The organism is Kitasatospora sp. NPDC059088 (genome assembly GCF_042738155.1).
GTDB lineage: Bacteria > Actinomycetota > Actinomycetes > Streptomycetales > Streptomycetaceae > Kitasatospora.
Map to the genome: position 1 here is coordinate 94991 of NZ_JBHYGR010000007.1, position 49668 is coordinate 144658.

Consider the following 49668-nt stretch of genomic DNA (forward strand, 5'->3'; position numbering starts at 1 on the left):
GGTCCGGCGCGCCGGACCCGCGCCGCGCGGCCGCCAGCTCACCCGCCTGCTGCGCCCGTTGGACTTGTGCCCGGAACGCTAACTGGCCAGCCGAGCAGCTCCTGCGCAGCTCGCCCGCGCCGTCGGAAGACTGGCCAACAAGCCCGTCCCGTTGGCCATCTAGCGGGTCCGGTCGCAGGCGGGTCACGCACGACCACCACCGGTACGCGACAGGGTCTGCCCATAGTTGGGAAAGCGAGTCCCTCCAGTCCCTGATGGGGTCGCCGTGCCCCATCAGGGACTGGGCAAACAGCACAGGGACTGAACGATTCAGAGCGCGCGCGGCGTCGTAGAAGGGAACGCTATTCCCCTGCCGTACCCAGGTGGGCCCGAGGCCCTGGCAGCCCCGGGTATTGGCCGGAGATGGCGAGTGGCCAAGGGCCCGTCGCGGTCGACCCGCTGGCCGGGAGGGTGCCGCGTCTGCGCTTCTGGCGGAGCGCAGGAGTCAGGCGCCGACTCGACCGCGTTGGGAACGCGGGGTCTTCATGCCGACGGCCTTGGCCTTGATGGTGCGGGGGTCGACTGCCTCGCCGGGAGCGCCGGCGGCGTAGGGACCGTCGGGTTCAAGGTCACGGTCGTGGGGCAGCAGGAAGAACACCCGGCGCCGGTGCAGGCCGCTGTCGGGGTCGGCTTCTGCCGTGGCATCGAGTTCGGCGTAGCCGACCATACGACCGTCGCGCAGCCAGCGCGGCTTGCCCTGGCGACGGGGGGTCTTGTCGATGGTCTGGCGTACGTAGTCGAGCGCCGAGAGGTCCTCCAGCCAGACCACGTCCTTCTCGTGGGTGAGAGCGCTGCCATCCAGTAGCGAGCTCATGACCGAAGGCCTTCCTTCTTGGTTGTGGGCGAGGTGGTGGAGGGAGAAGAAGATGTGCCGTCTGCATCGTAGGCGGGCGCGGTCTGCGGAGTGTAGACGGCCGGGGTCGGTTTCCAGCTTGATCCGCCAGCCGCCGCAGCGGGGAGTTTGTCAGTCGGCAAGGAGGCCCAGCCCGGGATAGAACTTGCGGCCGTTGCTCTTAAGCATGTCGTTCGGGGTGGCCAGGCCGAGATCGGTACGAACGCGGGTGGCGAAGGCCCGGTTGCTCGTTGGGCGGATGCCCTCAGCGGATGTGCACCAGGTCACATAGGCCGCGTAGAGCTGGCCCTGCTCCACGCGCAGTTCTGTCTCCTCGCTGTTGCGGGTGCAACACTCGGAGAGGAACCGACCGATGGTGTCCTCGGTGGTGGCGTAGGCGTCGGTGGCCAGCCGTACCCGGGACGGTCCTTCCAGCGGGTCGGGCAGCCCGGCACCGGCCTGCCGCCGTTCGCGCAGGTCGTGGTAACGGCCGGCTCCCTGGACCACCCAGTGGAGGATGCCCGGTCCCTCGTCGCGGACCAGCTCCATGGCGAGGTTGTCGATCTTGTTCTCGTCGGAGACGGTCCGCTCGAAGGGCACGAGACGGATGCGGCGCCAGAAGGCGAAGCCGCCGGTGGTGACCTCGGGCCGGTGGTTGCCGAGGAGCCACAGGTGGTGGGTGGGCAGGAAGGAGAAGTAGTCCTGGCGCATCCGGCGGGCCTTGATCCTGTCGCCGCCAGTGAGCAGTTTGACCCGGGCCTCGTCGAAGCGGTCGGTGGACTTGAGCTCGGAGCACACCAGCAGGCGTCGTCCATGGAGCTCTGTCAGCTCGGTGGAGTGCTCGTTGTACGCCCCTCGGTCCATCAAAAAGCCCGGCGGCGCGGCGTCGGCGTAGTCGCCGAGCAGCTGCAGCATCACGTCGAGCAGGACGCTCTTGCCATTTTTGCCGTGACCGTAGAGGAAGGGGAGGACCTGGCCGCCGACGTCGCCGGTGGTGGAGTAGCCGAGCAGGACGTGGAGGAAGTCGATCATCTCCCTGCCGGCCTCGTCGTTGCCGAAGGTCTCGTCGAGGAAGCGGGTCCAGCGCGGGGTCGGCATGTTCTCGGGCGCCACGCTGGTGGCTCGGGAATGGCAGCCGCCGGCCGGGGACGGCTTGTGGAGCCGGCCGGTGCGCAGATCGACGACGCCTGCCGGGGTGCACAACGCCCAGGGGTCGCTGTCCAGCTCCTCGGCGGCCATGCTCAGGGCCGGGGAGGACTTGGCCTGCTCCAGGAACGCCTTGATGCCCGCGGTGGAGCTGGTGCGACGGCGGTGGAAGGCGACCTCCCGATCGGTGTACACCAGGGCGGGGTCGCTCTCGGGCATCTGCTCCGCGAGCTCCCCGGCGGCCCACAGCGCTGCCTTTTCCGCGCCGCGCTTCCAGCGGTAGCCGGCCCACTCGTACCAGCCCAAACCCTCGACGTGCCGGAAGGTGTCCTGGTAGAGGCGGATGAACAGCTTGGCGTTGCCGCGGTCGGTGAGGGTGTGGGGCAGGAGGCCGTCCTCCTGCCCCACGACTGCAACCTTGCCCGCCTTCTGCGCGGGAAGGGGAGCGGCGGGGACGAGTTGTTCCTCGAACTCCAGCATCTCCTGTGCCGCGGCAACGGCGTCGAACCCGCGCGGAGCGTCGGCGGTGCTCATGAACGACGTCCTTCAAGGTGGAGCGGGCGCCGTGCACCCGCCGCGAGGGAAGCGGTGATCAGGTCTTCGATCCGGCGGGCCTGCCGGGGACGGGCTGTCAGGGCCGCGGCCAGCAGCAGCGCAGAGGCTTCGTCCTGCCCGAGGACGCCGGCGCCGACCAGCCCCCCGGCGGTGTAGGCCGCCCGGTTCAGCTTCTCCGTGAAGCCGGCGCCCTCGGGAACGCGGGCGCAGCCCGCGACTTCCTGCAGAAGCGGGCCCAGCGTGCGCGCAGCGGCGCGGGGCCTGCGTCGGCCCGAGGTTGCGCTGACCGGGGCAGGGCTCTCGCCAGCTGCGGGGATCCGGTGGCCGGTGCGGGTCAGCTCGGAGGCGAGCCAAGTAGGCAGTGGGGCGGGCCGTCGGCCATCGCCGACGACTTGGTAGGTGCCGGCGGGAGTCCACGTGCCGGGCGCGACGATGTACCCGCCGTGGGCCCGGACGTCCACCTGCCAGGCCAGGGCAACCTTGGAGCTGGATCCGGTGGAGCATCGGAAGGCCGTGGTGCTCCAGTACCAGATGTGCAGGCCTCCCGAGGGCGTACGAACCCGCAACGTCGAGGTGTCGTGCGCCGGGTCGGGCTGGCCTCGGTAGGCGGCGAGCAGGGCGAGGGTGTCGTACCCCGAGGCCAGGCCTTCGAGGTTGACCTGCTCAGGGATCCGGATTCCCGGCAGAAGCAGCGACCGGTCGGGAACCGTGTCGGAGTGCGCGTCAACGTCGATGACGATCAGGTTCGCGGGACCGCAAGCGACGCCGACCCCGAAGTCCGGTCCCTCCTGCCACCACATGTCGACCAGCCGCGGGTCCGTGGTGGCAGCGTGGAAGCCATGGCAGTACCGGCCCTGTGCGATGCAGGCGCAGTCCTGCGGGTCGTCCCTGAGGTCGCGACAGCTCTTGCAGCTTCCCACGGGGGTCTTGCGGCCAGGGGCGAGAGGATGAACGGGCCAAGCCTGGGCCGCGCACCAGCGGGCCCCCGCGAGTCCGCGTACGGGCATCGCGGGGGCATCGCCGCTCTGCTCGATGTGCACGCTCTGTCCTTCGCTGGATCCCGGTCCCTGGTCGCAGCCGTGGGGAGCGGCCAGGGACCGGAGGGACCGAAGGGACTGAAATCTGGAATGGGCAGAGCCTAGCGTGAGCCGATGGGGATCCCCGCCCTCGGCCCTTTGGTCACCACCTCAGGTCGTGGCCAGAAAGGGCACGTTGCCTGCACGTAAGCCGCTTTGCCCAGATTTGAGAGAGACCAAAGGGACTGACTTTCCGAACTCTCCGACTGTAGCGATCACCGGCGGCGTGTCTTCCGGACACGCCGCGCACTGGCCCGCTGTTCGAAGCTCAGTCCCTCCAGACCCTCCGGTCCCTGGGGGGCGAAGTGACCGGCCAGCCAGCCAGGGGCTGTACGGACTCTGTGTCAGGGTCCGGATTTCTTCGGTCCCTTCGATGTTTTCCCAGGTCAGAGGCCATTATGGCCGATGAACAGGGACTGGAGGGACTGGGATTCCCCATTATGAGCGGAACTTGATTACATGAGGCAGTGACCCCCTTTGTGCGCGGGCGCGTACGTAACCGACCCAGAGAAGGAGATCTGCTCATAATGGGGAATCCCAGTCCCTCCAGTCCCTGGAGCTGTAGTCAGATGTGCTTTGACCTGCAGAAATGCACAGGGACTGAACGTCTCCGAGGGTAGAGACCCAAGCCTGATCAGCGGTCCCTGACTCTGGCCGGCAGCAGGGACGAGGAGAACGCCGATTGCTGGTCCCTTCCGATCCGGACATCTTGGGTAGGGACCGAAGCTCTCCGTCGCTCCACCAGAAGACCTACCGCCCCGAGGCCTCCTGACAGGTAGCCCCCGAGCTCGCGAAGCCCAGGCCGAGCGAGGAGCGTCTTGACGGTCTGTCCAGGGTCAAACTCCTCCCCCCGGCCGTCTGTGAGCGTTCCGGACCGCCGGAGAGCGCCGTCGAAAATCGCTGGGGGCGGTGCCGATGGTCACGGGAGGAACCCGTCGCGCTGTCCCCGCGCAGAACCTGCGGACGGTGTGTCCCCGTACGAGCCGCCGAGCGGGTGGCCGAAGTCGATCGATCAGGTGAACGCAGCGTCCGTTCGGCCCCATGATTTGGTACCGGAGCCGCACCTTCGCCATGATCCGGCCGACCCCCAACGTCGGCACGGCCTGGGCCGCGCCCCGACCAGGAAGCCCGGTGTGCGTCAGTCCGTCCACACTGGCACCTGGCGAGTGACCTCGACCGATGTCCGCACCGTGCCATGCCCGACCTGCGGTGTCCGCGCCGGCCACAACCGGTCAGGGCCAGCCGCCCTGACCGGGAACGCCCGCTCCCGCCGCTCCCCCGCCGACCCTCAGGTGCCCCGGGCCGCGGCCTCCGTCGTCTCCGCGACGACCAACGCGGTGAGCACCGCGACCCGCGGGTCCGTCTCCCCCACGGCCGCCAGGACCGCGTGACCGGGCCCAACCGGAACACCCTCGTGCGCCTCCCGCCCCGCTGCGGACAGCTCGGCGAATGCCGCCCGAAACCGCCCGACCACGTCGCCCTGGTGGTCGTCCTCCAGGTCGTGGAACGTCAGCAGGCAGGTCCACTCCAGGCTGTGCGCGCGCAGAACCTCCTGGCAAAACCCGGCAGTCAAGCACGCCCCCACAACGCAGCCCCTCCTCCACTACCGTGCGGTCAGACTGCCGACTCACCCATTGGGGAGTCCGCGCTGCCGTAGCCGCACCCGAGTCGCGGGGCGGGGCCCCGACGGGCGCCCGAGCCGTCGAACGCTTCGGCCAGACCCGGCCCGCTCACGCGTCAGGACCGGCAAGGGCCCTGAGGTGCCGCAGCCCGCAGCCGTTCGATCGGCAACCACAGCTCCAAGCCGGAGCCGGCGTGCGTAGCCGCACGGGCCCGACGGCGCTCCTGGCCCGGCAGCCACCCGTACGAGAAGGCCTCCAGTGCCGCTACGCTCCGTCAAGTGCGCGAAGCACGAAGTGACATGGCCGACAGGCGGAGGAGTCCCGGTGTTCCGAACACTGCTCAAGCAGTATGAAGCGAACCAGCAGCTCAAGCGTGACATCGCGCGCGAACAATGGGAAGTGGAGAAGCGCTTCCGCGAAGACGACCGCGAGGCCCAACAAGCAGTCCTCCAGGCAAACACGGTCGGTCTCGACGAGCACAACACCACGATGAAGCTCGCCGCCGGCGTCAGCTACCTCACCCTGGTGTGCCACGAGGACACCTGGACCTTCGTGGCGCGCTGCGCCTTCGGCCACTGGAAGGCCACCTGGACCAAGTGCACGCATGACCCCTCGGACTACCGTGGACCGAACACCGCGAGCGTGTACTCCGTGAAGTTCACGGTCTATCCCAACCTTCGGGAAGGGAGTGTCCAGAAATTGCAGGACGGTATGCAGTCCGTCAACCTCTCCGGTCACAATCTGACCAGGATCCTGGACACCCTGCGCACCGGATCCGCCGGACCAGACCTTGTCGACTCGGCACGGTGCCGGACGCTCTACTCGAAATTCGCCCAGTTCGCCTCCACGGTCGACCCCGACGCCCTGCCCGGGCAGACCACCGGGATCGAGTTCCGCATCGACGACAGCGTGATCGTGGCCGGCACACCGGCATAACCTCCCAGGGCTGGCAGCCGGCCAGCCCGGGTTCCTCCCCTGGCCAGCACGCTCCCAAAAGGCTCAGCGGTGGGCTGTGCCACCTCAGCCGTTCCCCCGACCTTCGGTGCTTCCGCGCACTCGTCGCGATGTCGTCCTCGGCAACGTGGGCGAGGAACAGGCCGCAGATGGGGGCTACCCGATGGTGGTCCTCGGGCTCTGCACATCGCCGTAGTAGTGGCCGTCGATCCACACTCCGGTCGAGATCACGTAGGTGCCCGCCGGCGCGGTCCACTCCGACCAGGACGAGCCGTAGCCCGGGTCGCGCCCGGCCCACACCGTGCCGGTCAGGTCGCCGGAGGAGGTGCAGCCGAAGTCGTGGGCCCAGGGCCCGTTGATGTTGTTGACGTTCAAGGCGTGCGCGCAATACGTCAGACCCTGGCCGGTTTAGTTCTGGAACCCGACCTGGGCCTCGATCGTGCGGCGGTCGTCCTGAACGTTGTAGCAGGAGTCCAGGTAGACGGAGCTGCCGTAGACGGCTGCGTACCGCCCGTGCGTGTTCGCGGAGCGGCAGGCGTACGCGCTGTCGGCGTGGGCGCTGCCGGCGCTGATGGCCGTGCCGCTGACGGCGATGGCGCCGGCGACGGCTGCCTGGGTGAGACGTTCGGTGATCTTGCGCATGGTTCCCCCCTGGGGACGGCCCCGGAGCCGGGATACCCGACACCGGGGAGCTGCGGCAGGCGACCCGCGATCGGGCCGGCTGGGGACCAATCCTCGCGGCGGAGGCGTTGGGTCACCACGACGTTGACCCGACGTTGACGCGACACTTCCCGTCGCACGCCGAGGACGGCGTTGGTGGGGCAGTGTCGGCGGATCAGCGGAGGTGAGCGAACGGGTCGTAGCCGAGCGCGGCGATCCGGCTCTCGACGTGACGCAGTCCTGCGAGCGACTTTGCGATGTCCGGGTAGGGGAGCTTGAGGTGAGCGGCGGGCTGGGCGTTGAGGTACTCGGCCCGTGGGCAGACGTCCAGGTGCAGGCACGACTCCAGGCCCGTATTGCACACTCCACACAGCAGGCCGCGCACCAGGCCCGAGAAGTGATCATGATCAACGACCGCGCCGGGAAGGACACCACAGAGCTGGCACAGCGGCCCCATGACGTTAACCAGGTGGGCGCGCATCCTGCCTACCTTGCTCGCTGCCGGGAGCGGGGGCCACAGGTACGCCGGTGCGACGGGGCAGCGACTCGCAGCCGGTACGGTACCCGGCTCCCTGCCACCGGGCATCTCGTTGACCCGCCAGACCACGTCCATGTCCAAGACGTTTGGGTCCGTTACTGAGGCGGTGGCCGGCCTCAACGCCCGCCCGTCGTCGTCAGTCCACCACCGCGCCCGGAACAAGTGCCGCCAGCTGCCTTCCGAGTCCCGACGGCTACGGCCGAACTTGTGCTCCATCCAGGCCGGCCAGTGCGTCTCGTCGACGGAGCAGAGCATCGTGGTCTCACCACGAAGGTGGTAGCGCCCGTCGTCTCCCCGAACGGCAACAGCGGGAACCTCCGGCGTCGTCTGGCGGGCCTGACAGACGTCGCCGGGCCGGACCCGGCTCAGTGCGAGGGCGAGGGCGTCCGGATTCAAGGCCGAGCTCCAGACGAGGGCCATTCTTCGGTGTTCGGGGAAGTCCTCCAGCGTCAGATCGCCCTCGTGCCCTGCCGGTGTCCTCATGACCAATCCCCTCAGAAGGCCGCCCAAACGGTCAGCGGTCCATGCTCCACCACGCCAGCGACAGACCGTCCACCCCGGAGCCAGTTTCTTTCGTCGACGAAAACGCCCAAGCAGCGCCGGCCCACAGCCCGCCCGCACCGACCATGTCTTTCGTCGACGAAAGCGCCAGGGCCTGGTCGGTCGATCGCCCAGGGCCAGCTACAGCCGGACAACTGGAGCCGGACGAGACCAGGTGTGCCCGGACGGGACAGCTGAGCTGCCGCCGCACTCGGCCACCACGCATCCAGGCGGATTTCGTCAACGAAAGGGCCAGTTGCTCCGCCCTCTTCCGTGGGGAGTCCTGCCGATCCGCGGCGCCGTCAGAGGCGAACCCGCTAGCGTGGCGGAGCACGGCGGGGCCGCCCTGGCCGATATGTACCGAGCGTGCCGGTTAGGGTTCTCCTGATTCGAGATCCTCAGCGCCAGGAGTCAATTTCAGTGTCACGGCGAAGCAACCGCGGTACCGGACGAAACGCCAACAAGGACAACCCGCAGACGGAAGCGGCCTCAGCCAGCTCTGCGGACGAGCAGGAATCCGGCGACGCGCCCGTGACTTCGCCGGAGACATCGGCGACCGACGTTGACACGGATGCGCGGAACGAGAGCAAGACCCCTCGGCACGTCGTAAACGGTCAGCGCTTCCTGGCACCCCTGGAGCACGTCGCTCCGAACCCGGTCAACATCCGTGAGGAGTGGGAGTGGGAAGAGGACTCCTTCAAGGACCTGACCGAGAACATCGACGAGCTCGGCGTTCAGCAGGACCCGACCGTGATCTCGTACGCCGTCTTCGCTGAGAAGTACAAGGAGGAGGCGAAGACCCTCCCGGAGAACACCTACTGGGTCCTCGGCGCCGGTGAGCGCCGGTACAGGGCCGCGCTCGCCAACGGTGCCACCGAGCTGCCGATGGTGCTGCGTGATGACCAGATCGAGAAGATGGACGAGCTGATCTGGTCTGAGAACCAGAACCGGGCCGGGCTTCACCCGCTCCAGGAGGGCAGGCTCCTCCAGCGGTTCAAGGACCGTGGGCTGACCGCCGAGCAGATCCAGGCCAAGCTGGGCCGGCGGAACAAGGGCCTCAGCGAGGCTGCCATCTCCAAGAAGATCCGCCTCTACAACGAGGTCCCCGATGGCAAGGTGCGCACGGCCATCGGCCGTCGAGTGCTCGGCGTCGACCCCGCCTACCTGCTGCTGACCAAGTACGGGGCTGAGGGGATGGAGGTCGCCTACCAGCGGATGCGCGACCTCGAACTCATTGCGAAGGACCTCGTCGAACTGGACTTCCCCAAGCCGGCTCCGAAGGAACCGGCGCCTGAGCCGGAGACCGGCGCTGAACCTGAGACGGACACCTCCGACGCGCACGCCCCCCAGCGGCCGGGCCGCCCGGAAGCAGCAGACCAGCCGAACCCGGACCAGGGAATCGATCGCGAGAAGCAGTCCACGGGCCGCATCCCCGCGCAGCCGGTGGACAACCCCTCCAAGCGCACCGGTCTCGACAAGGCGCCGGCGACGAAGGACGGCAAGCACGCCGAGGAGCTCCGTGAAGAGGCTGACGATCTTGCGCGCTTCAAGGCGGGAGCAGCGCTGCTGGCCTCCGAGCGCGACCCGGACGAGATCGTCGAGTCGGTCTTCATCGCGCTGATCAACAACGCCCCCGAGGCTGTGCAGCTCCGAGCGCAGGACCTCCTCGACGCGAGCGGGATCCCCCCGGCTGACGGCGTGCAGGAGCTCGCCCGTCGCGCCGAGGCCATCGCCGCTGCGGACGCCCAGATCCGTCTGGCCCGGCGTTCCGGCGGCTACGACGTCAACCACCTCCGCGGCCTCGTGCGCCACGGTTACGAGCCCACCCTGACCGAGAGCGACCTGCTGACGACGGCCACTCCGGTGGAGCAGGCATGAATCTGGAGATGCAGGACTGATGCGAAACCGCAGGTACCCCGACGGCCCCGTCGTGATCGGCTTTGCCAACGAGGGCGGCGGCACCCGCAAGACCAACGACTGCGTGAACGCCGCCGTCGAGCTCGCCCACCGAGGCTGGAACGTGTGGGTCGGGGACGGTGACCAGACCATGGCCGCCAGCACCTACTTGGGATACGGCGTTACCAACCGCAAGCACAACCCGAAGCGGGTCGATGCGATGGACGCCCGCCTGGCGCGGATGACGAACATCTACGACGTCCTCCACCGCCGGGCCACGCTGCTCGAAGCCACAGTGCCGGCCCGCCGCCGCACGGTGCCGGTCGAGGAGTGGGACGATCTGGCGGACGACCGCGACGAGTGCTTCGAGGAGATCCCCAACCTCCGCCTCGTCCTCGGGTCTCGGTCGATGGTTGATGCGAGCAACGACATCACGAATCCTCGCCACGGCAAGGGCGAGATGTGGCTCAGGAGCGCGATCAAGGCGGTGCCCAAGGGCACGGTCGACCTCATCTGCTGGGACTTCCGCGGCACCTTCGACATCCTGGAGTACTCCGAGATCGCCGCTTGCGACGCCATCATCGGCTGCGTCAAGCCGGACACCAAGGACGACGACACCCTGCACAACCTCACGAAGTTCATCGAGAAGGCCGAGGACCGGTACGAGTTCTCCGAAGGGTGCGCCGACCTGCGCTACGTCCTGATCAACGGCACCCAGCCCAAGAACCGCGGGTCGCACTTCGGTGAGATGGTGGCCGACATCCAGAGCTTCTACAAGCACCGGGTCCTGCCGACCATCTCGGAATCCGTCCTGGTCGGCGAGAGCGTCCGCTACCAGGAGCCCGTCCGCTACTACTGCGACTCCGAGGACGACAAGCCGGTGCAGGAGTTCAAGGCCGTCGCGGACGTGCTGGAGCCCCTGCTCAAGCGGTAGGCCAGAACACCATGGGCGGGCGCAGAGCCTCTGCGCCCGCCCAGTGCCGTCTCCAGGCCAGGCCCCGGGCCGGATGCGCTTTCGTCGACGAAACCTGCGGCTGCCAAACGGGCGCCCGACATCCCTGGCCCACACCGCGCCGGGAAGCACGCAGGTTTCGCCGACGAAACCCGGAGCCCCTCTGCCGGACGGGCGGGCCGGAGAAAAAGACATTGGTGTCCTGGGGAGTCTGTCAGGGGAGTAGCGTCTTCCACGAGCCCACCGGGAGGAGCACCGCGATGAGTACCGCAGCCCAGTACGCCGATCCAACACCCCCGCCCATGACCAACGTGCGCGAGGTGCGTGCCGCTCTGGCCGGCCTCGCCGCGCTGGGCGTGCCCACCGAGCGCGACCGGTTCGAGCAGGAGCTCGACGACGTCCCGCTGCACGAGTTCGAGGACTTCATCCAGCGGTACAAGACCTATGTCGAGGAGAACACCACCCCCGAGGCCGTGGCGGCACTCACCATGCCGGTGGCCACGTCGGCCGCCCAGCTGCGCCGCAAGTTGGCCGAGGCTGGCCGGTGACCAACTTCGCCGTCTTCTCCGACGAGGCTGAGAAGATTCTCCCCGGCCTCACACCGGCAGAGCTCCGCGCCGTCGAGCACGTCCGGGCGCAGCTGGAGTTGACCCCGAGGCTGGGGGAGCGCAGGCCGTCGTACGACCCGCAGGCCGAGGACTACGTGGTGCGCCTCGACCCCGAGGAGACCGGCGGGCGCGGGGTGAGCGTTCTGCACAGGCACCATCCGACGCTCGGGGCTAGCCTCATCACCTGGGTCATCGTCGGCCCGTAGCCCCGGCACGGCGCCGCCGAGCCAGGCCGGGCTCGGACCGGCCGACCGAGGAAGATCAGCTGTACGCTCCGCATCACCCCGATCTCAGAGGGTGCCGAAATGGCCCGCGCGGGGGCTCCAAGCCCCCTGACCAGGTATGTACCGCACGCCCCGTCCGGGCCACATGAAAAACTGCCCCCCTGAGCACCAAACGCAAGGGGGAGAGTGTCGTGACACGACCGGTCCTGACCAAGGCCCACTGGGCGCTGATTACGCTCGTCGCCGTGGGCGCCACGATCGTGGCACTGATCGGCCTGGCTGGCTCCTACCTGGCGGTCCGCCAACTGGCAGCCGGCGTCGGCATGGGGACGTTCTCCTACGCCTTCCCGATCGGCGTGGACGTCGGCATCCTCGTCCTCCTCGCCCTGGACCTCGTCCTCACCTGGCTCCGCATCCCCTTCCCGCTGCTGCGCCCCACCGCCTGGGCCCTCACGGTGGCGACCATCGCGTTCAACGCCGCGGCGTCCTGGCCGGATCCGTTGGGTACCGGGATGCACGCCGTCATCCCGGTGCTCTTCATCATCATTTCGGAGGCGACGCGGCACGCGATCGCCCGCCTCGCGAAGCTCAGCTCCGATCGGACGATCGAGAGGATCCGGCTGATGCGCTGGCTGCTCGCTCCCCGTCGGACCTGGGCGATGTGGCGGCGGATGCAGTTGTGGGAGATCCGGCGTGTGGACGACGCCGTTCGGCTGGAGCAGGATCGGCTCATCTACCTCGCCCTGTTGAAGGACGCTCGGGTCGGCCCGGATGAGAAGCTGCCGGCCGCCGCGCGCCTGCCAGTGGATCTACTTGAGCTGGGCGTGCCGATGCAGATCACCTACGAAGACGGCCTCGCGGCCGCTGGCGTCGCCACCCAGCCGATGGACCGGATCTTTGCCGCGCGAGCAGCCGCCGACGGCCAGCCGAAGCCGCAGCCCGAGGGCGCGGCCCAGCTGCCGACGGTCGCGGGCCCGCGCAAGGAGCTGTCCGCAGCGGACGGTGAGATACCGTCCGCTGCTGCGGTGGCATGGGCGGGGCCGGTGCGGGCGCAGCAGGAGAGCGTTGCGGGCCCGGCGTACGGTCAGCCGACCGCTTTGCGGGAGCCCGTCGCGCAGTCCTTTGCGGATGCGGGACACGGCGGCGAGGTCTTTGCGGATGCGGGACATCTCGTTCCGCAAAGCCCGGCTTCTGCGCACGTACTTTCCGAGACTTCACAGGTCAGCGCCCTTGCGGGAGGCTTTGCGGGGACGGCTCCGGCGCCGGTGCATGCGGTGCGGGCCGAGCCGGAGGTGGACCTGACGGCGACGTACGGGCAGCCGGATGCCCTGGACGCCCGCACTGCTCTTGCGGATGCGGGACGGCCCGAGGCGCCGATGCGAGAAAACCCTGCGGCCCTTGCGGAGACCACCCGCACCGAGGGAGCCGCGCCCGCTTCCGGCCTGGTCGAGAACGACCTGCCGAAGCTCGACCCCGCCCTGGCCGACCAGGCGCTCAACGCGGGGATCCCCTCGAAGTGGACCATCGGCTTTGCCGCCTGGGTCGCTGAGCACGGACGCTACCCCGAGCCGGAGGAACTCCGTCAGCACCTCTTCCAGCACCCCTACAACCTCCGGGCCCGGGGCAAGGAAGACCAGCCGGTGAGCCTGCGCAGCGTCGAGCGCTACTACAACGACCTCAAGGACCTTCTCCCGCTGACCACCCAGGAGGACCAGGAGCAGCTCCAGCTGGAGAGCACCGGGGTTTGACGCTCTCCCCACGATGACGGTCCGGCACTCGTAGGTGCCGGACCGTTTCGCTGCCCTCCGGCGCACCAGCCGGTCAGTGGACGGCTTCCGCCGCGTAGCGCCGGAGCAGGTCCTGGCCGGCTGGGCCGGAGAGCGCGGGTACGAGCGCGGCGTCGGCCACGATGGTGTGCTCCGCCAGCGGTACGAACCCGGCGGTGCGCAGCGAGGCCATCAGGGACTGGCAGTCCTGGCCGCCGCGCATGAAGGACGGCGCGGTCGCCACGACCGCGGGGCCGCCGATCCGGGCCAGGAGCTCACCCAGCAGCAGGACGTCGAGGCCGGTGCCGGCCCAGGGTTCGTTGACCGACACGTGGCTGAGGAGCACCAGGTCGCCGAGATCGGTGCGCGGCCCCTTGCCCAAAGCCTCCCGTACGGCGGGGACGAGGCGGCTGCGGCCGCCCCGGCGGGTGAACGCGGACCCGAGCACCGCCTCGGCCAGCTCCGCCTCCAGGACTTCCGCCTGCTGCACCGCTGCGAGGACGCCGACGTCCACCGCGCCCCGCTCCAGGCGGATCCGGTGGACGGCCACCACCCCCACCTGGTCGTGAGCCGCCGACCACTGATGCGGGTCCTCCCCCTCGGCCAGGAACCGCGCGTTGAGCCGGTGCCGCTCCTGCCTTTCTCCTCGACCGACGGGGGCGCCGATCTCGCTGGTCACGGTGAGATGAAGGCGTGCCGGGTCGCCAGGAATGGCCGCCGGCGCCGACGGGGCGGGCACGGTGTCGCTCACGCTGCTCCTCTGGCGCGTCCTGGGCCTGGCTGAGCGCAGCATCGCAGATCACCCGGCTTCGGACACATCGCTGCTGGTCAGATGCCACAACCCGCAAACTGGGCACTGGTACGGGCGCAGCGGCGGGTTCTTGTCACCGCGCTTCCACTGGTGACGGAGCGCGTCGGCCTCTGTGACGTAGACCGCCTTTCGCAGACACACCGACCCGGCCGGCCCGAACTCGTCTAGCCGGGTCGCCTCCAGGTCGACGGGGAGGCGCTGCGGTAGCTGGCCCAAGGCCTGCCCGATGAATCGCTGGCCCTTACGTCGCTGCTCTGCGGGTAGGCCGATGACCGCTGCTGCGGCTGCTGTCAGTGGGCCTTCCTCCACGCGCAGACGGGTACGCCGAACCAGCGACTGGAGGACTCCCAGCTGCGGAACCTTTCGGGCCGCCGCGACCTGGCCCATCTCGGTGTTCCGCAAGAACCCGAGGAGCGCCCGGCCGGGGAAAAGGGTTCGGGCCGGGACTCGCAGCTGCCGCTTGGCGCCGCCGTGGCCTTCGTATCCCAGCACCCACCACATGGTGGGCGCGCCGTTGAACTGTTCCGGGACCGCGCGGATACAGGACTCGGGTGCGTAGCCCGTCGCAAGGCCTTCCACGACCTGCTCGATCCAACGGCCATCACGCACCTGTAGCCGTCCGCATCGCGTGCAGCGGAGGCCCTTCGGATGCTGCCCGCACCGTGCTGTCGTCGGCTCGTCAAGGAGAGCGCGTTCGTCCTCCCAGTGGCTGAGCGCCTCGATCATCGCCCGTGCCAGCAGCTGCCGGTTCGCCTCTGCCAGCGCCATGTCAATGCGCCGCGCCGGCTGTATGGGTTCACCGGCGCGGTGGGCCACCCGCAGTCCGAACCGGGCCACCGCGTACCGCACGATGTCGGGCACCGCAACGGACTGTGTTGCACACGCCAGAGCCACGTGCTGGCCTTCCCAGGCCAAGTCGCGCATGACAGCCACTTCCAGGACCTTCTCGGGCGGGAGCTCCAACGGGTGTCGGGCCGTGAACTGCAGGACCTGGCCGTCCACGGTCGCTTCCAGCATCATTGCGCCGGCGATGGCGCCTTCTGGGTGCTTGCCGCCGTGCACCGCCGCGTGCCTGAGCAGGAGCTGCCGAGCCCACCGGTGGAACGCCCGCTGCTGCTGCGTCTGCTGTTCCGCCGAGACTCCTGGGGGGTGTCGGACCAGCTGCACCTTGCACTGTGCGAGCAGCAGGGCCCGTCCTGTCGCCCAGCTGATCCCGGCATCCCGTGCGATGACTGAAAGTGCACGTTCGGCCGGGCCGCTGGTCGTGTTCGCCATCACGGAACTGATCAGCTCGGCGGCGGTGATCGGGCTCCTGGTGACCGTCGACAGCATGAACTCTCCGTCGCCGGTGTCTACGCGAAGTCCCCAACGGCAGGGCTCAGCGATAGTCGCTGGGCCCAGGTCCACCACCCCTGCCGGCTTCGGCGCGCCGGGCTGGTCGAGCAGCCCCAGTACCCACAGGCGAAATGCCCTTGCGTTCTCAGATACCTCCGGGTCCAGCTCCGCCGGTTCGACCGGGTTCCGGAGTACCTCCGTCTGACAGGCCGCCAAGATCGCCGGCATGACGCGGTGCCACCGCATGCGGTGCAGCCGACGGATCTCCAGGGAAAGGCTCTCCCCTTCGGGGCCAGACCGGCTGTTGGCCATCGCGTGCCCGATCAGCTGACCTCGGGTCTGGGGTTCCACCGTCGTGTGCGACAACGTGAAGGGTCCCGCGCTGGTAGCGATCCGCACACCCCAGTGGCCGGGCGCCAGCAGCTCATCCGACCCGGCATCCTGCGGATTCGGAGTGTGCGGGTCGTCGCTCAATCCCCGGGGCTCCGTTCCTCCCACCATGCGGTCCAACATAGCCCCTTCGAAGGAGATAACCAAGGTGATCCCATTTGCCTCTCGCGAAAGGGAACACTACGGTTAACCCATGCCTGATGACGAGGTGTGCCCACAATCCGGCGCGAGCGAGACCGACCGCCTAGAGCTGGCCATTGACGAACTGACCGCCGTCTTCGCGCGTGAGCTGGGCAGGAGCGAAGGCGGCCAACGAGACGGGCCCATCGACCCGTACGACGGCAGCAACGCAACCGAAGCCGAACGCCTCGCCTACCTACGCGTCCTCAAGCACGCCACCGGGCACCTCTCCAGTCGAACCGACCAGACCGCACTCGGACTCCTAGACAGCGGCACCCCCCTGGAGGACGTCGCCCAAGCCCTCGGTGTGGGAGTCCCCGCCGTGCGCAAGCGGTTCGGCGCCGCCCGCCAGGGCGAGCGAGTCGCGGTCGTCATCTCGCGGCGCGATCGGGTACGGCATGACGAGAGCGACCCCCGGGGAAGCTTCGGCGAGGTCGGCGGACAGGCGCAGTACGCGAGCGACCGAGGGGTCTGGCCCATCGGCGCCGGCGTGCGAGCGGAGGCCGAGTTCGCCATCGTCGCCGTGGACGGAGTCGTCCGACGCGTCTACCGGATCGACCCCGACGGATGGCGCGAGCACTCGTCCCGACTTTGGGAGTTCACGGCCTTCGGCGACGTGCCGCTCACCCAAACCGAGATCCGCCAGGCCCAGATCACGGGCGATCTTCCCCTTGTACCGGGCGACGCCTGTCCCACCCGAGTTGGCGGAGCCTACCGGCCCTACCGGTTCCACCCGACCGTCACCTCGACGCCGACCGGGGAGCAGCAGTAGTGGAGTACACCGACGTCCAGCAGCGAGACCTGATCCGGAAGCGGAAGCTGAGCGAGGCCCAGCAGCTGGCCTTGGTCCAGGCCCTCAGCCACCCCCGCCGGGCCGTGCCCATGTACTCGGCTAAGACCGGCGAAGTCCTCAAGCGTCACCGCCTGGTCAAATTCGCCCCTCCCGCCGACGGCCGCAGCGCCGAATGGCGCCTCAACGACGAAGGTGTCGAAGTGGCCCGTCGCCTTGCGGGTGCCATCGGCGGGGAAGTCGCACCGAACCAGACCGCACCCCAGGACGCCCCACCGGACCGGGCTGACGATGAACTTGCCACCCTGCGGACCATCGAGAGCCGACTTCGTGCCTACGCCGATGAGCTCGAATCGAGTGCGACCCCCGAACGACTGGAGTCCACCGCTGTTGTTGCCCGGGTCTGGGCCATCCTGGGCGACACCGGGGCACGGCCGGTCCCTACGGACACCGAATGGACCGGCTGGCGCGCGGGCATCCTGCTGGCCCTTCCCGACGGGGCCGACAAGCTCCTGCGCCTGGCCGTCCACGGAGACGGGTGGGCGGAACGAGACGCTCGGGACCGGGATGGCCAGCCCTTTCCCACCATCAAAGCACTCCGGCAGGCCCTTGCCCGCGGCAGTCGGCTCCGATGCTGGCCGGCAGACATCGCCGAACCACTGACCCCTGTCTACGAGCGCAGCGCCCAGCGACGTCTGCTCGGCTACCGGATGCCTGCGGAGCTGGTGCCCGTCTTCCGGGCTGCCTTGGCTGAGGCCAGCGGAGCCAGCGCCTCGTCACCCCCGTAACTGTTCGACACCGGAGTTCACATCGCCGAGATTCGGCAGGCCCAGCTCGCGGGTGACCTGCCCCTGGTCCCGGGCGACGCCTGTCCTACCTGGGCCGGCGGGGCCTACCGGCCGCCCCGCTTCCACCCGACCCCGACCCGGACCCCGACGCCGCACGGGGAACTGCAGTAGGTCGTGCCGGCAAGGACCAGCGGCAGGCCCCGATCCACAGTTGGCGCCACCGAAGACCAAGGAGCAAGCACAATGGCCGGTTCCGTTCCCGACGCCGTCGGCTACTTCTGCGCCGTCACCCTCACATGGGAGACGCAGACCCAGACGCTGATGCCTGACGGCCACACAACTCGTTACAGGACCCAGGGGTGGGTTGCCACCTCTTTCCCCCGCTTCGGCGTGGACCCGCGGTCGGACCGTGAGCGGCTGACCCAGGACGTGATCAGCGGTGCGCGGGAGAGCCTCGGAGCCCCCCACGACGCGGCCGTGGCGTTCCTCTCCCTGGAGCCGAAGGACCTCGGAATCACTGGAACCGACCCGGTCGAGTACCTCTGTACAGTGACACTCGCCTGGTACGAGGTTATGCGGCCGGACGGTTACCAGGGTTCGCAGTTGATGCAGGCCACCTCCTCTTCCCGCGTCAGCGTGGATCCCCGGTGGGACCGTGAGCGGCTGACCCAGGACGTGATCAGCGGTGCGCGGGAGAGCCTCGGAGCCCCCCACGACGCGGCCGTCGTGTTCCTGTCCATGGAACCGAACGACCTCGGCTTGGGACGCCCCTACGGCTCGGCGCCGGTCGCCTGAGCGGGGAAGGATCCACCGGCTCCGGCTCGCTGGCGCCTGATCACCGAAACGGCCGACGAGACAGGTCGGGCGGGACCTGGGGCCGGGCAGCGCCGTCGCACCGGACCGCGACGGTGCACCGCGCAATGACGGCGGCCGCCGAGACGATCCGACCCGGGTCGGCCTGCAGTGATGGACACCAGCAGGAGACCGATGATCAGGCCAGGACCTGGCACCACCCCGTGGTCCCCGACCGGCTCACGTTCGTATCGTCGGCCGTCGGTAGAGTCCGGGCTATGACCACACCGAGGGGAGTCCGGGTCGACCACGGATCGATCGAGCTGGACCTGGAGGTGCGCGGCTTCGACGGTTGCCAGATCGAGTACGTGCCGGAACAACAGAACACTGGGGGAGAGGCCGAGCTGCTGGACGCGGTCCAGGCGGCGGTCAACGCGGCCAACGGCGGCGGGAGGGGGGAGACGATGTGGGGCCAAGGCCCCGTTCTCACCTTGGCCGGCGCCGGTGTCTCGCTCAAGGACTACTGGGGGCCCGACTCCCTGACCGCCTGGCTCCTCGCCTTCGCCCGAGCACTCGAAGCACACGGGCTCGCCGGTCGGGTCGCCGCCACCCCTGCGGTGATGCCACCGCGCTGGTTCCGATTCGGCGCCGGGCCCCGGGCTGGCGCCTTCCTCGCCCTGAAACAGCCCCTCACCGAGCGGCCCTTCGCCGAGGACTGGTGCCGAGACGCCGACGCCTGGGCACGACTTGGCGGTGGACAGGTCCACCTCGCCGCCGGAGCCGTACTCCAGCGCGGCCCCTCCACCGACATAGCCCGGCACCTCGCGCGCTCCCTCAGTAACACCCACACCTCCCTCGCCTACCTCGACGAGGACCGCACCCGGGCCTCCAGGGTGTGGGCGCAGGACGACGGCCTGGCCGTCATCCAGGTCTACGACCCGGCCGCCGGATGGGAAGCCCTGGTGGAGCGGGCCCGGCACGCCGTTCTGAGCAACGCGGCTCGGGCCCGGCTCGCCTTCGTCGACATGACCCAGAGCTGGTCCTACGGCTGGCAGGACCGCGGCCGTGAGCTGCCCACCGTCCCCGTCCACGCCGTGTCCCGCAACGACCCGCTGTGGGCCCGGCGCCTGCCCGACGTTCACGCCATCCAGCTGCTGACCGGCCGCCACCTCGACCGGGTGCACGACCTGTCCGGCTGGGACGTCACCGAGATCCACCCAGGCCGATGGCTCGTTGAGACCCGCGACCTCGCCGCCTGGTGCGCGCCGGGTGGCCCACCGGAGGACATGCTCGTGCGGGCCCGTGCCGACTTCGGAGCCGCGATCGTCACGGAGCGGGATCTGCGGTGACCCGCCAGCCGGGCGGACCGGCTGCGAGCGGGCCTCCCCATGCGTCTGCCGATAGCGCGCCGGGCCGAGCCACTGTCACGGCCCGTGCTGGCGCCGTCGGGTGCGGTGGCTCCCGACGGCGCCGTTCGCCACCACTTTCCTGGCCGCGCCCAACTCAGCACCTCGCTCCGTCCTGCTGCCCGTTGTTCCCGGCGAGCCGGACTTCTCCGATCAGCGCAAGCGCCAGGGCCCGGCTGGAGGTCTTCCGGCCGGGCCCTGCACAGGTGAGGGCGGGGGTCAGCGGACCTGGGCAGTGGGCTTGGCGGTGAGTCTGGCGATCAGCTGCTCCGTCTCGTCCTGGAGCATCCCGTCCCACCCCATCTCGACGGTCATCTGCCGGACCTGGTCGATGACAGCGCGCACCCCGGCCTGGTTGCCCGCCCGCTGCTCGATCCGCATCCAGCTCCGATAGAGCACCTCGGCGGCCGGCTCGACGTCGAGTCCCACGGCCACGGCCCGCCGGGCTGCCTCGATGTCGAGGATCTCGTTCTGGATGCGCAGTGTGGCCACGGCGTGGGCGGTGTCCACGATTTGGCCGACCATGGTCTGGACGAGCGGTGCAGCCCAGGTGTGGGCGCCGGCTCCGCCGAATGGCCTGCCACGGACGAGATCGAGCGCGGCTTCAAGGTCCAGGACCCCGGCCGCATTGTGGGGCAGGCCGCGCTGGGCGAGGTAGCTGAACGTGGCGTAGTCGCAGGTCACCTCCTCGCTCAGGACGTACTGCTCGACGCCCTTCGGCTTGGGCCGCAGGTAGGACTCGCCGTTGGAATCGACGCCCAGCCGACGCCGCAGGCGCGACATGTGGGTGTCCATCGTCGACTGCGTCCACGGGCTGACGGGGTCCATGTTGTTGGCGATCGCGCCGTAGCCCCGGTCGGACTTGAAGAGCAGCAGCGCCGCCAGCAGCACCAGCTTCGGCTGGATCGGCGCGTCACCGATCCCGGTGATCCGCAGCGGCCCCAGCACCTGCACCTGCGGAGCGGACCCGGCGGCCGGAACGGGGGCATCGCCTTCGCGGACCACGCTCACCCGCGGCGGAACCTTCGTCAGCACGGGTGCGGCAGCCTCGACCGAGGCTTCTTCCGCAGGGGAGCCGGCTGTGTCCACCGGGCCTTCGGCCTGGGCGGGGACGCTCTCCTCGGCCTGGCCGACGGCGTCCGCCCGGAGCGGCGGCGCGGCCTCCGGTGCCGGGAGGGCGTCGGTGGCCTGGATGGGGACGGTGACGGCGAGCACGGTCTCCTCCCCGGCTGCCTCCACCGCCATGTCCTCTTGCCGCTCGTCCTTGGACGTCGTCCTCACCTCTTCCTGGGTGGCCAGCGGGGACAGGTGGCGGCGGGGAGCAGTGTTGCCCTTGGTCAGGGAGGAGGGGCCGAAGGCCTTGCGGTCGGGGTCGGGGACCAGGGCCCACGCTCCCTCGGCCGAGGTGGCGGGTTGCGCCGCGGTGGTCAGGTCGGCGGTCAGCTGCCGGTAGACCTCGTCGCTGACGCGCTGCAGCACGACCTCGGCGTCCAGCGACTCAAGCGACTGGAGCTCGGTCACGAGGTTCGCATCCAGGACCTCGGCGTCCGGGAAGAGGTCCCGGGCCTGGCCGGCCGCTGGCAGGATCGCTGCGACGCGCACCTCGGCGGGGACCTTGCCAATGACGTCTGCGAACTCGTACAGCTCGTCCGGCGACGGGACGGTACTGCACACCACCATCCAGGGCAGCGGCCGCTCGCCGCCCTCGTGCTCGGCCTGGTGGAGCTCGACCATCACCCGTGCCAGGTCGGCGGTGGCGGTGGCCAGGCGCGGGACGAACATGGTGCGGCATGCGGGCAGGAGCTGCTGCAGTTCCAGGCCGAACCCGGCGGTCATGATCTCGGTGTGGTCGGACCACAGCGCGGTGCCGGCCTCCATCGCGATGCCGCGAGCGACTTCGCGCACGTTCTGCTCGTCGCCGTCCAGGAGCAGCACGCGGGCCTGGTGAAGGTCCGCCAGCAGCAGGGTGTTGTCCTCGGCGGTGCCGATGGTGGCCAGGCCCGGGTAGGGGGCGGGGACGGTGCGGGCCTCCTCGGCGTCCAGCAGGACGGCGCGGTCGCCGCGCACGCCCCACCACCCGCCCGGCCGGTCGTTGAACGGGGTGAGCGCCTCGGCGTCGGTGTCCTCGACCAGGATCTCGACCCGGTCCTGCTGGACTCGCGCGCCGACGATCTGCGGCAGGTCCTCGGGGTGGTGATGGGCGAGAGTGCGCAGCGCGCGGTCGAGCAGGTCGACCAGGACGGGGGAGGAGGTGCGGTCGAGCACCATCTCGGCCTGGCTGGTCTCCTGCGGCACGGCGATCTGCTCCCCGGGTCGGCGCTCGCGCTGCTGGGCTCGGCGGCGGGCAGCGATGACCGCCAGGGCGCCCGCGCCGAGGAGGGCGGCGACCCCGCCGATGCCCTGCTGGACGGAGAGCGGTGACCGGGCGTCGTCGGTCGTGGCCTCGACCGGTTCCGCGGACTGGGATGCAGCCGTGGGTGTCGTCGGGGCAGCGGGGGCGGCGGCCGCTGGAGAGGCGGGCTCGGAGGCGTCCGGCGCAGACCGGTTCGGTGTGGGCGAGGGTGTGTCTGCCGTCGCCGGGGCACTCGTGGTGGCCGCGGGAGCGGGGACGTCGGCAGCGGGCGCAGGAGCCGGCTCTTGTGCGGGGGTGGCCGGTGCTGCCGTGGCCGGTCCCGGGATCACGATGACGTCGCCGGGAAACAGCTGGTCGGCGTCGGTGAGGTGACGCCCGCCCGGTTGGCGGACCTCTTTCGACGCCTCCAGCAGCTGCGGGTACTTGTCGCCATCGCCGAGTTCCTTCTCGGCGAGCGCGGAGAGGGTGTCACCGGACTGGACGGTCACGGTGTGTCCGGCGGGTGGGACGGTCTCCGGGGCGGGCGCGGGTGCCGTGGGTTCCGGGGTCTCGCGTGCTTCGCCGGGCAGGTGCAGGACCGTACCGGGCTGGAGCAGGTCGCCGGTCTTGATCTGCGGGTTGAGGTCGGCGATGTCGTGCCAGCGGGTGCCGCTGCCGAGGTAGTGCTGGGCGAGGTCCCACAGGGTGTCCCCGGCGACGACGTGGTGGACCGGACCGGTCTGGGCGTCTGGGGCCGTTGCCGGGGAAGAGGTGGCGGTCGTACTCGCGCCGACCGCGGCGGGCGCGGTGACGGAGACCGGGGCGGCGGATGCGGTCTGCGGGGCGGCGAACGCGGCACCGGCGGGCAGGAGCATCGCCACTCCCGCCACCAGGGTGGCGGCCAGGCGCTGGGTGGCGCCGAGAGCCCGTACGCGCGGCGCACGGCGGTGGCGCAGCAGCGCGGCGACCTCGACCAGGGTGGAAGCGGCGAAGGACAGCCAGCCGGCCCAGCCGAGGAGGGTGAGCGCGCCCAGGAAGAGGCTGCCGCTGTCCGGGGCGGTCAGCGCGGCGGTGACGTCGCCCCAGCCCGGCACCTGGTGGGGCAGGGTGCCGACCTGCCACAGCAGTACCGGCACGACGACGAGCAGCGCGGCCAGGACGGCGAGGGCGGCCACCCCCTTGAGGGCGGCGGTGAGGCGGGAAGCGGTACGGCGGGGCATAAGGGGGTCAGCCTCCCTGGACGATCAGCGTGGCGCTGCCGTGGCCGGTGACGGTCATGTCGCCGGGCCAGAAGTAGGGGTGGTAGGTCTCGGTGACGGAGACGTTGATCGAACCGTCGCCACCCCAGGTCACTGTGCCAGCGACGCCGGCGCTGCGGAGGTAGGCGGCGGCGGCGCGCTGCGCGGCGTTGTGGTCGATGGCGACGCCGCCTCCGGAGATGGCCTGCCCGGCGTTGACGGCCTGCGCGCCGGAGCGGGCGGCTTCCTGGGCGGCGGCCTCGGCGTGGTTGAGGGCGCGGAGCTTGCCGGCGCCGTCGATGACGAAGGCGATCAGCAGCATGATGGTGGCCGTGGCGACGGCCACGAACAGGGTGATGCTGCCCCGGTCGCCTGCGGCGCGGCGGCGGGCGAGGAGGCGGCGCAGACCGGCCGGCCGGGACGGGCGGGGCGTCATGCTGTGGGCCTTCCGCGGTAGGCGTCGATCGAGGACGTGAAGTCGCTGCTGGCCGTGGTGCTGCCGGGCAGGCCCGGGAAGGCGACGTCGGACAGGGAGACGGTGCAGCGCACGCTCACCGTGACGGAGGACGGCGTGCCCAGCGGGGCCTGGAATCCGGAGGTGGGCACGGTCACCGACAGGCCGGTGCAGGTGAGGCCCTGGTCCTGGAAGGTCTGGCGGGCGACGCGCTGCGCCGCGGTGCGGGCGGAGGCGGCGTCGCGTTCGAGGGAGGCGGCCCGGGCCGCGTTGCGGGCGGCGTCGTCGACGACGTTGCGGGCGAGGTGGACGCGGCCGGCGGCCACGATGACGACGAGCATCCCGAGCAGCACCGGGGCGAGGATGGCGAGTTCCAGGCTGACGCTGCCCCGGTCACCGCGACGGCGGCGCAGGCGCCGGGCGGCCGAGGGGAGGCGGTGGAGGAGGTTCACGGGGCGGTCACCCGCTCGCGCGGGGCCGAGGCGTGCTGGTGCACCGGCAGGCTGAGCCCGGGGATCCAGGTGGCCACCGTCCCGGTCACGTCGATGCGCACGGTCTGGCCGTCGCTGCCGGAAACCGAGCGGCCGCTGACGGAGGTTCCGGCCCGGTCCAGGAAGTCCTGGGCCGCTGCGGTGCCCTGGCCGAGTGTCGCGCCCTGGATGCGGGCGCGTTCGACGCCGCGCTGGGCGGCGGACAGGGCGACGCCGCGGGCGTGGTACCAGAGCCCGGCCTGGATGATCACGAAGATCACCGTCATCACGGCGGGGAAGAGGATGGCGAGTTCGAGGGAGACCGCGCCGCGGTCCCCGCCGGGCCCGCGGCGTCGCGGCCTTCGGCGGGCCCGGGGGGCCGGGCGTGGTGTGGACATGGACTGACAGCTCCTGTGGGAGGACCGAATGCGGCCGACGGGTGCGGGGCCGCGCTACTTGATCGCCGCCTCCTTCTCGGTCAGCTTCGTGGCAATGAAGGTGCCCAGGCCGATTGCGGCCAGGACCAGCGCGCCGATGATGATCGCGGCCTCGATGGACATGCCGCCGTAGTCGCTGCGCGTACGGGCGTCCCGCAGTCTGTACAGCTGGTAACGGATGCGGGTGAGGAAGGCCTGGATGACGGGGTCGGCCGAGGCCGCCTTCTCGAAGTCGGGCATGACGGACGTCCTTTCGGAAGAGGGATGACAGAAACGGGGCGCCGCTCAGGCGGACATGATCTGCGCGACGGCGGGATAGCCCATGTAGAGCGACATGATCAGCAGGAGGGCCGTCACGGGGACGATCATCTTCTCCGAGGTGATGTTCGCCCTGGCGCGCTCCTCGGCCAGCAGGGTGCCGCGCAGACTGGACGCCTGCGCCTCCAGCGTCGTGTAGACGGAGGCGCCCTCCTCGCCGGCGATGGCCATGATGTCGGCCGGGGCGCCGAGCTCGGGAACGCCGAGCTCCTCGCTGAGCTGGCGCAGGCCGTCCCACGGCGAGACCCCGCTCAGCTCGGCACGCAGGAGGGTGTCCCGCAGCCGGACGAACACCCAGCCGTCGCCCAGCAGCGCGGCCTTGCGCAGCGCCTCGCTCGGCCCGGCGTCGGCCGCGCGCTCCAGGCACACCAGCTCCAGGTAGGAGGCGATGCCGAACCGGAACGCCCTGCGGGCCTCGCCCGCCTCCTCCTTCACGTTCAGGTCGGGCACCATCCACATCACCGCGGCCAGCCCCAGGGACACCAGGGCCGGCACCGCGAAGGGCAGCGAACCGCCCGCTAGCGCGATGACGGCCGGCACCAGCGCCGGGAACAGCAGCCCCAGCAGCGCGAACCCGACCTTCTGGCCGACGTGGGAGGCCGGGGTACGCCCCAGCAGCTCCAGGTCGCGGCGCGGCAGCCGGAACGGACCTTCACCGACCTGGCCGAGCAGCCGGGCGCCGATGCGCTCCAAAGCGGAGTCGGCGCTGCGCATCGGCCGCGGGTCGAAGTTCTCCAGCCGGCGGGCGTCCATGCGGCGCAGCACGTCGCTCAGATCGGGGCGGGTGCGGGTGGCACCGGCGATGGTGACGGCGACGCCCAGGCCGGTGACGGCTCCGGCGGCGATGGCGGGTGCGGCGGCGATCACCGGCTGTCCTCCTGTCGGTCGTCGTCCGGGGCGGCGAGGATCCGCGGTGCCGGCTTGGTCAGGGACATGCGGCGCATCCAGACCAGGACCGCGCCGAACGCGGCCGCCAGGGCGAGGAGGTAGAGGTGCCCGAACGGTGTGCTGTAGGGCTGGACGTACTTGCCGGACAGGACGGAGAGGCCGAACACCCCCAGGCAGATCAGGGCGACCCACCGGGCGTTGGCCCTCGGCTTCTCCCGGTCGGCCTCGACGGTCTCGCGCATCCGCACCTCCTCACCGACCTGGTCGGCGAGCTTCTCCAGCGCCCGGCCCAGGCCCGCGCCGCGGTCCTCGACGTGGCCCATCATCAGCAGCGCGACGGCGTCGGCGGTCGCGTCGTTCATCTCGTGCCCGAAGGCCCGGTAGGCCTCCTGCGGGCGCCAGCCGGACCCGAGACGGGCCGTCAGCCGCGAGATCTCCGGCACCAGCTCGGGCGGGGTGCTGCGCAGGCTCGCGGTGACCGCCGCCTCCAACGAGGTTCCGGCGGTGTGGATGTTGCTCAACCGGCGGACCCACTGTTCGAGGGCTTTCAGCCGCTTGATCTGCCGCGTGCTGCCGCGCCCTGGCTGGAGGATCCACGGCATGCCCAGGGCCGCGGCGGTCGTCAGCAGACCGCCCAGCAGCCAGGAGGAGACCAGCCACACCGCGAGCCCCGCGACCACGGAGGCACCGAGAACCAGCCGTCCGCGCCCGCGCAGCCCGGTGGCCCCGGCCCGCAGGCGCCGTTGCAGCGCCCCCTCGGGCCGGGCCTTCGGCGCGGTGCCGGTCCCGACGAACCCCGCCACGGCCACGACGACGCCCAGCACCGTGACGGAGCCGCCGACGCCTGCGACCAGAACCTCCGGCGTGATGGTCACAGCGCCGTCACCGTCCTCAGCTGCTGCTTCCAGGCGCCCCACGGCTGGTGGAGGAGTGTCGGGTCGAGGCCGGCGCGTACGAGGTCGCCGATGCACTGGGGGAGCATGTGCGGGACGGCCCTCGGTTCCCGGTGGCCGCCGGGGTCCTGGCGCGGGCCGAAGATGGTCTGGCGGGAGGGGATCCCGCGCTCGCCGACGCCGGTGATCTCGACGATCTGGGAGACGAAGCGGTGGCGGCTGCCGCCGATCGCGGTCTCGTCGACGAGGCGCACGTAGACGATGAAGTCCAGGCTGAGGGCGATCTTGCGGTAGGCCGACCGGTCGGTGAGCCCGGCCTCCTCGACCAGCTCGACGAGGCGCTCGATGACCATCTCCGCGCTCTTGGCGTGGATGGTCGCCATGCTCCCGCCGTCGCCGCTGTTGAAGGCGCGCAGCATCGGCAGCGCCTCGGCGCCGCGGACCTCGCCGACCAGGACCCGGCGCAGCGACATCCGCAGGCTCTGCTCGAACAGCTCGCTGAGGGTGATCTCGCCGACCGGCCGGCCGTCGGGCCCGCGTTCGCCGTTGCCCTCGCGGGCTTCGAGCGCCACGACCTCGGGGGCCTCGGGGTCCTCGTGGAGCCACAGCTCGAAGGAGTCCTCCAGGGTGCCGATGCGCTCGAACCGGGGGATCTCCAGGGCCATGGCCCGCATCAGGCTGGTCTTGCCGGCGCCCATGCTGCCCGCGATGACCACGTTCTTGCGGGCCCGGACGGCCGCCGCGAGGAAGGCCACGAGGGTGGAGTCGAGGGTGCCCCAGGCCTGGAGGTCCGCCAGCCGTTGGGAGCGGGTGCGGTGACGGCGGATCACGACGTGGGGCCGGTCGCTGACCCAGGCGGTCGCCGCGAGGCGGGAGCCGTCGGCCAGGCGTGAGTTGATCAGGGGCGTGGCCGGGGTGAGGCTGCGCTCGCCCTGGCCCTGCGTGCGCACGACGTTGTTGACCAGGGCGATGAGATCCGCTTCGGACTCGGCGACCGGGCCGACCTCGGCGGAGGGCCGGTCGCGGTAGTCGACTCGGGTACTCGTCCCGCGGACCAGGATGTTCTCGACGTCCGGGTCGTTCAGCAACGGCTGCAGCCGGCCGGCCTCGAACAGCTCCTGGAGGACCGACCGCCGTACCGCCTGCTCGCCGTCCTGGGTGAGCGCGCCGGCGGTGGCGGCGTAGTCGGTGGCCCACACGCTCACGACGCTGGTCACCAGGGACTGGCCGAGCTGCTGCCGGTCCTCGCGGGACATGCCCGGGTTCTCTGCGGTGGCGGTGGCCAGCCGCTCCGCGACCAGCGTTCGCAGCTTCGTGATCTCCGGGTACGGGACCGGCGGGGCGGTGGGGGCGCTCGCCACGACCGGGCCGGTGCGCACGGCGGGAAGCGACGGCGCGGGGACGGGCCGGGGGGCCTCGGCGGCAGGGATGCGCCAGCCGGTGCCCTCGTGGCCGGCCAGCAGGGCGTCGCGGAAGCGCGCCGCCCGCGAACCCGGTTCGTCGGCCGGGGCGGAGGGAGTGATGACGTCAGACACGCGTGGCCTCCTGGGCAGGCCGCGGTGCCAGCTGGACCCTGCGGCGGGTGGCGTCGAGGGTGAGCTGTTCGTGGGCGCTGCGGGCACCGCGCACCAGCGGCGCGAGGTCGAAGCGCCCGCGCACGGTGCCGCCCGAGCCCAGCGCCGCGGCCGTGGCGGGGTCGTGTGGCACGGTGGCGACCACCGGCACGCCCAGCGCCGCGGCGATCTGGCCCGCTTTCAGCGGCCCGTCCTCGACCACCACCAGCCGCAGAGATCCGGCGCCAGCACCCCGACGGTCGAGGTCCTCGCGCAGCACCCGGATCACCGGGGCGGCCGCCGCCACCGACGAGGTGTCGGCGCGCACCAGCAGCAGGAGCAGGTCCGCGCGGCGCAGCAGCGGCGCGGGGGAGTAGGTGTCGCTGAGGCCCGTCGCCGACTCGACCACCGCCCGGCCCGCGTCCACCAGCACGTCGTAGCCGTCCTCCTCCATCACCCGCAGCAGCCGGTGCAAGGGCTCCCACGTGCCGGCCAACGACGGCGACTGGGTCGGGTCGGTCAGCCCGGGCAGCAGCAGCCGGTGCCCGTCCCGGTCCAGCGGCACCAGGTGCTGCTCGAAGACCTCGGCGAGCGTGCCGTCGCGCTGCGCGGTGGCCAGACGGTGCAGACCGATGGCCGCGGTGGTCTGCTGGCCCTGGAGGTAGCCGGTGCGGATCGTGCCGCCGGACGGGTCGCACTCGGCGAGGAGGGTGCGCTTGGGGCTGGCCAGGGCCAGGGCCAGAGCGGTGGTGGTGACCCCGCAGCTCTTCGCGGAGATCAGCGCGGTGAGCATCAGGGCCTCGCCTTCAAGACGATCGCGATGCGGCCCGTGGCCGCCCAAGAGGCGACGACGGGGCTGTCCACCGGTCCGACGGCCAGGTCGACGACGCGGACTCCGTTGGCGTCGGCCTCACCGACCTGCACGACGACCGCACCGATCGTGGAGGGCCGCGTGTTCGGAGCCGCCTTGTCGTCCTGGGGGCCGGGAGTGGAGACGACCTGCACCTCGTCGCCCGGTTGCAGGGCCTGGGCTGGCAGCTGGCCGGGCTTGGCGAGGACCCCGACGGTGTCCTTGCCCGCCCTTATCGGCTGACCGGCGCGCACAGAGTCGTCCGTCACCAGGGTGCCAGCCGGAAGGTCGGCGGCCGCGGCCTTCCCCAGGATGTCGTGGGCGCGGGAGAGCGGGACCGGGTGCAGCGCGGGGTCCGCGATGACGGAGGCGGTCCGCAGGTCGTCGGACGTGATGATCTTCCCGGCGGGGATCGGGTGCGCCACGGCGACGACCTGGACCCGGTCGGCCGCCTTGACGTTGTAGTAGGCCGCGACGAGCCCGCCGACGGCGGTCAGCGCAACACCCAGCGCCATCAGCGCGGGCCGCCGGCCACGACGCGGACCCGGGTCCGCCACGGGCAGCGGCCCGGACTGCCCGTCCTTCGCGCCGTCACCGGCCGCAGCGCGCCGCGGCCTGGTCAGAGTCGGTGCCATCACACAACCTTGGGAGTAGGGGAGTTGGCGGCGTTCGCGGCCGCGCTCACTGGTTCAGGGCCTGGGCCTCGGCGATCGCCACCGCGGTCGCCGCCTGGCGGTCCGTGGTGATGCGCCCGGTCTGGCCGGTGCTCGCCGTCCAGTCCACGACCCACTTGCTCGTCGCGTTGATCGCGTACCGGCCGGCCTTGGTGTAGGTGTGGCCGCATTCGGGCTGCCGGGCACCGTACTCGGGCAGGTAGGCCTTGCCCGCGGTACGGCAGGTCTCGGTCGAGCCGTCGCCGGTGGTCCAGATGATCCGGTCCACGTGCGCGGTCGCGGTCACCGTGACGCCGCCCGCCGACACCGAGGCCGACTTCGGGCCCCAGGTGGTGTCCTTGACGGCTGTCCACAGCCACACCGGAAGGCCCACCAGCGATGTCGATCCAGGCTTCGGGGCGATGCCGATCTCCGCGCCGGTCAGCCGCATGCTGTCCACGGCCTGCTGGGCGAGCTGGGCGGGGTCGACCATGCCGCCCATCCCCGGCGGCGGAGTGGCGCTGTACATGGCGCCGCTCATCAGCTCGGCGCCCTTCGCCGTGCAGGTCCGGTTGTAGAGAGCGCCCTGGCCGGGCTTCCAGTCGGCCGGCAGGCCGGTGGCGAGCTTCCAGCTGTCACTGTCCGGAGGCGGCTGCGGGTCGTAGGCCTTCCAGTAGCAGCTGTCGTTGGGGTTGAACCAGCCGTACTTGTCGACGTAGCAGGCCGCCTCGGCGCCGTCGATCAGGCACTTCGCGCCGCCGCCGCTGTTCCCACCACCACCGTCGCCTCCCCCACCACCCGGCTTGCCGCCGGTGCCCCCGCTGGTGCCGCCTCCTCCGCCGGCGTGGAGGTTGCAGTCCGGGACCTGCGGAGGGCATTCGACGCCGCCGTCGGCCCAAGCCGCGGCTGCCGGAGCGAGGAGGGCGGCGGTGAGGACCGCACCGACGGTCACGGACCGCAGAGGTCTCAGCACGTCTGCTCCCGGTCGAATGCCGACTCGGAGATCAGCCAGTGGCCGTCCACCCGGTGAGCGACCGAGTTCATCACGTGACGCACAGTCCCGTCCGTAGTCGACCGTTGCCCTGTGGTCTTGTCGATCGGCTGGAACTTTGCGGTGTCCACGCAATCGCGGATCGTGGCTCGGGCCGGGGAGGACGCAAGGTCCACGGCCTGGACCACGGGGGACAGCTGCGGCCTTCCCGGCACCACCATGTTGTTCTTCTGGTAGTAGGCGACCGCCACCTTGATTCCGGCGAGTGCCTTGTCTCGGGTGTAGGTTTCCAAGTTGTCGACGCCGTCCAGCGAGCCCTGGTTGTAGGCCTTCACCGTCACGTCCCACATCCCCTGGTACGCCGTCAGTACGGCGGCCTTCGCGTCAGCGGTGGGGTCGGCAGTGGGCGTGGCCGTCGGGGAGGGGGGAAGCGGTGCGGTCGACGTGGGCGACGGCTCGCCCGCCTTCTCCTGTGCCGAGCACCCCGCCAGCAGGAGCGCTGCCGCCGTCAGGACCGCGCTCGTGATCCGCGCCCTGCTGCTGTGTGCCACGGTGTTCCCCCTCGATGTCGGTATGAGGCCGTGCTTGATGACCGTCCAGCGGTGTGCGCCGCTGCTCCCCTAACCCGGTTTGGCCGAGCATCGTCACTCTGAGGTCTGCGGAGGACCCAGGATTATGGCGATATGCGCGGTCTAGAAGTCCGTTTGGGTATTCCTACCCCTGACTTCGCACAGGTACCACCCAGTCACGATAGGACAGATCCGGCCAAGATCCCAGGGAAAAATGCTTGCGCGTTGAAGTAGCTCGGCCGCCACCGTTCATCTCCCTCGCCGAAGTTGAGGCTTTGGTTCCGGATGTCCCCATTTGTTCGTCACTTCCTGAACGGCGCCGTGACCAGCAGGAACACACCCGGCCTGCCTACCCGGGGCCATGAGCCCACCGACATCGTTGCCGGACACCCTGTGCCTGTCCTGAGTACGAATACTCAGGACACCCAGCATCAGATCGACGGCGAAGGCCTGAACGCCGGTGAGGCCAGGACCGGCAGTCTCAGGAGACGATCCGCGAGGTCGGCCGCCCGCGCCGGCTCTTCACCGGCCCGGTCTCCGGCTTCGTCTCGGCCTCCGCACCCGCCTCGGCGGCATCAGCGTCGTCGGCGCCCTCGACGGCGTCCGTCTGCGCGGCGACGGACCGATCCGCTCCTTGCCGGTCGGACGGCGGGGCGGGGGAGGTGAACTCCAGGACCACGTCGTCCTGTTCCGTCGCCCGCTTGAGGAGCGCCGGCAGCTGCCGGGCCCCGGTCGCCGAGTCGGCCCGGGTGGCCAGCGCGTCCACCAGGTCGGGGGAATGCAGCTGCCGGAACACCTCCTTCACCTGGAGCCCCTTCACCAGAAGCGGGCCGACCCGGTTGCCGCCGTTGGTCACCTGCACATAGGAGTGGAACCGCGGCAGCTCCGCGATCCGCGCCGCCGACACCGCCCCGTGCCACTCCTCCGCCACCGGCCGCACTGCCGCCACCGAGCCGCCCGTCGTGCTCACCACGCTGGAGTTCTGCACGATCGACTCCCGTGTCGTCGCGCTGACCCGGCCCAGCAGTTGGGTCATCACGTGCAGGCGCCCGCCGAACTTCCGCAGCTGCTCGGCGATCGAGGCCATGCTCTCCCCGGCCACGCCGTCCAGGCTGATCAGCTCGTCACCGAAGACGTGCATGGGACGGCGGTCGTGCGCCGCAAGATCACGCCGGGACAGACCCGCGCGCAACAGGTCCGCCAGCATCATGCTGACCAGCAGCCGGTCCGAGGGGCCGGTGCCCTCCAGGCACAGCCAGATGATCTCCCCGCGGTCCATCGCGGCCCGGATGTCGTACCACCCGGTCGGCGAACCCAGGAACGCCCGGGTGGTCTCGTTGGCTGCCAGCCGGTCCAGCGGGTTCAGCACCGGCGCCAGCTCGTCCGCCTTGTACTTGCGGAAGGTCGTCTCCCACCAACGCCGCTGCTCCGGCGTCAGGTGCTGGAGCAGCGCGTTGCGCCAGCCCCGGTTCGACAGCAGGGTCCGCACCTGGTGGACCGTCGCCTGCGCCTGCGGCCGGCCCGCCGCCACCGCCCGCTGGTTGTGCGCCACCAGCGCCTCCACCGCCTTCGTCAGGATCGCGATCGCCCGAGGATGAGCAGCGTCCGTCCACGACAGCGCGTTGGCCAGCGAGTCGACGGCCGCGCCCGCCACCCGCCCCGCGCTGCGCCCGCCTTCCATCCCGATCGGGTTCCAGGTGGGCAGGCCCCCGCCCCGCTCCGCCTGCGAGAGGTCGATCCGCCGCACCCGCCCGGCCAGCCGCTTGTGCGCCAGGACCGGAGCAGCCGAGTCCCAGCTGTCCCCGTGCGGGTCGATGAACAGCACCCCGGCGCCGGACAGCGCGATCGCCAGCGCCCGCACGATCGCCTGCTCGGTCTTGCCGCCGCCGGCCTTGCCGACCGCCAGGGAGAACAGGAACTCCTCCTCCGGCGTGGCCACGATCCGGCTGCGCCCGTCGGCGCTGACCAGCAGCCCGTGCGGAACCAGAGGGGTGCCGAGCTCGTAGGTGGGCAGCTCGGAGGCGAGCACCGGCAGCACCGCATCGGCGGTTGGCGGCTTGAGCAGCCCGGCCAGCTCGCTGACGTGCACCCAGTTCTGCTTCCGGGGGGCGACCAGGCCGGTGGTCCACCGGCGGTCGAAGGACCCCCGGCGGTGCCAGCTGTTCGCGCCCCAGCTCCACTTGAGGAACCGGCCGCCGTCGGCGCCGAGCCGGCTGTCCTCGCCGAACACGTCCAGGGCGGCCGACAGCTGCTCCAGCAGCTGGTAGGCGCGGCCCTCGCGCTCGGAGACGCACCGCACCAGAAGCTGGATCCGCACCAGGCCGGTGCCGTTGCCGAGCCGCCCGAGGGCCTCCTCCCGGTCCACGATGCGCGGCCGCACCGTCGGCAACAGGGTGGACGGGCCCTTCTGTGAGGGATCCAGCAGGGTGAGCAGCTGGTAGCGCAGGGAGTCCTGGGCCTCGGCAGCGTCGGCGGCCGCGTCCCGGGCCGCGCGGCGGGCGTTCTTGCGGCTGCGCTCGCGGGCCTCGCGCATCATCTGCCACTGCCGCAGGCGCAGGTGCCAGCGGGGGACGGCCTGGATGTCGAGGACGACCTCGGCGAGCTCACCCAGATCCGCCTGGATGTCGGCGACCGCGTCGATCAGCGGCTGGAGCGGGTCAGGCGTCAGCGGGACCTCGCGCAGCGCGGCGGACGGCTTGCCGCGCAGGACGAACTCCGCCCGTACCGCGTGCAGCCTGCCCTTCTCCTCGGATGCGCCGCGGCCGGGCTTCTTCTTGAGGTCGACGCCCTGGCCGGAGGCATTCGCCGCCAGGGCCGCCGCCTTCGCCTTCGCCTTGAGGGCCTTCGCCTCCGCCTTGCGCTTCTTCTGGAGCTCCTTGTTCTTCTTGTCCAGCCGGTCCTGCGCGGTCTGGGCGGCGTACGGGTCGTCGGCTGGCGGCGCCTCGGCGACGGTGACCTCCTGGAAGCGGGAGTTCTTGAGGAGCGTCACCGCCTCCGACGGCGCCTCCACCGAGTACTCCAGCGGCACGGTGCCGTCCGCCCGCAGCAGCACGCGCAGCCGGCGGGCCGCCGCAGGGGCCCACCAGGGGCCCTTGCGGGAGGCCCGCAGCAGCAGCGCGATCTGGCGCCAGATGTCCTCGGTGGTCGGTGCGAAGCGCCGGGTCGGCGTCAGGATGAAGCGGGTCCGCTGGGCGAGTGCCCGGCGGGTGAGCACCTGGTGGACCACCCCTGCGGCGACGGCCGGCGGGACGAGGAGGACCAGGAGAAGCCCCGCGTTGTCCTGGCACCAGCTCCCGGCGTCGGCGAACCAGGCCAGGACCTCGCCCGCCACGTGCAGGGCGGACTTGAACCCGGAGGTGCTGCTGGTCTGGCCGTTCATCGGGTGGGCTCCCATCCGGTGCTGGTGCGGGTGCGGGTGAAGGTCACGGTGGCGGGGCGGCGGTCCCCGTAGTCGCCGGTGGGGGAGGTGCCGGTCCACAGCAGGTCCACGCGGGCGCCGCCCGGGACGGCGGGGTCCGAGTGCGCGGCCGCGGCCTGGATCCGCACGCCGGAGTAGAAGTAGGGGGCGCTCGCGCCCGGGCCGGGGGAGAAGTACTGGGGCCACTTCTCCCGGCCGGCCCCGGTGGTCTCGGCGAGCCAGACGTCGCGGCCCAGTGCCGCCAGGGCATCGGCGTCTGGCGGGGCCAGGTCGCTGGGGTGCGCCTTGGCGAACCCGGCCTGGATCGCGGGGTCACCTGCGGGTCCGTCACCGGCGGCCGCGACGCCGGACGGCACCACGGTCGAAGCGGCGGACGGGCTCGGCGCTGCGCTGTTCGGCGTAGCGGCAGGCCGGGGCTCGGCCCTCGTCGGCTCCGGTACCGGTGCCGGTGGCGGTGCTGGGGCGCCGGTGTCCGCCGTGCCGGCGGGAGCGTCGGCCGGGGCCGAGGCGACCGGTGCCCCAGCGGCGGGGTGGTGCGGCGCCGGGGCGGCAGGGAGCAGGAGGGCAAGGCCGCCCGCGAGCAGCGCGATCGCGCCGAGCTCGGGCAGGAAGCGGGGCATCTTCTTCACGGGGGCCTCTCAGGAGATCGGGCGGGCGCCGCCCGCGTAGTCGTAGTTCCAGACCGCGGCCTGCTTGACCACGTCGCCGGGCTTCGGGGCGTTGATCATCTGGCCGCCCCCGATGTAGAGGCCGACGTGGTAGATCCCTTGCGAGGCGTTGCCGAAGAACACCATGTCGCCGGGCTGGAGCGCCTGGACTCCGGCCGATGCCGGAATCCGCTGGCCGACCTCGGCCTGGTCGGCGGCGAGCCGGGGCAGCTTGATCCCGACCTTCGCGAACACGTACGTCATCAATCCGGAGCAGTCGAAGCCCGTGACGGTGCGTCCGTCCTGACCGCCCTGCGAGCAGCAGACGCCGCTGGTCGGACCGCTCGCGTCGCCGCCGCCCCAGGAGTACGGCTGGCCGAACTGGCTGCGGGCCGCCGCGATGACGGTCGTCACCTTGTCCGAGCTCGCGCCGCCGCCGGGCGCCGGGGTGGTGCCGAGCGCGGCGTACTGCTGGGCCCAGCGCAGCACCTCGTCCACGTACGCGCCGCTGTTGTTGTACCGAAGGATCGCCTTGCGCAGGACGGCCGCGTCCGTGAGGTCCTTGCCGCCGTCGCACAGATACAGGGCGGCTGCCAACGTCTCGTCGTCGGCGTTGCTCGGGTTCGCGCCCGCCCCGCCGTCCTGCGGGTGCACCTTCGCCGCGTACGCGGCAAACGTCGACGGCAAGAACTGCATCGGGCCGACCGCCGCGTCGAACTGCGAATTGCCGTCCCACCGACCGTGATCCGTGTCCATCACCGGCGTGGTGTTGCCGCCCGCTCCCGAGCCGTTCAAGATCGGGCCGATGATCGGAGGGGTGATGTCCCCGGTGGTGGTGTCGACCCTGTGCCCCTGCGCGTGGCCGGACTCCACCTTGCCGATCCCGGCCAGCAGCGACCAGGTCATCCCCTTGCACTGCGGGTCCAGCTGCGCCATCCCGGCCGCGGCCCGGACGTAGGCGCTCATCATCCGCGCCGGGATGTCGCTGACCGCGCCGACGGGGGCGGTGGACCCCGGGTCGCGGACATCCAGGACGCCCAGGACGACGATTCCGCCCAGCCCGATCGCCGTGCACAGCAGCGTCATCCCCAGGCAGCCGAGCTTCCGGAACAGCTTGAACACCCTCACCACCCCCCGCCGTCGTCTCCCGGGCGGCGAGCGCCGCCTGCCGTCCGCCCTGCGTGCCGATCGGACCCGGCCGGCACGCAGGCCTCCCTGATCTGCTGCCGACCGGCCCGCCGGTCCGTGCTGCGCCTCACGACTCGTCACCGATGCGGCCGGTCGACGGCCCGGGAGGCGGCGTGCCGCCCGCCTGGTCGGGCGAGTGGCCGAGGGTGCGGCGCAGCCGCAGGGCCTCGACGGAGGTGCCTTCGGGGGAGCGCAGGACCTCCGGGCTGACCCGGCGCATCACGTCCGGGTCGATGCCCTCGACCGCGGGGGCGTCCGGTGCCGGGGAAGCGGGGCGGGCCGGCGGGTCCGCGAGGATCTCCCCGGTCGTCGTGTCCACGACGTGGCCGTCATCGGTGACGATCGTGGGCCGGGAGGGCGGGACGACGTCCGGGCCCAGGGCCGAGCGGATGTCGCTCGGGCTGTGGTCGGAGGCACCCCAGCCCGGCCGGTCCGGGGTGACGGTTCCGCTGGAGGAGATGTTCGCGCCCTCGACCCGTCCGTTGACGGTGCCGTCCGTGGACAGCCCGCCTCCGGAGGCGCTGTCGCCGCCGTCCCACGGGCCGGCCGTGGCCGAGTAGGACGGGCGGTCGGCGAAGGCCTCGGAGGTGTCCGTGGGGCCCATGCCGTACCCGAGGTGCGTGGCCGCGAGCAACTGCGCCCCGCCTAGGTCCGCCGAGTGCACGTCACCGAACACCGCCGCGCGATGGTAGACGTGGTTGTAGCCGGACTGCACGGCGTTGTAGCCGGTCTTGACGGCGCGCCCGGTGCGGGTGACGTCCTGGCCCCAGTCCTTGAGGCCTTCCTTCTGGTCGCCCCACCAGGCCTTGCGGACGTTGGAGTAGTGCTCCCACTGCTTGTCGACGTGGTCCCACATCGCGTCGTTCTTGCGGTTGAGGCGGGTCCAGGTGGCCGGGAGGCCGACGGTCGCGTTGAAGCCGAACTTGCCGATCTGGCCGGCGCGGATCGCGAGCCGTCCCGCCCGGGTGTTCAGCAGGGTGTTGTGCAGCGCGTGCCCGGCCGGGGTGAGTCCTCCCCCGGTCATCTGCTGGCGGCTCATCAGGCCGTTCGTTCCGCCCGGGCCACCGGGGTGTCCCGGGGTGCCATCGGGGCGGACGCCGCCGAGCGGACCGCGCGGGCCGACCGGCTTCATCCGTCGGGCCAGCTTGTGCGGCGGCAAGGGGTTGCCCACGACCAGCTGGTGCGCCGCGTGGAACGGCAGCGCCAGCGCGGACATTCCGCGGTGGAACTCGCCGTAGGCCCCCATGGCCATCGCGCCGGCGTTCATCCTGCCGAGCCCGGGGCTGGCGAGCGCGGAGAGGCCCTCGGCGATCCGGGCCTTGCGCATCAGCGCCCCGTGCACGCCCGAGCCGCCGCCGAAGAGCCCGCCTCCGGCGAGCATCCCCATTCCTGCGCGCCCGCCCATGCCCGCCGCGCCGGACGGGTTGGACAGCGTGCCCATGGCCTGGGACATGGCCAGTGCCATCCCCGAGTTCTCGCCCAGCCACAGGCTGCCGCCGATCTTGGCGTAGCGCATGCGGTTGGCGAACCGCTCGCCGAGTGCGCCGGCGGAGGCGAAGATGCGCTGGTGGAAGACCAGGATGACGAGCGCGAACCCGTCCAGGATCAACAGACGCTGGATCATGAGCGTGTTCTCGGAGTTCGTCATGATCGCGTTCGCGCCCAGGGCGAACAGCGGCAGCATGACGCTGACCGCGAACTCGGTGACGACCGACGTCATGTAGACCCCGAGCCACTTCCAGAGGAACCGCCTGTTGCCGCCGGGCAGCATCGCCGCCACCAGCGAGGCACCGGTGACTGAGGCCGCGGTCACGTCCGCGAACTGCGTGCCCAGATGCACCAGGCACATGCCGAGCACGACGATCGCGATGATGAGCACCGCCAGGAAGACCAGCAGGGTGCCGCCCACCCGGTCCCAGTTGGAGTTGACCGCGTAGTTGTAGACGTCCTTGCCCTCCTGGCCGTGTTTGCCCTTCAACTCCTCCTTGAGCGCGTCCCAGCCCAAACTGCCGTGGTCGCAGATCGCGTCCTTGCCGGGCAGGTCGATGACGTCGTCGCAGTTGCCCTCGCGGCTCAGCTGGCCGTGGATGTACTTGTTGTGCACCCCGGCCAGCCAGCTGCCGTTCTCGGGAATCTGGCCGTACTGCAACAGCTCGAACGGCTGGACGACCAGGGTCCGCGTCAGGATCATCCGCATCGGGCAGCTGGGGTCGTCGCGGTCCTTGTCGCTCTTGCAGCCCGGGTCGGGGCCGTTGACCCCGATGGTGACCTGGCCGACCTCGTGCGCGGCCTGCTGCGACTGCATCAGCGGCCCCTCCGGGCCGAGGATGCTCTTCGGGCTCAGGGCCGGCAGCAGCACGAGCGTCGACAGCAGGATGGTGATCGTCATCTCGCCCATGCCGCGCCCGACCTTGCCGCGCATGATGAGCAAGGACCCGAACGCAGTTCCGGCCGCCAGGAACAGGGCGTACAGCCCCAGGTCGTTCGCGACGACGCCGAAGAACGCCCCGTCGAGCTTCTGCGCGCTGCTCACCAGCGTCGAGACGATGGGGAAGTTGAAGATCCACTGGATGACCCAGCACATCAGGCCGACCAGGATCCGTACCAGGGCGAACCCCGCCCCCAGCATCAGATTGCAGACGTGGCTCCTGATGTCCGTGGCGCCGCCGTTTTCGCTCTTGAGGTCGTAGTTGTCGAGCGGCGCACCCTCCGAGGACATGACGTTGAGCGGGGCCAGCACGCCGCCGCGCTCGTGGCCGTCGGCCGCCTCGGCGGCCGAAGCCCCGGCCATCATGAACAGCCACACCATGGCGGCGGTGATCAGCACGGTCCGCCGGCCAGGCCAGTACGCGGCGGCGAACCGGCTGACCGCCCGCCAGATCCGCACGGCCCGGTGCCAGACAGCACCCGCACGCTGCGCACCGCGCGCCAGCGGCGCCGGGAGAGTCGGGAGGTTCATCGCGAGAGCGCCTTCCGGAGCGAGCCGCCGGTGGAGGCGGACTTGGTGACGGGGGTCGTGAAGATCCCCTGGAGCTTGGGCAGGTTGGGGACGATGACCTGCATGCGGCCGACCCGGCCGCGGGTGTCGTGCAGGAGCATCTCCCCGGCCCTGTTCGGGTTGCCGTGGGGCGACAGCCCGCCGGTGACCAGCTGTACGAGGCCCTCGTCGTCGCCCGGAAGCCCGAGGAACTCCAGGCCCCGGCGGGCCATCGACTCGTCCGTGGTGCGGGCGAGGATGCGCTGCACGATCAGGCCGGCGATGGTCTCGTCCCCGAGGTCCCGGGCGTCATGAGCACCGGCCAGGAATCCTGCGTTGTGCTTCCTGCCGTCGTGCGCCAGTTCCTTGATCAACGCGGAGCCCTCGGCGCTGGAAGTCAGCCAATACACCTCGTCGAACACGCACGCGGCGAAGCGCGAGCGGTCCGTGAACGCGATGTGCCGGGAGATCGCCGCGATCAGGTACAAGACGGCGCGGCCGATCAGCGCCTCCAGCGGCTGGGTGCGCAGCACCTCCGGCCGGCCCAGCGATTCCTTGGGCGGCAGGGTCAGGCCGTTGGTGGTGAAGACGATCAGGTCGGCGGACAGATCACTGAGCGACAGCGCGGGCAGCGACGGGTCGAACACCATCCGGGCCAGCTTCTGGTCGGACACCGTGGCGAGCAGGTCCAACACGTCGGCCGCCGCGTCCCCCCGGTTGCCGCCCTCCTCCGCGATCGCCCGCAGCTCCTCCAGCACCAGGTTCGTGTGGGGGCGCCGGGCGACGGCGGCCGCCTTGACCGCCCGGTTGAGCACCGCGCCGCCCGGCGACATGAGGTCGAGCTGCGTCTGGAGCAGCAGGTAGCTCAGCGCCGCTGCCTCGCCCGCCGCCGGGGGCAGCACCCGCAGCGGGTCGATGGACACCTGCGCGTCGGCCGCGTCGATCACCTGGTGCCGGCCGGGCGCGACGCCCTGCGCGAACTGGGCGTACTCGCGCTGGCTGGTGCGGTCGATGACGATCGCCCGGTGCCCGCGGTCGATCAGCGTGCTGATGATCAGCTTGAGCAGCACGCTCTTGCCCGAACCGAGGTCGCCCAGGACCGCGAGGCTGGCCGCGATGTTGGCCAGCGGTGCCGACGCCAGGTCCAGGAAGACCGGCCGGGTCGTGCCCACGTCCAAGGACTGACCGATCATCGGCCCCGACTCGTCACCGATCTCCGGCACCGTGAAGGCACCCGACATCGCCCAGTCCTCCGACAACTGGAACTGGGTGCTCTCCCGCGCGCGCAGAGCCGCCAGCGCCCCCGGCAGGCCGAACGAGAACAGCCGCACCTGCCCGCCGCGCGGCCGGATCACCCCGTAGTCCGCACCCGTCAGACGCGCTTTCAGGTCCCGGGCCCGCTCGTCCGCCACCTGCGCAGTCGCCCCCCACACGGTCAGCACCGTGCGGGACTGCACCTCCAGCTCCACGCTGGTGCGCCCCAGCCGGGCCTCCTGCTCGCCCAGCACCTCGGCCGCGCCTTGCAACGAGTCCGGCATGCCCGTCGGGTGCGCCGCCCACTGGTCGGCCTGGTCCGCGATCTCCCGCTTCTTCTTCGCGATCTGCCGCTTCGCCTTGGCCGCCTCCACCAGCGTCAGGTCGACCGTCGCGTCCACCGGGTACGGCAGCAGCTCCAGCTGGGCGAGCAGGTCCGCCGAGCCCTCGTGCACGGCCTCGGGGATCTCCTCCAACGCCAGGTGCGCCTGGTAGCCCACGGCGTCCTCGGTCTCGACCTCCAACCACACTTTCGACAGGGCGGAGCCAGTGACCCGCGCGGCGAGGCGGGCGAACCAGCCGCGCACACCGCCCTCGTGCTCGTCCTGCTCGTCGTCCTCCTGCTGTCCGCCCTCCAGGAGCCGGACCTGGCCCAACGACGCGTACCCGGGGCTACGCAGCTGGGTGCCGACGATCCGGCCGCCGTAGCGGTGGCTGTTCTCGGCGTCGGCGAGCAGCGGCTCGGCCATGCCGCGGTGCACGGCGTGCTGGTGGATCCAGACGACCTCGGCCGGGCGGGCCGGACGCATCTCCAAGCCGCCGCCGAACCCGGTCTCGACCTGCCGGGCCACTCCCCTATACACCTGCACCTCGCTCACGGGCACCGGCGCCGCCGGCAGACCGGCCTGCTCGCCGAACATCGCCCACATCGAGCCCTTCGCCTGTGCGAGCTGCGCACCGCGGCCGGGCGCCTGGAGCGGTACCGCCAGCCAGATGGTGCGCCGGTGCATCTCGGCGCCGTCCAGCAGGTTCCACGCCGCCGTCGCGCTCTCGGCCGTGCCCGGGTGCGCCTCCAGGTCGACGTCGGCGGCGATGCGCTCGGCGACCTCGCGCGGCGCGACCTGGGCGCACAGGCTGTAGATCCGGGCGGTGCCGGACAGGGAGCGGACCAGGCTGGTGACCCGGCGCAGTACGTCCTGGCGCTCCAGCTCGCTGGAGTAGCGCGAGCCGATCGGGGTGACCCGCCAGAACGCCCAGACGGTGCCGGTGGTCGACCAGACCAGGTTGCCGGTGATGTGACGGAACGACGGCTTCATCGTGCGTCTCCCTTCTGGGACTGGGCGGCGGCGGCCGCGGCGAGCATCTGCTGGAGGGGGGTGAGGGCCGTGTCCGGAGCGGGGCCTGCGGCGGGCGCGGCCTCGGGAGCGGGACCGGCAGGGCGGGGTTCGAAGATGCTGAGCGCCCGGTGCTCCGGCTCCCGCTCGGGCGACTCCCGCACGGCCGGTTCCGGGAGGCCCTCGTCGTCGGGCACGTCCTCGAAGGTGAAGGCGCTGCCGGCCATCAGCACCGGGCGCATCGGGCGCACCGCCCGGCCGCCGACACGGCCCTGGCGCGGGGAGACGAGCAGCCCGAAGGCGTCCGCAGCGACGAGGAACGGGGACCGGCCGGCGATCCGTGAGTGCCGCGCGGCCCAGATGGCCACCGCCCAGACCACGATCGGCAGGGGGCCGGTGACCGGCCACCACCAACTGACCGTCTTGATCAGGAGGAAGCTTCCGACGGCGGCCACCACCAACTGCGGCGGCGTGTACGGCCCCAAGGGGATGCGCCAGTCGCCGATCTTGCCCAGCACCCACGGATGCCTGCGAGCCTTGGTGTAGGAGCGGCCGACCCTGGGACGCGCGGCGCTGCTCACGACCGGTCCGGCTGGCCGGTGAGCGTGACGGGCAGCTCACGCTGCAACTCGCCGGCGCCCTGGAGGGGGGCAGTGGTCGCGGGCCGGGTCTCGTTGTACTCGCTCTCGAAGAGCATCGAGAGCGAGTAGCGGCCGGTGAACAGCGACCAGCAGATCACCAGGCCGAGGGCGCCGCCGATCGCGGCCTTGATCGACATCTTCCGGATCGCGTGAGTGATCACGATCGCGGTCAGGGCGATCATCAGGCCGCTGGCCACCCAGTCGAGCAGCGTCTTCGCCCAGCTGTTGCCGAAGTTCTGGATGGATCCGGCGAGCATGACGTGGTTCATCGGCTGGCCCCGTTCGTAGTGGTGGAGGGCGCCACAGCGCCGGGAGAGGAAACAGAGGAGGGGGAGGAGCCCGGGGCGGTGCCGGCAGGGGCGAGGACCGAGATCTCCCAGCGGCCCGCGCGAGCGGTCAGCCGCAGCGGGTACTCCAGCGGCCAGTCGCCGGTGCCGTCGCTCGCCAGGACGCCGGCCTGGACGTCCAGCACCGCGCCGTCCTGCGGCGAGGCGGGCACCGCGCTGGCTGCCATCAGGTTCGTCAGGGCGACCTTCGAGTACGCCGCGGTGCCCGGCGCCGGGATCCGCGCCCCCGGGGACAGGTAGCGGGTGCTGTCACCCACGCCGCTCAGGTAGGCCGTCAGGAACCCGGACACCGTGTCGCGCAGCGGGCCGTCGGTGACCTGCGACCCGTACGTCTTCGTCGCGGGGTCCTTCTCGGCCAGCGCCGCCGGGGCCGACACCTGGGCCGGAGCGCCGGTGACCACCAGCGAGTCCGGCGCCCCGCCGGAGCCGGCCGAGCGGACCATCGACACCTGGACCGCGAAGTACCGCACGACCCGCGCGGGGTCGTCCGTCCCTTGCGGGGAGACCCCCGCACGCGGTGCGGGCGTTTGCGGAGAGGACTGCGGGGCGGCTTGCGCAGACGAGTCGCCTTGCGGGGCGACGGGCGGCAGCACGAGCGTGGCCGCAACGGTGACCTGCCAGGTGCGGCCGCCCATCGGCGTGCTCCGCACCGCAACGGTCTTTTCCACCTTCGCCGTCTTTGCGGCCGTCACCTTCGGCAGGTCGACCCCGGGAGCCATAGCGCGCAGAGCCGCAGAGTCGGTGACACCGGCGGAGCGCAGCCACAGGTCGACGAAGCTCTCCGCGTAGCCGGTCGGCGGGGCGATCACGAGCGGTGCGGCGGCCGCAGCGGCCGGCGCGCTGCTCGCCATCTGCGGGACAGCGACGGCCACCGCCAGGGCCAGCGGGCCCGTGGCCAGGGCCGCCCAGACGCCTCCGTACATGAGCAGGGTCCGTACACGGGAGCGGCGCAGGTCGGCGCCGGAGGCGATCGGGGAAGGGGTGTCCGGCGCTCGGTCGCGCCGGGAGGAGGTGGGCTTCACCTGGGTCTCCTAGGTCGTCAGCGGTTGCTGTCGAGGGAGGAAACCCCGCACTCCTTGATGGACCCCTTGATGATCGACACCTGCCCGGTAACGCTCTCGCAACGGGCAGCATCAAACCTCTGACCTGCACCTTTGATGCGGCATCAAGGTACGGGGCCCCCACCTTGATGGCCCATCAAGGTGTGCTGCCCCCTCCGGGGAAGGGCATCAAGGTGTGCGGCCGGTCCGGCCGGCCGGTGGGGCGATTCCTTGATGGCCCCGTCCGCCCGCAGCCCGCCGACACCTTGATGGCCGGGCTCCCGCCAGCGGATTCCTTGATGCCGGACCTCTGCGGCCGGCGGGGTTCCTTGATGGCCGGCCCCGGGCGGGCGACTCCTTGATGGCCGTCGACCCCAGCGCAGATCCTCCCCTGGGCAGCGGCCGGAGGGCTGGCCCGGCCGAATCGGCGCTCCCCGCCCGGGGCCGCCGCGCACCTCGACCTCGCCTTCGGCCCGCGGCACTGGGACGTCCACCGCAGGTGCGTGCGGAAGCGGTGCGGGGTGCGGCGGCGCTGGCCCGGGGCCGGATTGATGCCCCGCACCGCGATCGGCCCCGACCCGCGCACGGCGCCCCGGCCGCGCCAGCCCCGCACCGCAAAGTCCCGCCCCGCACCGCAAGGACGCCTTGCGGCCCGCACCCCGCAAGAGCCGTTTGCGGGCCTGCACCGCAAGCGAGCCCGCTTCCGCAAAGGAGTCAGGAGCTTTGCGGTGCGGGCCATCCAGATACGTCCGCACCCCTTGATGGGCACGCGGATGCGAAGTCGTTATCTGGCAAACCTTGATCATCAAGGGGTCCGTCCAGGAGTGCGGGGTTACCTCGGTCACTGATCACCACTGCCCGAGGAGCCACGATGGACCTGCCGCCGACCCTGCTGCCCAGCCTCAACTTCGGCTGCCCCGCGGTGCTCGCGGTGGCGGCCACCGCCTACCTCCCGGCCGGCGCCTGCTACCTCGCGCTGACCGGAACTGACGCGGCCTGTCTCCGCCGACTCCGCCTGCCCGCCCCCGCCGTCCTCCTCGCGGCCGCAGCCTCCTGGTTCACGCTCGCCCTCGTGTGGCCGCTGCTCCTCGCCGTCCGGGCCGTTGCCGCCCTGCGCCGCCGACGTCGCGCGGTGGAGCTCCCGCTTTGCATCCAGCCGATCGCCGTCGTCCCCGCCACCCGCACCCCGGACGCTCGCCCCGCGGCGGTGATCCCGCCGAAGCCGACGGGCTTGCCCGTGCCGCCGCGCTGGTACCGCGAGTCGTACGCGGCCGTCCACACCGCGCTCGCCGACGGCCGCACCTCCATCGCCCGGACCCGGGCCGGCCACCTGACGGACGACGCCACGATCGAGTTCGGCCCCGCCCACCCCTACACCCAGGAAGCGTGGCTGCTCGTCGCCCGCACGGTCCGCACCGCGCTCGCCGAGATCGGCTCCGCGCCCGCGACGATCGACGCCCAGCTCGACGACCCCTACCACTTCCTCTTTCCACACGCCCACCACATGCCGGCCTGGAACCCGGACCGCGACGGCGTGTACGTCGAGGTGGCCCGGTGACCGACTTCCTCACCCGCCTCTCCCTCGACGGCGACGGCGCCTTCGCCCCCGGCGGGCTGGACTACATCGAGTTCGACGCCCGGCTCGCCCGCGACGGCTCGTGCCCCACCACCACCAAGGCCGCCTACATGGCGCTCGCCACCTTCTGCGACATCGAGGAGCACATCACCCTGACCGCGGAGGAGGTGGCGGCCTGGTCGAGCGACGTCCGGCAGGCGCTCCTGCCCTACCGGCGCACCGTCGCCGCGTGCCTCGGCCGCTCCGTCGACACCTTCGACCGCGCCGCCACCGACCTGGTCGACCGTCGCTTCCTCCTCGTGGAGCCCCAGACCGCACCCGGCAACCCGGCCGTGCCCGACGCCAACGTCTACCGTCTCACCGACAAGGAGCGGTGGGCCCGTCAGCTCCTGGAGCGCGCCGCCGCCCCGGGCCCCGCACCCGTACTCGGCCCCGACGGCCACCCGATTCCCCGCGTCCACCGGGCACCCGGCATCGACTACGTCCGCCTCGACGCCCGCATCGCCCGCACCGGCCTGCGCTCCCCGGTCTACAAGGCCGTCTACGCAGCCGTCGCCAGCTTCTGCCACATCCACAGCCGCTCCATCACCGAGCGCCCGCCCACCATCAAGGAACTGATGGCCTGCACCGGCCTGGGGCGTACCGCCGTCACCGGCAACCTCGCCCAGCTCCGGGCCGACGGCGTCCTCGCCACCCAGGACAACTACAGCCGACAGGACGGACGCGGCCGCCTCGCCTCCTCCTACTTCCTCCTCGACGCCCGCCTCTGGCGGGCCCGCGCCGCCGCCCGCGAGGACCGCGAGCTCGCCGCCTTCACCGGGGGGTGGCCGCACCAGACGGACGGGGGTAGCCGCACCACGCGGACGGGGGTGGCCGCACCAGACGGACCAGGGTGGCCGCACCACACGGACACCATTAAGAGCAGTAACCAGACAAGTGACAGCGAGCCCCTTCCGGACGCCCGAAGGGCACCTACAGGTGGTAAGGCCCGTGCGGCTCGCCGCCAAAGTGCGGGCACCCAGCCGAACCCGAACAGCGGCTCCGCCGCGACGAAGACCACCAAGCCCCGCACCAAGACCATCCGAACCACCCCCTCCAAGCCCGTACCAGGAGAAGACGAGGTCTTCGCCATGGTCGACGCCCTCGGCGTCAGCAAGCACCCCGCCATCAAGGTCCCCCCGCTGCGCCGCGCGGTGCGCGACCTGCTGTCGGCCGGACGGAAGCCGGAGCACGCCCTGGCCCGGATCAACGCCGGATGGTGGCGGGCCGGCGTCCCGGAGAAGATCGCCCGCCGGGAGATCCGCGGCCCCGTCGGCTACCTCGCCTCGATCCTGGCCGCGCAGGACTGCGAGCTGTCCGACTGCGAGCGCGGGGTGATCCTCGGCAGCGGTGAGGAGTGCCGGGCCTGCGGCCTGGCCCGGGCCGAGCGGCAGGCCGATCGCGCACGGGAGCACCTGGAGCAGAGCACGGCCGAGCTCGACCAGGCCGCCAGCGGCCGGGGTGCGAGCGAGCGGGCCCGGACGGCGCCGCCCGGTCCGTCCTCTGCGGCGGTGACCTGGAGGTGCGAGGCTCCCGGTCCGGACGGTTTCGGAGGGCCGCGGTGCGGGCGGCCGGGTACCGGAGTCCCGCCGGCGCTGCCGATGTGCCCGGACTGCCTGGACACGCTCCAGAAGGCGATCGGACATCCGATGTGATGGCCAGCACCCAGTCGAAGCGAGAGGCCCCGGTGCGGTATCGGGGCCTCTCGGCATTCCCGTGTCAGCATTGCCGACACTGCGGCAACACCGAGCGCTACCCGGCTCGTTGTCCCCGACGACAACATCCCGGGCCGCGCCCCCTTCCCGGTGCCGATCCACCACCGACGCATTGGAGGTCCCGTGACCTCGGGCCGCAGCACCCCCCACGGCGAGGAGGAGATCGTAGTCGGTCCCGAACATGTCCTGGCCGTACTGCGCTCCGTTGACAGGATGGGACTCTTTGACCAGAGCGCGGACGCCGAAGTGTCCGGTGCCATCGCCGAACTGACCGCAGCCTCGCTCACACAGCCCCGCGATGCAGAGGTGTGGCGCCTGCCGGCCCGAGCCGCATGCTTCGTCGCACTGTGGACCGACGCCGCCGGCCTGCTCGATCTGGACGAAGGCGACCGCGACACCTACGTCCATCCGGCGATCGTTGCCGAGGAGGAGTTCCGACGGGCCGTCGTTGAGCAGGCCCCACGTACCCTGGGCGCTTTCCAGACCCTCCTCGAAGCCCACCAGATCATGATGTCGACCTACGTTCGTGGACACCTCGGACTGGTGGACGGCGACGATCTTCCGGAATGACGCCAGCGCTGCGGCGGCGAAGGTGTCTGGCATAGGCCTCGCCGGACGACGGCTCGCCACGGCCCGGGGGCTCGCCCGCCTGTCGGTGCGCAGCTGAATCATGAGGTGGTGGCGACCCGCTGGGGGACCCTCGGCATTCCCACTGCGGAGGCTGGACAGCCCGATCGACTGCCTGCCGGATCGCTACGATTGGTGCATGGCTGATCGCGCAACGGAGTTCACCTCTCTCGACGGCACTCTCCTGTCCGGCACCATCGCGTCCACCGAATACCCGCAGGGCCTGGCCGTGCTCGTACACGGTGCTGGCGTCACCCGCGAGGAAGGCGGCTTCTTCACCCGGCTCGCCGCAGCGCTCGCCGCATCCCGTATCGAGAACCTGCGCTTCGACCTGCGCGGCCACGGTGACAGCGGCGGCAGCGAGCAGGACATCACCATCGCCGGCGTCGCCAACGACATCAGGGCCGCCGCGCACCACCTGCGCGCCCGTGCCGAGGCTTCCTCAGCGGACGTCCCCGCGCACCTGATCGCGGCCTCGTTCTCCGGCGGCGCCGCCGCCCTGGTCGCAGCCTCCTACCCGGTTCTCCTGGACAAGCTGGTCCTGCTGAATCCGCGGCTCGACTACCGGGCCCGCTACATCACGTCCCGGCCGTACAACCGGGACGACTACCTGAGCGAGGATGCCGCCCGCGACCTGGACCGCCAAGGCTTCACCGAGCACAGCCCGTTCGCGCTCGGCCGGGCCCTGCTGAACGAGGTGCACTACCTTGACCCCTCCGTCCTGCTGCCCCGGATCATGGCTGACACCCTCGTGGTGCACGGCACCAAGGACACCTTCGTCCCCATCGACGACTCCCGCCGGCTCACCTTCGAGTTTGGCGGGGAAGCCGAACTCGTCGAGCTGGAAGGCGCGCAGCACGGCTTCGCGGTGCACGACGATCCGCAGTACCTCGCCCCACAGACCCAGGCCTGGCAGGCCGAGGTCATCGCGAGGATCACCGGGTTCCTCACCGCCTGCTGAGCCGACACCCCGCTTCGGCCGGCACTGCCCGCGTACCGCGGACGGTGCCGGCCGTCGTTGCTCCTGCGCTACGCCGCCCCGGTCGGCGATCGCGAGGGTTGCGGAGCCGGAAGCCGGGTGCCACGCACTGCCTGGAGCAGCTGTTGCGCCGCCGTACGGTGGGCAGGGCCGGCCAGCAGGGCTGAGCGCGGGGCGTCCCGGCGAGCGCCTGCCGCGGCCCGTCCCGGCGGCGATCCGGAGCGCGCTCAGTCCGACGCGGACGGCCTCGTCGGTTCCGCCTGAGCCACCCGCCTGACCTCCCTGTACGCGATGTCGGCCGGCCCACCCCGTTGTTTTGGGGGGGTGTGGGTTTATCAAA

43 protein-coding genes are annotated in these 49668 nt (G+C 71.3%); 14 read left to right on the forward strand and 29 right to left on the reverse strand.

Annotated elements, in window-relative coordinates; translation table 11 throughout:
- Positions 1-484 precede the first annotated feature (484 nt).
- The 4 genes from ACFWXO_RS05515 to ACFWXO_RS05530 form a co-directional block, all read right to left on the reverse strand.
- Positions 485-853, reverse strand: coding sequence for a DUF6009 family protein (locus ACFWXO_RS05515; protein ID WP_380522449.1), 369 nt, complete (start codon positions 851-853; stop codon positions 485-487).
- 150 nt (positions 854-1003) lie between these two features.
- The gene (locus ACFWXO_RS05520; RefSeq protein WP_380522450.1) at positions 1004-2551 is read right to left on the reverse strand and encodes a phage/plasmid primase, P4 family; all 1548 of its coding nucleotides are present in this window, start codon (positions 2549-2551) and stop codon (positions 1004-1006) included.
- Positions 2548-3579, reverse strand: a complete 1032-nt coding sequence (locus ACFWXO_RS05525) for a bifunctional DNA primase/polymerase (RefSeq protein ID WP_380522496.1) — start codon at positions 3577-3579, stop codon at positions 2548-2550. The genes ACFWXO_RS05520 and ACFWXO_RS05525 overlap by 4 nt, the downstream gene beginning before the upstream one ends.
- Before the next feature lie 1357 nt (positions 3580-4936).
- Positions 4937-5221: a hypothetical protein gene (locus ACFWXO_RS05530; RefSeq protein WP_380522451.1), complete on the reverse strand. Its 285-nt coding sequence runs from the start codon at positions 5219-5221 to the stop codon at positions 4937-4939.
- A 373-nt stretch (positions 5222-5594) separates the two neighbouring features.
- On the opposite strand from ACFWXO_RS05530, the gene ACFWXO_RS05535 reads away from it, so the two are divergent.
- Positions 5595-6206, forward strand: coding sequence for a hypothetical protein (locus ACFWXO_RS05535; RefSeq protein ID WP_380522452.1), 612 nt, complete (start codon positions 5595-5597; stop codon positions 6204-6206).
- 174 nt (positions 6207-6380) lie between these two features.
- Here ACFWXO_RS05535 and ACFWXO_RS05540 read toward each other — a convergent pair whose 3' ends face one another.
- The 3 genes from ACFWXO_RS05540 to ACFWXO_RS05550 all read right to left on the reverse strand — a co-directional run bounded on the left by ACFWXO_RS05540 (position 6381) and on the right by ACFWXO_RS05550 (position 7365).
- Positions 6381-6599 carry a hypothetical protein gene (locus ACFWXO_RS05540; protein ID WP_380522453.1) on the reverse strand — a complete coding sequence of 73 codons (219 nt, stop codon included), beginning with the start codon at positions 6597-6599 and terminating at the stop codon, positions 6381-6383.
- Between the two features lie 33 nt (positions 6600-6632).
- Positions 6633-6866, reverse strand: a complete 234-nt coding sequence (locus ACFWXO_RS05545) for a hypothetical protein (RefSeq protein ID WP_380522454.1) — start codon at positions 6864-6866, stop codon at positions 6633-6635.
- A gap of 193 nt (positions 6867-7059) precedes the next feature.
- Positions 7060-7365: an endonuclease domain-containing protein gene (locus ACFWXO_RS05550; RefSeq protein WP_380522455.1), complete on the reverse strand. Its 306-nt coding sequence runs from the start codon at positions 7363-7365 to the stop codon at positions 7060-7062.
- A gap of 1017 nt (positions 7366-8382) precedes the next feature.
- On the opposite strand from ACFWXO_RS05550, the gene ACFWXO_RS05555 reads away from it, so the two are divergent.
- The 5 genes from ACFWXO_RS05555 to ACFWXO_RS05575 all read left to right on the forward strand — a co-directional run bounded on the left by ACFWXO_RS05555 (position 8383) and on the right by ACFWXO_RS05575 (position 13390).
- Complete coding sequence (locus ACFWXO_RS05555) at positions 8383-9840, forward strand: ParB/RepB/Spo0J family partition protein (protein WP_380522456.1); 1458 nt, start codon at positions 8383-8385, stop codon at positions 9838-9840.
- A 19-nt stretch (positions 9841-9859) separates the two neighbouring features.
- Positions 9860-10792 carry a ParA family protein gene (locus ACFWXO_RS05560; protein ID WP_380522457.1) on the forward strand — a complete coding sequence of 311 codons (933 nt, stop codon included), beginning with the start codon at positions 9860-9862 and terminating at the stop codon, positions 10790-10792.
- A 278-nt stretch (positions 10793-11070) separates the two neighbouring features.
- Complete coding sequence (locus ACFWXO_RS05565) at positions 11071-11358, forward strand: hypothetical protein (protein ID WP_380522458.1); 288 nt, start codon at positions 11071-11073, stop codon at positions 11356-11358.
- On the forward strand, positions 11355-11624 hold the full coding sequence (locus tag ACFWXO_RS05570; protein WP_380522459.1) for a hypothetical protein: 270 nt from the start codon (positions 11355-11357) through the stop codon (positions 11622-11624). Before ACFWXO_RS05565 ends, ACFWXO_RS05570 begins: the two co-directional genes overlap by 4 nt.
- A gap of 209 nt (positions 11625-11833) precedes the next feature.
- A complete protein-coding gene (locus ACFWXO_RS05575; RefSeq protein WP_380522460.1) occupies positions 11834-13390 on the forward strand; it encodes a DUF2637 domain-containing protein in 1557 nt (518 codons plus the stop codon).
- A 73-nt stretch (positions 13391-13463) separates the two neighbouring features.
- On the opposite strand, the gene ACFWXO_RS05580 is transcribed toward ACFWXO_RS05575, so the two are convergent.
- Both ACFWXO_RS05580 and ACFWXO_RS05585 read right to left on the reverse strand, forming a co-directional pair.
- Positions 13464-14159 carry a hypothetical protein gene (locus tag ACFWXO_RS05580; RefSeq protein WP_380522461.1) on the reverse strand — a complete coding sequence of 232 codons (696 nt, stop codon included), beginning with the start codon at positions 14157-14159 and terminating at the stop codon, positions 13464-13466.
- Between the two features lie 48 nt (positions 14160-14207).
- Positions 14208-16028, reverse strand: coding sequence for a hypothetical protein (locus ACFWXO_RS05585; RefSeq protein ID WP_380522462.1), 1821 nt, complete (start codon positions 16026-16028; stop codon positions 14208-14210).
- Between the two features lie 109 nt (positions 16029-16137).
- Between ACFWXO_RS05585 and ACFWXO_RS05590 the strand changes: the two genes are divergently transcribed.
- The 4 genes from ACFWXO_RS05590 (at position 16138) to ACFWXO_RS05605 (ending at position 19843) form a co-directional block, all read left to right on the forward strand.
- Positions 16138-16896 carry a hypothetical protein gene (locus tag ACFWXO_RS05590; RefSeq protein ID WP_380522463.1) on the forward strand — a complete coding sequence of 253 codons (759 nt, stop codon included), beginning with the start codon at positions 16138-16140 and terminating at the stop codon, positions 16894-16896.
- Positions 16896-17702 carry a hypothetical protein gene (locus tag ACFWXO_RS05595; protein WP_380522464.1) on the forward strand — a complete coding sequence of 269 codons (807 nt, stop codon included), beginning with the start codon at positions 16896-16898 and terminating at the stop codon, positions 17700-17702. The genes ACFWXO_RS05590 and ACFWXO_RS05595 overlap by 1 nt, the downstream gene beginning before the upstream one ends.
- A gap of 243 nt (positions 17703-17945) precedes the next feature.
- On the forward strand, positions 17946-18497 hold the full coding sequence (locus tag ACFWXO_RS05600; protein ID WP_380522465.1) for a hypothetical protein: 552 nt from the start codon (positions 17946-17948) through the stop codon (positions 18495-18497).
- A gap of 275 nt (positions 18498-18772) precedes the next feature.
- Complete coding sequence (locus ACFWXO_RS05605; RefSeq protein ID WP_380522466.1) at positions 18773-19843, forward strand: hypothetical protein; 1071 nt, start codon at positions 18773-18775, stop codon at positions 19841-19843.
- Between the two features lie 276 nt (positions 19844-20119).
- On the opposite strand, the gene ACFWXO_RS05610 is transcribed toward ACFWXO_RS05605, so the two are convergent.
- From ACFWXO_RS05610 to ACFWXO_RS05705, 20 genes are all read right to left on the reverse strand, one after another.
- Positions 20120-23452 (reverse strand): LysM peptidoglycan-binding domain-containing protein, encoded by a 3333-nt coding sequence (locus ACFWXO_RS05610; RefSeq protein WP_380522467.1) that lies wholly within the window; start codon positions 23450-23452, stop codon positions 20120-20122.
- A 7-nt stretch (positions 23453-23459) separates the two neighbouring features.
- Positions 23460-23906 carry a pilus assembly protein TadG-related protein gene (locus tag ACFWXO_RS05615; protein ID WP_380522468.1) on the reverse strand — a complete coding sequence of 149 codons (447 nt, stop codon included), beginning with the start codon at positions 23904-23906 and terminating at the stop codon, positions 23460-23462.
- Entirely contained in the window at positions 23903-24376 is a 474-nt protein-coding gene (locus ACFWXO_RS05620; RefSeq protein WP_380522469.1) for a TadE family protein, read from the reverse strand. Before ACFWXO_RS05620 ends, ACFWXO_RS05615 begins: the two co-directional genes overlap by 4 nt.
- Positions 24373-24792, reverse strand: coding sequence for a TadE family protein (locus ACFWXO_RS05625; RefSeq protein WP_380522471.1), 420 nt, complete (start codon positions 24790-24792; stop codon positions 24373-24375). Before ACFWXO_RS05625 ends, ACFWXO_RS05620 begins: the two co-directional genes overlap by 4 nt.
- A 54-nt stretch (positions 24793-24846) precedes the next feature.
- Positions 24847-25071 (reverse strand): hypothetical protein, encoded by a 225-nt coding sequence (locus tag ACFWXO_RS05630; RefSeq protein ID WP_380522473.1) that lies wholly within the window; start codon positions 25069-25071, stop codon positions 24847-24849.
- 45 nt (positions 25072-25116) lie between these two features.
- Positions 25117-26016, reverse strand: coding sequence for a type II secretion system F family protein (locus ACFWXO_RS05635; protein WP_380522474.1), 900 nt, complete (start codon positions 26014-26016; stop codon positions 25117-25119).
- A complete protein-coding gene (locus tag ACFWXO_RS05640; protein WP_380522476.1) occupies positions 26013-26912 on the reverse strand; it encodes a type II secretion system F family protein in 900 nt (299 codons plus the stop codon). Before ACFWXO_RS05640 ends, ACFWXO_RS05635 begins: the two co-directional genes overlap by 4 nt.
- Complete coding sequence (locus ACFWXO_RS05645; protein ID WP_380522477.1) at positions 26909-28465, reverse strand: CpaF family protein; 1557 nt, start codon at positions 28463-28465, stop codon at positions 26909-26911. Before ACFWXO_RS05645 ends, ACFWXO_RS05640 begins: the two co-directional genes overlap by 4 nt.
- Entirely contained in the window at positions 28458-29276 is an 819-nt protein-coding gene (locus tag ACFWXO_RS05650) for a hypothetical protein (RefSeq protein WP_380522478.1), read from the reverse strand. The genes ACFWXO_RS05645 and ACFWXO_RS05650 overlap by 8 nt, the downstream gene beginning before the upstream one ends.
- Positions 29276-29968, reverse strand: coding sequence for an SAF domain-containing protein (locus ACFWXO_RS05655; protein ID WP_380522479.1), 693 nt, complete (start codon positions 29966-29968; stop codon positions 29276-29278). Before ACFWXO_RS05655 ends, ACFWXO_RS05650 begins: the two co-directional genes overlap by 1 nt.
- Before the next feature lie 46 nt (positions 29969-30014).
- Positions 30015-30959, reverse strand: a complete 945-nt coding sequence (locus ACFWXO_RS05660) for a hypothetical protein (RefSeq protein ID WP_380522480.1) — start codon at positions 30957-30959, stop codon at positions 30015-30017.
- On the reverse strand, positions 30953-31528 hold the full coding sequence (locus ACFWXO_RS05665; protein WP_380522481.1) for a hypothetical protein: 576 nt from the start codon (positions 31526-31528) through the stop codon (positions 30953-30955). The genes ACFWXO_RS05660 and ACFWXO_RS05665 overlap by 7 nt, the downstream gene beginning before the upstream one ends.
- A gap of 499 nt (positions 31529-32027) precedes the next feature.
- A complete protein-coding gene (locus tag ACFWXO_RS05670) occupies positions 32028-34925 on the reverse strand; it encodes an ATP/GTP-binding protein (RefSeq protein ID WP_380522482.1) in 2898 nt (965 codons plus the stop codon).
- Complete coding sequence (locus ACFWXO_RS05675) at positions 34922-35593, reverse strand: hypothetical protein (RefSeq protein WP_380522483.1); 672 nt, start codon at positions 35591-35593, stop codon at positions 34922-34924. Before ACFWXO_RS05675 ends, ACFWXO_RS05670 begins: the two co-directional genes overlap by 4 nt.
- A gap of 9 nt (positions 35594-35602) precedes the next feature.
- Complete coding sequence (locus tag ACFWXO_RS05680; protein WP_380522485.1) at positions 35603-36733, reverse strand: NlpC/P60 family protein; 1131 nt, start codon at positions 36731-36733, stop codon at positions 35603-35605.
- A 133-nt stretch (positions 36734-36866) separates the two neighbouring features.
- Positions 36867-39758: a hypothetical protein gene (locus ACFWXO_RS05685; RefSeq protein WP_380522486.1), complete on the reverse strand. Its 2892-nt coding sequence runs from the start codon at positions 39756-39758 to the stop codon at positions 36867-36869.
- Positions 39755-42346: an ATP-binding protein gene (locus ACFWXO_RS05690; protein WP_380522487.1), complete on the reverse strand. Its 2592-nt coding sequence runs from the start codon at positions 42344-42346 to the stop codon at positions 39755-39757. The genes ACFWXO_RS05685 and ACFWXO_RS05690 overlap by 4 nt, the downstream gene beginning before the upstream one ends.
- Positions 42343-42945, reverse strand: coding sequence for a hypothetical protein (locus ACFWXO_RS05695; protein WP_380522489.1), 603 nt, complete (start codon positions 42943-42945; stop codon positions 42343-42345). The genes ACFWXO_RS05690 and ACFWXO_RS05695 overlap by 4 nt, the downstream gene beginning before the upstream one ends.
- A complete protein-coding gene (locus ACFWXO_RS05700; RefSeq protein ID WP_380522490.1) occupies positions 42942-43274 on the reverse strand; it encodes a hypothetical protein in 333 nt (110 codons plus the stop codon). The genes ACFWXO_RS05695 and ACFWXO_RS05700 overlap by 4 nt, the downstream gene beginning before the upstream one ends.
- A complete protein-coding gene (locus ACFWXO_RS05705; RefSeq protein WP_380522491.1) occupies positions 43271-44374 on the reverse strand; it encodes a hypothetical protein in 1104 nt (367 codons plus the stop codon). The genes ACFWXO_RS05700 and ACFWXO_RS05705 overlap by 4 nt, the downstream gene beginning before the upstream one ends.
- An 889-nt stretch (positions 44375-45263) precedes the next feature.
- Between ACFWXO_RS05705 and ACFWXO_RS05710 the strand changes: the two genes are divergently transcribed.
- The 4 genes from ACFWXO_RS05710 to ACFWXO_RS05725 all read left to right on the forward strand — a co-directional run bounded on the left by ACFWXO_RS05710 (position 45264) and on the right by ACFWXO_RS05725 (position 49310).
- Complete coding sequence (locus ACFWXO_RS05710; RefSeq protein ID WP_380522492.1) at positions 45264-45950, forward strand: hypothetical protein; 687 nt, start codon at positions 45264-45266, stop codon at positions 45948-45950.
- A complete protein-coding gene (locus tag ACFWXO_RS05715) occupies positions 45947-47662 on the forward strand; it encodes a hypothetical protein (protein ID WP_380522493.1) in 1716 nt (571 codons plus the stop codon). The genes ACFWXO_RS05710 and ACFWXO_RS05715 overlap by 4 nt, the downstream gene beginning before the upstream one ends.
- Before the next feature lie 183 nt (positions 47663-47845).
- Positions 47846-48292: a hypothetical protein gene (locus ACFWXO_RS05720; protein WP_380522494.1), complete on the forward strand. Its 447-nt coding sequence runs from the start codon at positions 47846-47848 to the stop codon at positions 48290-48292.
- A gap of 196 nt (positions 48293-48488) precedes the next feature.
- The gene (locus tag ACFWXO_RS05725) at positions 48489-49310 is read left to right on the forward strand and encodes an alpha/beta hydrolase (protein WP_380522495.1); all 822 of its coding nucleotides are present in this window, start codon (positions 48489-48491) and stop codon (positions 49308-49310) included.
- Positions 49311-49668: the final 358 nt, after the last annotated feature.

Coding starts and splice junctions, on each gene's coding strand:
- ACFWXO_RS05710 (WP_380522492.1), top strand. CDS start 45,264: ATGGACCTGCCGCCGACCCTGCTGCCCAGCCTCAACTTCGGCTGCCCC.
- ACFWXO_RS05630 (WP_380522473.1), bottom strand. CDS start 25,071: ATGCCCGACTTCGAGAAGGCGGCCTCGGCCGACCCCGTCATCCAGGCC.
- ACFWXO_RS05590 (WP_380522463.1), top strand. CDS start 16,138: ATGCCTGATGACGAGGTGTGCCCACAATCCGGCGCGAGCGAGACCGAC.
- ACFWXO_RS05625 (WP_380522471.1), bottom strand. CDS start 24,792: ATGTCCACACCACGCCCGGCCCCCCGGGCCCGCCGAAGGCCGCGACGC.
- ACFWXO_RS05560 (WP_380522457.1), top strand. CDS start 9,860: ATGCGAAACCGCAGGTACCCCGACGGCCCCGTCGTGATCGGCTTTGCC.
- ACFWXO_RS05605 (WP_380522466.1), top strand. CDS start 18,773: ATGACCACACCGAGGGGAGTCCGGGTCGACCACGGATCGATCGAGCTG.
- ACFWXO_RS05520 (WP_380522450.1), bottom strand. CDS start 2,551: ATGAGCACCGCCGACGCTCCGCGCGGGTTCGACGCCGTTGCCGCGGCA.
- ACFWXO_RS05515 (WP_380522449.1), bottom strand. CDS start 853: ATGAGCTCGCTACTGGATGGCAGCGCTCTCACCCACGAGAAGGACGTG.
- ACFWXO_RS05545 (WP_380522454.1), bottom strand. CDS start 6,866: ATGCGCAAGATCACCGAACGTCTCACCCAGGCAGCCGTCGCCGGCGCC.
- ACFWXO_RS05655 (WP_380522479.1), bottom strand. CDS start 29,968: ATGGCACCGACTCTGACCAGGCCGCGGCGCGCTGCGGCCGGTGACGGC.
- ACFWXO_RS05700 (WP_380522490.1), bottom strand. CDS start 43,274: ATGAACCACGTCATGCTCGCCGGATCCATCCAGAACTTCGGCAACAGC.
- ACFWXO_RS05725 (WP_380522495.1), top strand. CDS start 48,489: ATGGCTGATCGCGCAACGGAGTTCACCTCTCTCGACGGCACTCTCCTG.
- ACFWXO_RS05610 (WP_380522467.1), bottom strand. CDS start 23,452: ATGCCCCGCCGTACCGCTTCCCGCCTCACCGCCGCCCTCAAGGGGGTG.
- ACFWXO_RS05525 (WP_380522496.1), bottom strand. CDS start 3,579: ATGCCCGTACGCGGACTCGCGGGGGCCCGCTGGTGCGCGGCCCAGGCT.
- ACFWXO_RS05565 (WP_380522458.1), top strand. CDS start 11,071: ATGAGTACCGCAGCCCAGTACGCCGATCCAACACCCCCGCCCATGACC.
- ACFWXO_RS05550 (WP_380522455.1), bottom strand. CDS start 7,365: ATGCGCGCCCACCTGGTTAACGTCATGGGGCCGCTGTGCCAGCTCTGT.
- ACFWXO_RS05600 (WP_380522465.1), top strand. CDS start 17,946: ATGGCCGGTTCCGTTCCCGACGCCGTCGGCTACTTCTGCGCCGTCACC.
- ACFWXO_RS05670 (WP_380522482.1), bottom strand. CDS start 34,925: ATGAACGGCCAGACCAGCAGCACCTCCGGGTTCAAGTCCGCCCTGCAC.
- ACFWXO_RS05690 (WP_380522487.1), bottom strand. CDS start 42,346: ATGAAGCCGTCGTTCCGTCACATCACCGGCAACCTGGTCTGGTCGACC.
- ACFWXO_RS05685 (WP_380522486.1), bottom strand. CDS start 39,758: ATGAACCTCCCGACTCTCCCGGCGCCGCTGGCGCGCGGTGCGCAGCGT.
- ACFWXO_RS05615 (WP_380522468.1), bottom strand. CDS start 23,906: ATGACGCCCCGCCCGTCCCGGCCGGCCGGTCTGCGCCGCCTCCTCGCC.
- ACFWXO_RS05650 (WP_380522478.1), bottom strand. CDS start 29,276: ATGCTCACCGCGCTGATCTCCGCGAAGAGCTGCGGGGTCACCACCACC.